The organism is Streptomyces sp. NPDC051211, from assembly GCF_040689505.1.
Classification (GTDB): Bacteria; Actinomycetota; Actinomycetes; order Streptomycetales; family Streptomycetaceae; genus Streptomyces.
The window spans coordinates 1-55739 of record NZ_JBFBAV010000005.1 but is presented as its reverse complement, the minus strand read 5'-3'; the positions used below and the strand labels follow the sequence as shown (position 1 = coordinate 55739).

At 71.7% G+C, this 55739-nt stretch carries 54 protein-coding genes and 1 tRNA gene (1 of these 55 running past the window's edge); 28 read left to right on the top strand and 27 right to left on the bottom strand.

What is annotated here, in order from left to right:
- The 8 genes from AB0447_RS07715 to AB0447_RS07680 form a co-directional block, all read left to right on the top strand.
- A protein-coding gene (locus AB0447_RS07715; RefSeq protein WP_366475630.1) for a hypothetical protein crosses the window boundary here: on the top strand, positions 1 to 46 show its end. The gene continues 1277 nt to the left of window position 1, outside the view; 46 of the gene's 1323 nt are visible here — the last part of the coding sequence; the start codon falls outside the window, past its left edge; the stop codon is at positions 44 to 46.
- 138 nt (positions 47 to 184) lie between these two features.
- Positions 185 to 2743, top strand: a complete 2559-nt coding sequence (locus AB0447_RS07710) for a bifunctional serine/threonine protein kinase/MFS transporter (RefSeq protein WP_366475629.1) — start codon at positions 185 to 187, stop codon at positions 2741 to 2743.
- 144 nt (positions 2744 to 2887) lie between these two features.
- A complete protein-coding gene (locus tag AB0447_RS07705; protein WP_366475628.1) occupies positions 2888 to 3955 on the top strand; it encodes a family 2 encapsulin nanocompartment cargo protein terpene cyclase in 1068 nt (355 codons plus the stop codon).
- Positions 3952 to 5352, top strand: a complete 1401-nt coding sequence (locus tag AB0447_RS07700) for a family 2B encapsulin nanocompartment shell protein (RefSeq protein WP_366475627.1) — start codon at positions 3952 to 3954, stop codon at positions 5350 to 5352. Before AB0447_RS07705 ends, AB0447_RS07700 begins: the two co-directional genes overlap by 4 nt.
- 169 nt (positions 5353 to 5521) lie before the next feature.
- Positions 5522 to 7252: a glycoside hydrolase family 71 protein gene (locus AB0447_RS07695; RefSeq protein WP_366475626.1), complete on the top strand. Its 1731-nt coding sequence runs from the start codon at positions 5522 to 5524 to the stop codon at positions 7250 to 7252.
- Between the two features lie 279 nt (positions 7253 to 7531).
- Complete coding sequence (locus AB0447_RS07690; RefSeq protein ID WP_366475625.1) at positions 7532 to 8674, top strand: aminotransferase class V-fold PLP-dependent enzyme; 1143 nt, start codon at positions 7532 to 7534, stop codon at positions 8672 to 8674.
- 28 nt (positions 8675 to 8702) lie between these two features.
- The gene (locus AB0447_RS07685) at positions 8703 to 9248 is read left to right on the top strand and encodes a DinB family protein (protein ID WP_366475624.1); all 546 of its coding nucleotides are present in this window, start codon (positions 8703 to 8705) and stop codon (positions 9246 to 9248) included.
- 88 nt (positions 9249 to 9336) lie between these two features.
- Entirely contained in the window at positions 9337 to 9939 is a 603-nt protein-coding gene (locus AB0447_RS07680) for a dihydrofolate reductase family protein (RefSeq protein ID WP_366475623.1), read from the top strand.
- A 110-nt stretch (positions 9940 to 10049) separates the two neighbouring features.
- Here the strand turns inward: AB0447_RS07680 and cobF are convergent, their stop codons facing one another.
- Complete coding sequence (cobF, locus tag AB0447_RS07675; RefSeq protein WP_366475622.1) at positions 10050 to 10802, bottom strand: precorrin-6A synthase (deacetylating); 753 nt, start codon at positions 10800 to 10802, stop codon at positions 10050 to 10052.
- Positions 10803 to 10820: 18 nt separating this feature from the next.
- Between cobF and AB0447_RS07670 the strand changes: the two genes are divergently transcribed.
- The 4 genes from AB0447_RS07670 to AB0447_RS07655 are packed head-to-tail and all read left to right on the top strand — an operon-like array spanning position 10821 to position 14206.
- Entirely contained in the window at positions 10821 to 11576 is a 756-nt protein-coding gene (locus AB0447_RS07670; protein ID WP_366475621.1) for a (Fe-S)-binding protein, read from the top strand.
- Positions 11577 to 11599: 23 nt separating this feature from the next.
- On the top strand, positions 11600 to 13144 hold the full coding sequence (locus AB0447_RS07665; protein WP_366475798.1) for a lactate utilization protein B: 1545 nt from the start codon (positions 11600 to 11602) through the stop codon (positions 13142 to 13144).
- Positions 13141 to 13773, top strand: a complete 633-nt coding sequence (locus AB0447_RS07660) for an LUD domain-containing protein (RefSeq protein ID WP_366475620.1) — start codon at positions 13141 to 13143, stop codon at positions 13771 to 13773. Before AB0447_RS07665 ends, AB0447_RS07660 begins: the two co-directional genes overlap by 4 nt.
- A gap of 4 nt (positions 13774 to 13777) precedes the next feature.
- Positions 13778 to 14206, top strand: a complete 429-nt coding sequence (locus tag AB0447_RS07655; protein WP_366475619.1) for a VOC family protein — start codon at positions 13778 to 13780, stop codon at positions 14204 to 14206.
- A 20-nt stretch (positions 14207 to 14226) separates the two neighbouring features.
- On the opposite strand, the gene AB0447_RS07650 is transcribed toward AB0447_RS07655, so the two are convergent.
- Together AB0447_RS07650 and AB0447_RS07645 are read right to left on the bottom strand one after the other, a co-directional pair.
- Positions 14227 to 15282 carry a zinc-dependent alcohol dehydrogenase family protein gene (locus AB0447_RS07650; RefSeq protein WP_366475618.1) on the bottom strand — a complete coding sequence of 352 codons (1056 nt, stop codon included), beginning with the start codon at positions 15280 to 15282 and terminating at the stop codon, positions 14227 to 14229.
- Positions 15283 to 15386: 104 nt separating this feature from the next.
- The gene (locus AB0447_RS07645) at positions 15387 to 15860 is read right to left on the bottom strand and encodes a DUF309 domain-containing protein (protein ID WP_366475617.1); all 474 of its coding nucleotides are present in this window, start codon (positions 15858 to 15860) and stop codon (positions 15387 to 15389) included.
- Positions 15861 to 15966: 106 nt separating this feature from the next.
- On the opposite strand from AB0447_RS07645, the gene AB0447_RS07640 reads away from it, so the two are divergent.
- Positions 15967 to 16040: transfer RNA gene (locus AB0447_RS07640), tRNA-Pro, on the top strand.
- 462 nt (positions 16041 to 16502) lie between these two features.
- Positions 16503 to 17288, top strand: a complete 786-nt coding sequence (locus tag AB0447_RS07635; protein WP_366475616.1) for an alpha/beta hydrolase — start codon at positions 16503 to 16505, stop codon at positions 17286 to 17288.
- A gap of 46 nt (positions 17289 to 17334) precedes the next feature.
- Here the strand turns inward: AB0447_RS07635 and AB0447_RS07630 are convergent, their stop codons facing one another.
- On the bottom strand, positions 17335 to 18222 hold the full coding sequence (locus tag AB0447_RS07630; protein ID WP_366475615.1) for a LysR family transcriptional regulator: 888 nt from the start codon (positions 18220 to 18222) through the stop codon (positions 17335 to 17337).
- Between the two features lie 158 nt (positions 18223 to 18380).
- On the opposite strand from AB0447_RS07630, the gene AB0447_RS07625 reads away from it, so the two are divergent.
- Entirely contained in the window at positions 18381 to 18848 is a 468-nt protein-coding gene (locus AB0447_RS07625; RefSeq protein WP_366475614.1) for a MarR family winged helix-turn-helix transcriptional regulator, read from the top strand.
- A gap of 62 nt (positions 18849 to 18910) precedes the next feature.
- On the opposite strand, the gene AB0447_RS07620 is transcribed toward AB0447_RS07625, so the two are convergent.
- The 12 genes from AB0447_RS07620 to gvpO all read right to left on the bottom strand — a co-directional run bounded on the left by AB0447_RS07620 (position 18911) and on the right by gvpO (position 25664).
- Positions 18911 to 20140 carry an NAD(P)/FAD-dependent oxidoreductase gene (locus AB0447_RS07620; RefSeq protein WP_366475613.1) on the bottom strand — a complete coding sequence of 410 codons (1230 nt, stop codon included), beginning with the start codon at positions 20138 to 20140 and terminating at the stop codon, positions 18911 to 18913.
- A gap of 311 nt (positions 20141 to 20451) precedes the next feature.
- The gene (locus AB0447_RS07615; protein WP_366475612.1) at positions 20452 to 20829 is read right to left on the bottom strand and encodes a hypothetical protein; all 378 of its coding nucleotides are present in this window, start codon (positions 20827 to 20829) and stop codon (positions 20452 to 20454) included.
- 43 nt (positions 20830 to 20872) lie between these two features.
- Positions 20873 to 21145 (bottom strand): gas vesicle protein K, encoded by a 273-nt coding sequence (locus AB0447_RS07610; RefSeq protein WP_366475611.1) that lies wholly within the window; start codon positions 21143 to 21145, stop codon positions 20873 to 20875.
- Positions 21142 to 21324 carry a gas vesicle protein gene (locus AB0447_RS07605; protein WP_366475797.1) on the bottom strand — a complete coding sequence of 61 codons (183 nt, stop codon included), beginning with the start codon at positions 21322 to 21324 and terminating at the stop codon, positions 21142 to 21144. Before AB0447_RS07605 ends, AB0447_RS07610 begins: the two co-directional genes overlap by 4 nt.
- On the bottom strand, positions 21324 to 22127 hold the full coding sequence (locus tag AB0447_RS07600; RefSeq protein ID WP_366475610.1) for a GvpL/GvpF family gas vesicle protein: 804 nt from the start codon (positions 22125 to 22127) through the stop codon (positions 21324 to 21326). Before AB0447_RS07600 ends, AB0447_RS07605 begins: the two co-directional genes overlap by 1 nt.
- Positions 22124 to 22444 (bottom strand): gas vesicle protein, encoded by a 321-nt coding sequence (locus AB0447_RS07595; RefSeq protein WP_366475609.1) that lies wholly within the window; start codon positions 22442 to 22444, stop codon positions 22124 to 22126. The genes AB0447_RS07600 and AB0447_RS07595 overlap by 4 nt, the downstream gene beginning before the upstream one ends.
- The gene (locus AB0447_RS07590) at positions 22441 to 23346 is read right to left on the bottom strand and encodes a cyclase (RefSeq protein ID WP_366475608.1); all 906 of its coding nucleotides are present in this window, start codon (positions 23344 to 23346) and stop codon (positions 22441 to 22443) included. Before AB0447_RS07590 ends, AB0447_RS07595 begins: the two co-directional genes overlap by 4 nt.
- Positions 23339 to 23908, bottom strand: a complete 570-nt coding sequence (locus AB0447_RS07585; protein WP_366475607.1) for a DNA primase — start codon at positions 23906 to 23908, stop codon at positions 23339 to 23341. Before AB0447_RS07585 ends, AB0447_RS07590 begins: the two co-directional genes overlap by 8 nt.
- 8 nt (positions 23909 to 23916) lie before the next feature.
- Complete coding sequence (locus AB0447_RS07580) at positions 23917 to 24153, bottom strand: gas vesicle protein GvpG (RefSeq protein WP_366475606.1); 237 nt, start codon at positions 24151 to 24153, stop codon at positions 23917 to 23919.
- Positions 24154 to 24158: 5 nt separating this feature from the next.
- Positions 24159 to 24878: a GvpL/GvpF family gas vesicle protein gene (locus AB0447_RS07575; protein ID WP_366475604.1), complete on the bottom strand. Its 720-nt coding sequence runs from the start codon at positions 24876 to 24878 to the stop codon at positions 24159 to 24161.
- Positions 24875 to 25306 carry a gas vesicle structural protein GvpA gene (locus tag AB0447_RS07570; RefSeq protein WP_366475603.1) on the bottom strand — a complete coding sequence of 144 codons (432 nt, stop codon included), beginning with the start codon at positions 25304 to 25306 and terminating at the stop codon, positions 24875 to 24877. Before AB0447_RS07570 ends, AB0447_RS07575 begins: the two co-directional genes overlap by 4 nt.
- Positions 25307 to 25352: 46 nt before the next feature.
- The gene (gvpO, locus tag AB0447_RS07565; protein ID WP_366475602.1) at positions 25353 to 25664 is read right to left on the bottom strand and encodes a gas vesicle protein GvpO; all 312 of its coding nucleotides are present in this window, start codon (positions 25662 to 25664) and stop codon (positions 25353 to 25355) included.
- 215 nt (positions 25665 to 25879) lie between these two features.
- Here gvpO and AB0447_RS07560 point away from each other — a divergent pair, with 215 nt between their 5' ends.
- Entirely contained in the window at positions 25880 to 26845 is a 966-nt protein-coding gene (locus tag AB0447_RS07560; protein WP_366475601.1) for an LLM class F420-dependent oxidoreductase, read from the top strand.
- A 4-nt stretch (positions 26846 to 26849) separates the two neighbouring features.
- Here AB0447_RS07560 and AB0447_RS07555 read toward each other — a convergent pair whose 3' ends face one another.
- Positions 26850 to 27671, bottom strand: coding sequence for a YihY/virulence factor BrkB family protein (locus AB0447_RS07555; RefSeq protein WP_366475600.1), 822 nt, complete (start codon positions 27669 to 27671; stop codon positions 26850 to 26852).
- Between the two features lie 139 nt (positions 27672 to 27810).
- Here AB0447_RS07555 and AB0447_RS07550 point away from each other — a divergent pair, with 139 nt between their 5' ends.
- Positions 27811 to 28470 (top strand): VanZ family protein, encoded by a 660-nt coding sequence (locus AB0447_RS07550; protein ID WP_366475599.1) that lies wholly within the window; start codon positions 27811 to 27813, stop codon positions 28468 to 28470.
- A gap of 34 nt (positions 28471 to 28504) precedes the next feature.
- Here the strand turns inward: AB0447_RS07550 and AB0447_RS07545 are convergent, their stop codons facing one another.
- The 3 genes from AB0447_RS07545 to AB0447_RS07535 form a co-directional block, all read right to left on the bottom strand.
- A complete protein-coding gene (locus tag AB0447_RS07545) occupies positions 28505 to 28981 on the bottom strand; it encodes an ATP-binding protein (RefSeq protein WP_366475598.1) in 477 nt (158 codons plus the stop codon).
- A 68-nt stretch (positions 28982 to 29049) separates the two neighbouring features.
- Positions 29050 to 29982, bottom strand: coding sequence for a sensor histidine kinase (locus tag AB0447_RS07540; protein ID WP_366475597.1), 933 nt, complete (start codon positions 29980 to 29982; stop codon positions 29050 to 29052).
- Positions 29983 to 29991: 9 nt separating this feature from the next.
- On the bottom strand, positions 29992 to 30831 hold the full coding sequence (locus AB0447_RS07535; protein WP_366475596.1) for a SigB/SigF/SigG family RNA polymerase sigma factor: 840 nt from the start codon (positions 30829 to 30831) through the stop codon (positions 29992 to 29994).
- A 305-nt stretch (positions 30832 to 31136) separates the two neighbouring features.
- Here AB0447_RS07535 and AB0447_RS07530 point away from each other — a divergent pair, with 305 nt between their 5' ends.
- From AB0447_RS07530 to AB0447_RS07520, 3 genes are all read left to right on the top strand, one after another.
- A complete protein-coding gene (locus tag AB0447_RS07530; protein WP_366475594.1) occupies positions 31137 to 31481 on the top strand; it encodes an STAS domain-containing protein in 345 nt (114 codons plus the stop codon).
- Positions 31482 to 31716: 235 nt separating this feature from the next.
- Positions 31717 to 35742, top strand: a complete 4026-nt coding sequence (locus AB0447_RS07525) for a HAMP domain-containing protein (protein WP_366475593.1) — start codon at positions 31717 to 31719, stop codon at positions 35740 to 35742.
- On the top strand, positions 35739 to 38162 hold the full coding sequence (locus AB0447_RS07520; protein WP_366475592.1) for a SpoIIE family protein phosphatase: 2424 nt from the start codon (positions 35739 to 35741) through the stop codon (positions 38160 to 38162). Before AB0447_RS07525 ends, AB0447_RS07520 begins: the two co-directional genes overlap by 4 nt.
- Positions 38163 to 38168: 6 nt before the next feature.
- Here the strand turns inward: AB0447_RS07520 and AB0447_RS07515 are convergent, their stop codons facing one another.
- Together AB0447_RS07515 and AB0447_RS07510 are read right to left on the bottom strand one after the other, a co-directional pair.
- Positions 38169 to 38654: an anthrone oxygenase family protein gene (locus AB0447_RS07515; protein WP_366475591.1), complete on the bottom strand. Its 486-nt coding sequence runs from the start codon at positions 38652 to 38654 to the stop codon at positions 38169 to 38171.
- 4 nt (positions 38655 to 38658) lie between these two features.
- Positions 38659 to 39141, bottom strand: a complete 483-nt coding sequence (locus AB0447_RS07510; protein WP_366475590.1) for a nuclear transport factor 2 family protein — start codon at positions 39139 to 39141, stop codon at positions 38659 to 38661.
- Positions 39142 to 39316: 175 nt separating this feature from the next.
- On the opposite strand from AB0447_RS07510, the gene AB0447_RS07505 reads away from it, so the two are divergent.
- The 4 genes from AB0447_RS07505 (at position 39317) to AB0447_RS07490 (ending at position 44715) form a co-directional block, all read left to right on the top strand.
- Positions 39317 to 39871: a TetR family transcriptional regulator gene (locus AB0447_RS07505; RefSeq protein ID WP_366475589.1), complete on the top strand. Its 555-nt coding sequence runs from the start codon at positions 39317 to 39319 to the stop codon at positions 39869 to 39871.
- Between the two features lie 171 nt (positions 39872 to 40042).
- Positions 40043 to 41326: a phosphatase PAP2 family protein gene (locus AB0447_RS07500; RefSeq protein WP_366475588.1), complete on the top strand. Its 1284-nt coding sequence runs from the start codon at positions 40043 to 40045 to the stop codon at positions 41324 to 41326.
- Between the two features lie 171 nt (positions 41327 to 41497).
- A complete protein-coding gene (locus AB0447_RS07495; protein ID WP_366475587.1) occupies positions 41498 to 42820 on the top strand; it encodes a cytochrome P450 in 1323 nt (440 codons plus the stop codon).
- 80 nt (positions 42821 to 42900) lie between these two features.
- Positions 42901 to 44715 (top strand): ABC transporter ATP-binding protein, encoded by a 1815-nt coding sequence (locus AB0447_RS07490; protein ID WP_366475586.1) that lies wholly within the window; start codon positions 42901 to 42903, stop codon positions 44713 to 44715.
- 74 nt (positions 44716 to 44789) lie between these two features.
- Here AB0447_RS07490 and AB0447_RS07485 read toward each other — a convergent pair whose 3' ends face one another.
- The 3 genes from AB0447_RS07485 to AB0447_RS07475 form a co-directional block, all read right to left on the bottom strand.
- The gene (locus tag AB0447_RS07485; protein ID WP_366475585.1) at positions 44790 to 47186 is read right to left on the bottom strand and encodes an excinuclease ABC subunit UvrA; all 2397 of its coding nucleotides are present in this window, start codon (positions 47184 to 47186) and stop codon (positions 44790 to 44792) included.
- 62 nt (positions 47187 to 47248) lie between these two features.
- Positions 47249 to 47899: a pyridoxamine 5'-phosphate oxidase family protein gene (locus AB0447_RS07480; protein WP_366475584.1), complete on the bottom strand. Its 651-nt coding sequence runs from the start codon at positions 47897 to 47899 to the stop codon at positions 47249 to 47251.
- A gap of 35 nt (positions 47900 to 47934) precedes the next feature.
- Positions 47935 to 49023: a globin domain-containing protein gene (locus AB0447_RS07475; protein ID WP_366475583.1), complete on the bottom strand. Its 1089-nt coding sequence runs from the start codon at positions 49021 to 49023 to the stop codon at positions 47935 to 47937.
- Between the two features lie 488 nt (positions 49024 to 49511).
- Between AB0447_RS07475 and AB0447_RS07470 the strand changes: the two genes are divergently transcribed.
- Positions 49512 to 49964 (top strand): YbhB/YbcL family Raf kinase inhibitor-like protein, encoded by a 453-nt coding sequence (locus AB0447_RS07470; protein WP_366475582.1) that lies wholly within the window; start codon positions 49512 to 49514, stop codon positions 49962 to 49964.
- On the opposite strand, the gene AB0447_RS07465 is transcribed toward AB0447_RS07470, so the two are convergent.
- Positions 49955 to 50434: a hypothetical protein gene (locus tag AB0447_RS07465; protein ID WP_366475581.1), complete on the bottom strand. Its 480-nt coding sequence runs from the start codon at positions 50432 to 50434 to the stop codon at positions 49955 to 49957. The genes AB0447_RS07470 and AB0447_RS07465 overlap by 10 nt on opposite strands.
- Before the next feature lie 35 nt (positions 50435 to 50469).
- On the bottom strand, positions 50470 to 52299 hold the full coding sequence (locus tag AB0447_RS07460) for a hypothetical protein (RefSeq protein WP_366475580.1): 1830 nt from the start codon (positions 52297 to 52299) through the stop codon (positions 50470 to 50472).
- A 149-nt stretch (positions 52300 to 52448) separates the two neighbouring features.
- Here AB0447_RS07460 and AB0447_RS07455 point away from each other — a divergent pair, with 149 nt between their 5' ends.
- The 3 genes from AB0447_RS07455 (at position 52449) to AB0447_RS07445 (ending at position 55575) form a co-directional block, all read left to right on the top strand.
- Positions 52449 to 53072 (top strand): hypothetical protein, encoded by a 624-nt coding sequence (locus tag AB0447_RS07455; RefSeq protein ID WP_366475579.1) that lies wholly within the window; start codon positions 52449 to 52451, stop codon positions 53070 to 53072.
- 13 nt (positions 53073 to 53085) lie between these two features.
- Positions 53086 to 53796: a hypothetical protein gene (locus tag AB0447_RS07450; protein WP_366475578.1), complete on the top strand. Its 711-nt coding sequence runs from the start codon at positions 53086 to 53088 to the stop codon at positions 53794 to 53796.
- Positions 53797 to 53946: 150 nt separating this feature from the next.
- On the top strand, positions 53947 to 55575 hold the full coding sequence (locus AB0447_RS07445; RefSeq protein WP_366475577.1) for a phospholipase D-like domain-containing protein: 1629 nt from the start codon (positions 53947 to 53949) through the stop codon (positions 55573 to 55575).
- The last annotated feature ends 164 nt before the right edge of the window (positions 55576 to 55739 follow it).

Here is a 55739-nt window from a genome sequence, read left to right as displayed (position 1 = left end):
CCTGCGCACCACCCCGGTGGTCCGCACCCTCCTGGACCGCACCTGACTCCGGTGGACCGCACACCTGACTCCGGTGGACCGCACCTGACTCCGGCCGGACCCGGGGCGGCCCCGGACCGCCCCGGGTCCACACGATTCGCCTGATGGCCCCACCCCTGTCGGACAGTTGGCCTACCTTGGTCCCGTGGACCAGCTGATCACCGAAGACCCGACCCGCATAGGCCCGTACCGCTTGATCGCCCGGCTGGGTGCGGGCGGTATGGGTCTGGTCTACCTGGGCCGTTCCGAGGGCGGACGCACCGTCGCCGTGAAGGTCGTGCAGGCCGAGTACGCCGGCAACACGGACTTCCGCAAGCGCTTCGCCCGTGAAGTGGCGGCTGCTCGGCGGGTGGGCGGGAGCTGGACGGCGGCCGTGCTCGACGCCGACCCCGAGGCCGCCGTTCCCTGGGTGGCCACCCAGTACATCCCGGGGCCCGACCTGCACACCGTGGTCGCCGAGGACTTCGGGCCGCTGCCCGAGCACTCCGTCCACACCCTCGCCAACCGCCTCGCCCTCGCCCTGCAGGCCGTGCACGAGGCGGGCCTGATCCACCGCGACCTCAAGCCGTCCAACGTCCTCGTCACCGTCGACGGCCCCCGCGTCATCGACTTCGGCATCGCACGGGCCATGGACAGCCTGACCGGGGACAGCCTGCTCACCCGCACCGGCACGCTGATCGGCTCCGCCGGCTTCATGTCGCCCGAACAGGTCCGCGGCCTGGAACTCACCCCCGCCAGCGACGTCTTCTGCCTGGGCGCCGTCCTCGTCTACGCGGCCACCGGGCGCCTCCTCTTCGGCGCCGCGGACACCGGCCTGAACGCGCACCTCTTCCGGGTCGCCGAGGAGGAGGCGGACCTGACCGGCGTACCGGAGTCGCTGGTGGGTCTCGTACGCGAATGCCTGGACAAGGACCCGGCCAAGCGGCCCACCCCCCGGCAGGTGGCCGAGCGTACGGCGACGGATCAGGCCGCGGAGTGGCTGCCGGGCGCGGTTCTGGCACAACTGGGCCGCCATGCCGCCCGGTTGCTGGACTACGCCCCGGCAACGCCCGCCCGAGCCTCCGCCGAGGAAAGCCCCGCCGCGCAGCCGGACCCCCGCGTCCCGTCCGCGCGGCCCGAGCCCCGGCCCCAGCTCCCCAAGCAGCCGCTGCCCCCGCCGCCCGCGTACGCCCCGACGGCCCCGGCACAGTTCGGCCCCGCACAGGGGTTCGGACCGCCGCCGGGCCCAACCCCCGGCGCCTGGCCCCAACCCCCGCCCCCGGCCCACCCCGAGGGCGCGGTGACCCCGCACCCCAGGCGCTGGTGGGGACTGGTGGTGATCGCCCTCGCGCAGCTGCTGGTGCTGCTCGACGCGACGACCTTCAACATCGCGGTGGCGTCCCTCCATGCCGACCTCGGCCTGCACGGCGACGACCTGGAGATGATGTACAGGGCGCATGTGCTGGCCTTCAGCGGGCTGTTGCTGCTCGGCGGACACCTCGGTGACCTGGTGGGGCGCAAGGCCATGCTGATCGTCGGCCTGGCCGGGACGGCCCTGGCCGCCACGCTCGCCGGCTCGGCCGGCGACCTCACGGTGCTGATCTGGGCGCGCGCCGCGCAGGGTGCCTCCGCCGCGCTGCTGACCTCGGCCGCGCTGGCACTGGTGGCCGCCGGCTTCACCGATCCGCGGGAACGCGGCAAGGCCTTCGGCGTCTACGCCGCGATCGCCGCCGCCGGTCCGGCCCTCGGCCTGCTCACGGGCGGTTGGCTGCTGGAGTTCCTGAGCTGGCGCGGGGCCCTGTACGTGGCCGTCCCCGTCGCCGTACTCGCCCTCGCCGGCGCGGCCGGCCTGGTGCACGAGAGCCCCCGGGCCCGTACCGGTGCCCGCTTCGACCCGCTCGGCCTGGCCCTCGGCACCGGCGCGTCCCTCGCCCTCGTCCACGCCCTCACCGAGACCGACACGCGAGGCTGGGACGACCCGCTGGTCCTGGCCCTGCTCGTGGTGGGCGTCGTCCTGTTCGCGGTCTTCCTCTGGTGGCACACGAGGACGACGCGCCGGTTCGCCACGCCGGACGACGTCCCGGCCCGCGCGCGCCTCGGCTCCGTCCTCGTCATGCTCCTGGCCGGCGTCGGCGTCGTGGCCTCGTTCCCGACGGTCCCCTTCTTCCTCCAGCAGGTCCTCGGCGACCCCCCGTCCATTGTCGGCGTGAGCATGCTGCCCATGACCTGCGCGATGGTCGTCGGCGCCACCCAGCTCTCAGGCCGCCTGCTGCACCGGGTCGGGCCGCGCATCCTGACCGTGGCGGGCCTGGTGGTCGCGTCCGGCGGGCTGCTGCTCCTGACCGGGCTCGACGTGGACAGCGGATACGCCACCGGGGCCCTGCCGGGCATGGTCCTCCTCGGACTCGGCCTCGGCGTCGCCTTCGTGCCGGTCCTCGCCACCGCGACCGCCGGCGTAGCCCCGCAGCGCTCCGGCGCGACCTCCGCGACCGTCACCGTCGCCCAGCACCTGGGCGGCGCGATCGGCGGGGCGTTGCTCAGCGGCGTCATCGCGGCCTACCTGGACGGTGCGTCGGTGTCGTCCGGGTCGTTCGCCGCAGACCTGCTGGGCAGCTACACCACCACCCTCTGGTGGGCCGCCGGCAGCATGCTGCTCGCGGCCCTGGTCGCCGGTCTGATGATCACGGCCAAGGCGCCCGGGGACAGCGCACCGCCGGCCCGCTGAGCCGGCCGCCGCCGGGTGGGGCGGCGCCGGGAGGGGGACGTACAGGTCGTACACCTGTGCCGGGGTTCAACCCGCCCGGATTTTCAACAGCCCGGGCGGCCCCGCCGGTACCGCCGGGGCCGCCCGCCCCCCAGGGTCGTACCCATGCAGAACGACCTGCTCGCCCGCCTGCAGAGCGGCCCCTCCGGGCCGGGGACCGGGTCGCTCCGGGTCGCGCCCCCGGCGCGGCCGGAGCCGCGGTCCCGGGTGCCCGAGCTGTACTGTCCGCCGCCCCAGCGCGACGACCCCGCCCTCGCGGCCGTGGTCGACGACCGGCTGCTCGAATGGGCCGAGGAGACCGGCCTGTACGAGGGCCGGCTGGACGAGGTCCGGGCGCTCTCCCTCGGCCGGATGTACATGCTCACCTTCGCCCGCGTCGAGGACCCCGACCGGCTCCTCGCCGCGGCGAAGTGCACCCTCGCCCAGTGGGCCACCGACGACTACTACTGCGACGACGAGAGCGCCGGCGCCGTCCCCCTGGAGATCGCCACCCACCTCTCCCTCGCCTTCGCCGCCATCGATCCCGCCCGGCTGCCCGCCCGCTACGCCGCCCGCCACGAAGAGACCCTCCGCGCCGACCCGGTGCTGGTCGCCCTGCGTGCAAGCACCGGCCATCTGACCCGGTACGCCAGCCGGGCCCAGCTCACCCGCTACCGCCAGGAGATGGCCGCCCTGTTCTCCGGCTACACCGCCGAGGCCGGCTGGCGGGTGGCCGGGCGGACCCCGTCGGTGCCCGAATTCCTCGCCGTGCGCCAGGACAACAGCTTCATGCCCTGCCTGGTGATGCTCGACCCGGCCGGCGGCTACGAGCTGCCCGTCGAGGTGTACGCCGACCCCCGGGTCCGCGGCGCCGTGCTGAAGGCGGCCAGCGCCAGCGTCATCGTCAACGACCTCTACTCCATGCACCGGGAGGACGGCGGCGCCGCCGTCAACTACAACCTGCCGGCCCTGATCGAGGCCGAGGAGGGCTGTTCGCGGGAGGAGGCGGTGGGCCGTTCCGCCGAGATCCACGACGAGCTGATGCACGCCTTCGAGGAGGAGGCCGCCCTGCTCTCGGCGGGCGGCTTCCCGCCGCTGGCCCGCTACCTGTCCGACGTATGGGCCTGGCTCGGCGGAAACCTCGAATGGCACCGCACCACCGCCCGCTACCAGCAGGGAGGGACCCCCGCATGACCACCCCGGACACCCCGCCGCCGCAGCAGCAGAGCCTGTCCACCGCGGCCGCCCGCACCCTTGCGACCACCACCAAGTCGGTCCCCCAGATGCAGGGCATCAGCTCCCGCTGGCTGCTGCGCATGCTGCCGTGGACCCCGGTCGGCGCCGGCACCTACCGGGTCAACCGCCGCCTGACCCATGCCGTCGGCCGGGGCCGGGTCTCCTTCGTGCAGAGCGGCGCGGACGACGTCCGGATCCTCGCGCCCACCCTGGTGGAGCTGCCCAGCCTCAAGGGCTTCACCGACCTGTCGGTGCTGGAGGAGCTCGCCGCCCGGTTCACCTCCCGCGAGATCCGGGCCGGCGACACCCTCGTCGAGGCCGGCACCCCCGTCGAGGAGGTGTTCGTCGTCGCCCACGGCCGGCTGGAGAAGCAGGCCCGCGGCCAGTACGGCGGCACCGACACCCTCGGTGTGCTGGCCGACGGGGACCAGCTCGGCGAGGAGTCCCTCGGCCGGAGCGAGCCGCGCTGGGACTACTCCGTCCGGGCGGCCACCGCCGGCACCGTGATGGTGCTGCGCCGGCGCGTCATCCAGGAGGTGCTGGACCGCTCCGCGGAGCTCCGCGCGCATCTGGAGCGGTACGTCGAGAACGGCCGCCGGCCGGTCAACCGGCGCGGCGAGGCCGCCATCGAGCTGGTCTCGGGGCATCAGGGCGAGTGCGAACTCCCCGGCACCTTCGTGGACTACGACCTCAGTCCGCGCGAGTACGAACTGAGCCTCGCCCAGACCGTCCTGCAGGTCCACACCCGGGTCGCCGACCTCTACAACGACCCGATGAACCAGTTCGAGCAGCAACTCCGGCTCACCGTCGAGGCGATGCGCGAACGCGAGGAGTGGGAGCTGGTGAACAACCGGGAGTTCGGGCTGCTCCACAACGCCGACTACGGCCAGCGCATCAACACCTGGTCCGGCCCGCCCACCCCCGACGACCTGGACGACCTGATCACCATGCGCCGCGGTACGAAGCTGCTGCTGGCCCACCCCAAGGCCATCGCCGCGTTCTTCCGGGAGTGCAACAGGCGCGGCATCACCCCTGCAACCACCGAGGTGCAGGGCAAGACCGTGCCGTCCTGGCGCGGCATTCCGCTGCTGCCCTGCGGCAAGATCCCGGTGGTCGACGGCCACACCAGCTCCATCCTCGCCCTGCGCACCGGCGAGGAGCAGGAGGGGGTGATCGGCCTGCGCCCGGCCGCCATCCCGGAGGAGTACGAACCCGGCCTGAACGTCCGCTACATGGGCATCGACCAGAAGTCCGTCATGTCCTACCTGGTCAGCGCCTACTACTCGGCGGCCGTCCTCGTCCCCGACGCCCTGGGCGTCCTGGAGAACGTGAACATCGCGGCCGCCCGCAGCTGATGCGGGCAGGGCCCGGTTAGCCGTGGCAAAGGGACCGGCGTAGTTCCCGTGGTGCGTGTGACGTACGTGCCAGGGCCGCAGAACCTGGGAACGGTTGTCCGCAGGACGGGAATCCGCTCTACTGCTGTCCAGCCCCACACGCGGGCATATTCCAGGGAGGGGCCGGAGAATGAGCGGGCATCGGCGGCAGAGACCGTTAACGCATCGGCGCCGCGCGGGCTTCCGCGCTCGCCGGCCGGTGCTGTCCTTCCTGGTCACGGCCTGCCTGCTGGTGGGTGCGTGCGTCGCGGCCGGCATCGTCTGGGACCCCTTCGCGGCCGGCGCCGGGCCGGCCGGCTCCGCCTCCGGAGCACGCACACCCCAGCCCCAGCCGCCCGGCGACAGCACCTCGCCCGGAAGCCCCGCTCCCGGCACCGCCGCCGCTCCCGCAGCGAGCGGCGGCGTTCCGGCAAAGGGCAAACCCGGCGGCGGCGGGAGCACCGCAGACCCGGGGAAGGGGACCGGCGACGGCGACGCGGCCACGCGCCGGCCGGCCGGCGCCCTGCCCTTCGACATGCCCTCCACCGCCACCCTGCGGTCCGCCAAGAAGCTGGTGTTCGCCCACTACTTCACCCCGTACCCGCTCTCGCTCGACAACGCGAGCGCGGACGCGGACTACTACACCCGCAACTACCTGGACCCGGACGGCGAGAGCGGCAAGCACGGCGCGTACGGCGGACTGCTGCGCGACCGCCCGCTGCCCGTGCCGCCCAAGGACGGCAACTGGGAGCTCGCCAACCTCCAGCAGGAGGTCCGCACCGCCCGCGCGGCCGGCCTGGACGGGTTCACCCTCGACCTGCTGTCCCTCTCCGGGAAGAACTGGGAGCGGTCCAACCTCCTGATGCAGGCCGCCCACTCGGTGGACCCCGGCTTCCGGATCATGCTGATGCCGGACATGACCTCACTGAAGACGGACGACCCGGCGGTGCTCGCCGACACCCTCGCCCGGATCGGCAAGGCTCCCGCCGCGCACCGGCTCGCCGACGGCCGGCTCGTCGTCTCCCCCTTCAAGGCGGAGGCCAAGAGCGTGGCCTGGTGGACGCAGGTGCTGGACCTGCTGAAGTCCCGGCACGGCATCCGCACCGCGTTCGTGCCGCTGTTCCTCGACTTCGGCGCGCACAACGGATCGTTCGCCCCGATCAGCTACGGCTTCTCCGAGTGGGGCAGCCGCAGCTACACCGGCCAGGAGAGCTCCACCCGGGACGTCCGGCGCGCCCACGCCGCCGGAAAGATCTGGATGCAGCCGGTGTCCGTCCAGGACGCCCGCCCCAACCAGGGCATCTACGACGAGGCCGGCAACACCGCGACCCTGCGCGCCACCTGGACCCGCGCCATCGAGGACGGCGCGGACTGGGTGCAGCTCACCACCTGGAACGACTACTCGGAGGGAAGCCAGTTCGCCCCCTCCCTGCACAACGGGCACACCTACCTGGACCTGAGCTCCTACTACCTGACCCGGTTCAAGACCGGCGCCTGGCCGAAGATCGTCCGGGACACCCTCTACCTCACCTCCCGCACCCAGTTCGCCTCCACCGACCCGACCGGCGACCAGTCGCTCGTCATGTCGCTGCGCCGGGGCAGCGCCGCCCCCCGGGACACGGTGGAGGTGCTCAGCTTCCTCACGGCCCCGGCGACCGTCCGTACCACCGTCGGCTCGGTCGAGGGCCGGCACGACGCACCGGCCGGCGTCCACGCCAAGCTGCTGCCGCTGCGTACCGGGACGAGCGCGGCGGAGGTCGTGCGCGGGGGGAGGACCGGCGCGGAGGTGGAGCTCCCGTATCCGGTGGACCGCTCGGTGGAGGTCCAGGACCTCCAGTACTACGGCGCCACCAGCGCCCGGGACGTCCCGACCTGCTGCTGACGCCGACGCCGACGCCGACGCCGCTGCGCGGGGCCTATTCCCTCCCCGTCCCTTCCCGTAACTGGGGCTCCGCCCCAGACCCCGCGCCTCAAACGCCGGCGGGGCTGGGATTGCTGCGCAATCCAGCCCGCGCGGCGTTTGAGCGCACGGGCGCGGAGCGCCGGATCGGGGTCTGGGGGCGGAGCCCCAGTTCGGGAAGGGGCGGGGAGGGGGAAGAAGCCCCGCAGGGCCACCGCCCGCACGCGCACCCGCCGTCCCCACCCCCGGAGGCATCGCACCTTGACCACCGTCCCCACCGTCACCGAATTCCCCGGCGGCCCCAGCCTCTTCCGCCTCACCCCCCACGTCGCCCACCTCAACCACGGCTCCTTCGGCGCGGTGCCCCTCCCCGTGCAGCACGTCCAGGCCGCCCTGCTCGAAGAGGCCCACACCGACCCGGACGCCTTCTTCCTCGCCGCCCCCGACCGGATCGCCGCCGCCCGCGCCAGGATCGCGGCCCACCTCGGGGCCGATCCGGACGGCCTCGCCTTCGTCTCCAACGCCACGGAGGCCGCCAACATCGCCCTGGACGCCGTGCCCCTCGCCGACGGGGACGAGATCCTGGTCACCGACCACGGCTACGGCACCGTCGTCGCCGCCGCGGCCCGCCGCGCCACCGTGACCACCGTGGCCCTCGACCCCCTGCTCCCCGACGAGGACGCCGTCCGCGAGACCGTCCTCGCCGCTCTCACCCCCCGTACCAAGGTCGCCCTCCTCGACCACATCAGCTCGCCCACCGCCCGGATCATCGCCGCGCCCCGGCTCCTCGCAGAGCTCGCCGACCGGGGCGTCACCACCGTCGTCGACGGCGCCCACGTGCCCGGCATGCTGGCCGACCCGCTCGCCGGCCGGGCCGACTTCTGGTTCGGGAACCTCCACAAATGGGGCTACGCCCCCGCCGGCAGTGCCGTGCTCGCCGTCGCCCCGGCCCATCGCGCCCGGATCCGGTCCCTGGTGCCCTCCTGGGAGGACCACCACGGCTTCCCGCGCTCCGTCGAGTACCGCGCGACCGCCGACTACACGGGCTGGCTCGCCGCCCCCGAGGGCCTGGACCTGCTCGCCCGCCTCGACGCCGCCAAGGTGCGCGCCCACAACGCCGCCCTCGCCGCCCACGGCAGCGCCCTGCTCGCGGAGATCCCCGGGCTCCGCCCGCTCCCGCACACCGAGGGGCTGGCCATGCAGGCCCTGCGGCTGCCGCCGGGGGTCGCCGAGACCCAGGAGGCGGCCCGTGCGCTCCGTGAGGAGATCGCCGCCCGCCACCGCATCCGGGTGCTGATCTGGCCCTGGCCGGGCGGCGGCGGCATCCGCGTCTGCGGCCAGATCTACAACCGCCCGGAGGAGTACGCGCAACTGGCCGCGGTACTGCCCCAGTTGCTGGCCTGACCCCGGGGTGATCGGGCAGGCTGTGACCATGAAGAGCAGACGATCGGACGTACTCGCCGAGGCCGGGCCCGCCCGGCGGTTCAACGGGCCCGCGACCGGCGACGAGCGGCTCATGCTCGCCGGCTTCCTCGCCGACCAGCGCCGGACCCTGGAGCTGAAGTGTGCCGGCCTGGAAGCGGAGTTGGCGCGTAGGTCCGTAGAGCCCTCCACGCTCTCCCTGCTCGGCCTGGTCCGGCACCTCGCCGATGTGGAGCGCCGCTGGTTCCGCCAGGTCCTCGCCGGACAGGACGCCCCGCCCCGCTTCTCCTCGGAGACCGACCCCGACCGGGACTTCGACGGCGCGGTGTCCGACCCCGAGGCCGTGGCGGAGGCGTGGGAGGCCTGGCGCACCGAGGCGGCCTTCGCCGACCGCTTCGCCGTCGAGGCGCCGCACCTCGACGTCGAGGGCAAGGACGCCTGGCGCGGCACGGTGTCCCTGCGCTGGGTGCTCATCCACATGGTCGAGGAGTACGCCCGGCACAACGGCCACGCCGACCTGCTCCGCGAGCGGATCGACGGGGCGCGCGGCGTCTAGGGAGTCTCTTTCCGCCCCGCGGCGGCCATGTGATGATCTTGAGATCCACATCGATCGCTGCTGTCCACAGATCAACGGAAGGTCGTCCGTGCGCAAGCTCGTGTACTACATCGCGTCCACCCTCGACGGTTTCATCGCGGGACCGGACGGTGCCGACCCCACCGGCCCGGACGGGTTCTGGTCGATCCCCGAGGACTACATCGGGCACATCATCACCGAGTACCCGGAAACCCTGCCGGCCCCGGCCCGTGCCGCGCTGTCCGTCACGGCCGAGGGCACGCACTTCGACACCGTCGTCGAAGGGCGGCGGACCTACGAGATCGGCCTCAAGGCGGGCCTGGCCAACGCCTACCCGCACCTGCGGCACCTGGTCTTCTCCCGGACGCTGACCGAGAGCCCGGACCCGGGCGTGGAACTGGTCGCCGACGACCCGGTGGAGACGGTGCGGCAGTTGAAGCAGGAGGACGGCAAGGACATCTGGCTGGTCGGCGGAGCCGAACTGGCCGGTGCGCTGTACTCCGAGATCGACACGATGGTCGTCAAGCTGAGCCCGATGACCATCGGCACCGGAATACCGCTCTTCTCCCACAAGGCCGCCTTCGACCCGTGCGGCTGGGACCTCACGGACCACACCGTCCTGAAGTCCGGGGCGGCCTTCCTCACCTACGCGCGCAGCACCCCCACCGCGTAACGGCGGCCGGGCCGACGGGCGGGCGGGCCGGCTGGAGCCGGGCGGGCCGGCTGAGCCGGGCGGGCCGGCTGAGCCGGGCGGCTTGCGGCCCGCCCGGCGGCCCGCCCGGCTCAGTCGCGGCGCAGCAGGTAGGTGTCCATGATCCAGCCCTTCCGGGCCCGCGCCTCGGTCCGCAGCTCCTCGATCCGCCCGGACACCTCCGCCAGCTTCCCCTGGACCAGGATCTCGTCGGCCGTGCCGACGTACGCACCCCAGTAGATGTACAGGTCCTGGTCGAGGTGGCGGGTGAAGGCGTGCCGCGCGTCCAGCATCACGACCACGTCGTCCACGTCCGCCGGCCACCCCTCGGCCAGCCGCCGGCCGGTGGTGATCTGGACCGGGCGGCCCACCCGGTTGAGGTTCGTCCGGTGCTTGGCCAGCAGGGCGGACACGCTGCTGATGCCCGGCACCACCGTGTACTCGAACTCGACCGCGCCCCGGTCCCGCACCTCCTCCAGGATCGCGAGGGTGGAGTCGTACAGGGACGGATCGCCCCACACCAGGAACGCCCCGGTCTCGCCATCTGCGAGGTCCTCGTCGATGAACCGCTCGAAGATCCCGGCCCGCGCGCTGCGCCAGCCGTCCACGGTGGGCGCGTACTCGGCCGGGGTGCGGTCGCGGTCCGGGTCCCGGCCCTCCACCAGCCGGTGGCCGGGCCGGGCGTGCTCTTCGAGCATGGCCCGCCGCAGTCCGGTCAGATCCGCCTTCTCCTCCCCCTTCTCCAGGATGAGGAACGCGTCCGCCGCGCCGATCGCCTTGACCGCCTGGAGGGTGAGGTGGTCCGGGTCGCCCGCGCCTATACCGATCACTGAGAACTTCTTCACCCGGCTATTCTGCCGGTCATGCGCGTCGCCCTGTTCGTCACCTGCGTCAACGACGCGCTGTACCCGGCCACCGGCATCGCCGTGGTCCGGCTGCTGGAGCGGCTCGGGGTCGAGGTCGACTTCCCGGCCGGGCAGAGCTGCTGCGGCCAGCCCCAGTACAACACCGGCTACCGGCACGAGGCCGAGCCGCTGGTCCGCCGTACCGCGGAGTCCTTCGCCGGGTACACGCACGTGGTCACCCCGTCCGGGTCCTGCGCCGCCATGATCCGCGAGCACTATCCGCGGATCGGCGCCAAGGCGGCGGCCGAGGGGCGCGGCGGCACGCTCACCGCGCTCGCGACAGACCTGGCGCCCCGCGTGTACGAACTGACGGAGTTCCTCGTCGACGTCCTGGGCGTCACCGACGTCGGCGCGTACTTCCCGCACACGGTCACCTACCACCCGTCCTGCCACGGCCTGCGCGGACTGGGCCTCGGCGACCGGCCGCGCAGGCTGCTGGCCGCCGTCAAGGGGCTGGAGCTGGTCGAGCTGCCCGGCGCCGAGGAGTGCTGCGGATTCGGCGGCACCTTCGCCGTCAAGAACCCGGACGTGTCCGCCGCCATGGCCGCCGACAAACTCCGCAGCGCCGCCACCACCGGCGCCTCCGTGCTGTGCGGGGCGGACAACTCCTGCCTCGCCCACCTGGAGGGCACCCTGCGCCGGCAGGGCTCGCCGCTGCGCGCCCTGCACCTGGCCGAGATCCTGGCCGCCACCGAGGAGGAGCCGCTGCCGTGACCGGAACCGGAACCTTCCTCGGCATGCCCGCCCTCCCCGCCGCCGCCCCGGCCGCCTTCCCGGCCTTTCCCGCCGCCGCCCGGGAGGCCGTACGGGACGCCACCCTGCGCGCCAACCTGCGGCACGCCACCCACACCATCCGGGACAAGCGGGCCCGGGCCGTCGCCGAACTCGCCGACTGGGACCGGCTGCGCGCCGCCGGCCGGGCCGTGAAGGACCACACCCTCCGCCACCTGGACCGCTACCTGCTGCAGCTGGAGGCGGCCGTCACGGAGGCGGGCGGCACCGTCCACTGGGCGGCCGACGCCGCCGAGGCGAACCGCATCGTCACCGGCCTGGTCCTGGCCACCGGCGAGCGGGAGGTGGTCAAGGTCAAGTCGATGGCCACCCAGGAGACCGGCCTCAACGAGGCGCTGGAGGCGGCCGGCATCGCCGCGTACGAGACCGACCTCGCCGAACTCATCGTGCAGCTCGGCCACGACCGGCCCTCGCACATCCTGGTCCCCGCCATCCACCGCAACCGGGGCGAGATCCGCGACATCTTCGCCCGCGAGATGGGGGCGTGGGGACGCCCCGCTCCGGACGGGCTCGACGACACCCCGGCCGCGCTCGCCGAGGCCGCCCGGCTGCACCTGCGGGAGAAGTTCCTGCGCGCCAAGGTCGCCGTCTCCGGCGCCAACTTCATGGTGGCGGAGACCGGAACCATGGTCGTGCTCGAATCGGAGGGCAACGGCCGCATGTGCCTCACCCTCCCGGAGACCCTGATCTCCGTCGTCGGCATCGAGAAGGTCATCCCCACCTTCCGCGACCTGGAGATCTTCCTCCAGACCCTGCCGCGCTCCTCCACCGCCGAGCGGATGAACCCGTACACCACCATGTGGACCGGCACCGCCGACGGCGACGGGCCCGGCGCCTTCCACCTGGTCCTGCTCGACAACGGCCGCACGGACACCCTCGCCGACGAGACCGGGCGGCAGGCCCTGCGCTGCATCCGCTGCTCCGCCTGCCTCAACGTCTGCCCGGTCTACGAACGGGCGGGCGGCCACGCCTACGGATCCGTCTACCCGGGGCCGATCGGGGCCATCCTCAGCCCCCAACTCCGCGGTACGGCAGGCGAGATCGACGCCTCACTGCCCTACGCCTCCACCCTGTGCGGGGCCTGCTACGAGGTCTGCCCCGTCGCCATCGACATCCCCGAGGTCCTCGTCCACCTGCGCGAACGGGTGGTCCAGGGCGGACCGGTGACCCGGGAGGGCATCCGCGTCCGGATCCGTCCCGCTCGCGGGCACACGGCCGAACGCGCCGCGATGCGCGCCGCCCGCCTGCTCCTCGACCACCCGGGTGCGCTGCGCGCCGCCGAACGGATCCTGTCCCGTACGCGCCGCCTGCGGCCGCACCGGCTGCCCGGCGGGCCCGGCCGGGCCTGGACCGACACCCGTGAACTTCCCGAAGTCCCGGCCGAGTCCTTCCGCGACTGGTGGGCCCGCGAACGGGCCGGCGAACGGGCCGGCGTACGGATGGACGCACGGACCGGCGACCCGACCGGCGGACGGGGAGACACCCGATGAGCAGCAAGGACCGCATCCTGGCCCGGATCCGCCGGGCGGTACCCCAGCCGGGGCCGGAGACCGGCATCCCCCGCGACTACCTGGCCGTGCACGGCACCCGCACCCCGGCCGAGTCGGCGGACCTGCTCGCCGCCCACCTGGCCGAGTACCGGGCCCGGGTCCACCGCACGGACCGGGGCGGGCTCCCGACCCTGGTGGCCCGGCTGCTGGCGGAACGGGACGCACGGACCGTGCTCGTACCGCCCGCCCTGCCGGCCTGGTGGACGGCCGGCGTGGACGTCGCCTGGCTGCCCGACCGGGCGGAATCCACCGCCGCCGAACTCGACCGGGCGGACAGCGTGCTCACCGGCTGCGCCCTGGCCGTCGCCGAAACCGGGACGATCGTCCTGGACGGCGGCCCCTACCAGGGACGGCGCCGCATCACCCTGATCCCCGACCACCACATCTGCGTCGTGCGGGTACCCGGCCAGGTGGTGGACTCGATCCCGCAGGCCCTGCCGCTCCTCGACCCCACCCGCCCGCTGACCTGGATCTCCGGACCCTCCGCCACCAGCGACATCGAACTCGACCGGGTCGAGGGCGTCCACGGCCCCCGCACCCTGGACGTGGTCCTCCTCCACGCACAATAGGGGCATGCCCTCACACATCGCCCTCACCGCCCTGGTCGTGAACGACTACGACGAGGCCATCGACTTCTACACGCGCGCCCTCGGCTTCGACCTGGCCGAGGACACCCCGCGCCCGGACGGTTCCCGCTGGGTCGTGGTCCGCCCGCCCGGCGCCACCGGAACGGCCGCCGCCCTGCTCCTGGCCCGCGCCAAGGACGAGGCCCAGCGCGCCCGGGTCGGCGACCAGACCGGCGGCCGGGTCGGCTTCTTCCTCTACACGGACGACTTCGCGCGCGACCACGCCCGGATGACGGCGGAGGGCGTCACCTTCCTCGAAGAGCCGCGGCACGAACCGTACGGCTCGGTGGCCGTCTTCACCGACCTATACGGCAACCGCTGGGACCTGCTCCAGCCCGCGACCGCGGCCCAGCAGAGCGGCGGCGGCACGGTGTAGGGCGGGAGCGGCCGGTCGGCTCAGCCCGGCGCGCCCGATCCCGGCAGGATGATCGTGACCCCGCGGCCCGCGGCCGTGCCCATCGAGGCGAGGGCCGCCGGGGCCGCGTCCAGCGGGATCGTCGAGGTGACCAGCAGGTCCGGCCGCAGTGTCCCGGCCCGCACCAGCTCCATCATCGGCGGGTAGGCGTGCGCCGCCATGCCGTGGCTCCCGAGGATCTCCAGCTCCCAGCCGATCACCTTCTCCATCGGCAGCACCGCCCCGCCGGCCGCCGGCGGCAGCAGCCCCACCTGGACGTGCCGTCCCCGCCGGCGCAGTCCGGCGACGGAAGCCGCGGCCGTGCCCGGCGAGCCCAGGGCGTCGAGCGAGAGGTGCGCGCCCCCGCCGGTCAACTCCCGTACCGCCGCCGCGGTGTCACCGGCCGAGGAGGCGTCCACACAGTGCGCGGCGCCGAACTTCCGTGCCAGGTCCAGTGCGGCCGGTGCCGTGTCGACGGCGACCACCCGTGCGCCGGCCGCCGCCGCGATCATCACGGCGGACAGTCCCACCCCGCCGCAGCCGTGCACCGCCACCCACTCGCCCGCGGCCACCCGCCCCTGGGCGACCACCGCCCGGAAGGCCGTCGCGAACCGGCAGCCGAGCCCGGCGGCCGTCGCGTAGGACAGTTCCCCGGGCACGGCCACCAGGTTCACATCGGCGTGGTCCAGCGCCACGTACTCGGCGAAGGACCCCCAGTGCGTGAAACCCGGCTGCGTCTGCCGGGCGCACACCTGGTGGTCGCCGGCCGCGCAGTCGACGCAGCTGCCGCAGGCGCAGATGAACGGCGCCGTCACCCGGTCCCCGACCCGCCAGTTGGCGACCCCGGGCCCCACCGCCTCGACCACCCCGGCGAGTTCGTGCCCGGGAACGTGCGGCAGCACGATGTCCGGGTCGTGCCCCATCCACCCGTGCCAGTCGCTGCGGCACAGTCCGGTGGCCTCCACCCGCACCACCACCCCGGCCGCCGGTGGCGCGGGATCGGCGACCTCCCGGACCTCGGCCTGCTCCCCGTACCGCTCGAACACCACAGCGCGCATGGAACCCGCCCTCCGCTCGACTGCCCCGCACGCTACCCGGCCGCGTCCGGCGCGGGCCCCGACGGGAGGCCCAGGGGTGTCTTGCCGACCAGGGCAGGACACCCCTAGGGCGCGCCCAGCAGCCGGGGCGACTCGGCCGCGGCGTCGATCCGCTCGCCGGCCGCCACCCGGTCGGCCAGCTCCCCGGCCCACCGGACCAGCCCGGGCACATCGATCCCGTACGAACCGCCCAGGCCCTCGATGCCGGCGGCCCCGCGGCGCAACAGCCGGGACCCGCCCACCGTGTTGCCGCGCGCCGCGTGCGTGAGCCCGACCGCCAGCTGGGCCAGCCCCCGCCACAGCGCCGCCTGCGCCTGCGGACCCGACTTCCAGGCGTCCTCGAACACTTCGTGCGCATGGAACGGCATCCCGGCGTCCAGCAGTCGCTGCGCCTCCCGCACGGTCTCCGCCGGCTCCCGCACCACCCCCTCGGGCTGCCGCTCGACCCCGGCCTCGCCGTAGGGCAGCGGGCGCCCCAATCCGTCCCTCGGCCGCGCACTCCGCGCGCGCCCTTCCGCATCCCGATCCCGTCCGTTCACAGCCCCATCCTGCCCCTCGCGATCACCGGTGCGTGCGCACCCCTCGGCGTGGGGTAATGTTCTTCATGCACCGCCACCCGGGGTAACCCCCAGGTGACAGGAGCATCGGGACGTGGCGCAGCTTGGTAGCGCACTTGACTGGGGGTCAAGGGGTCGCAGGTTCAAATCCTGTCGTCCCGACTCGAAAGAGTCGCAGATCAGGGGCCGTTTCAGAGAAATCTGAAACGGCCCCTTGATCGTTCTTGGGGACCATTTGGGGACCACCAGCCTTGGCCGTCAGCGGGCGATGACGATCGGGCCCGGCGATCTTCCGTGGAACATGCACCTGGACGCCGGCGTCGGCGAACCACGCGTCTCGGCATGCGTAGGCCCAGGGGGCCCCGCCGGCCGTTCGCGTACCGCGATAACCGCTGAGTTATCGATCAACGCATCAAGTCGGCGTTGATCACGCGGTGGCGCTGGAGGAGGCTTTTTCGTGCCAGGGGCGGTTCACCCCGGTCCATCGGCTTCTCTGTTCCCGCTGGTCGGTACGAGCTCCGCGGGCGGGCTCGCGCCGGCCGCCGCCGGCTGACCCGCCCCCGAGCGCCCGGCGCCGACCGGAACCGGCCGACTCCACTCCTGATACACGAAAGGCCCGCCCGCATGTCACGAGAGTTCACGATCGCGGCGGTCGACACCCGCCTGCTCGGTGTCGACTCCCTCGGCGACGGACCCCCGCTGCTCTTCCTGAACGGAGGTTTCTCGACGTGGCAGCAGTGGGACAAGGTCATCCATCGCCTCGGTGGCAGGTACCGCACCGTCAGGTTCGACGGTCGGACGAGCGGCGGATCGGGTGCTCGTGCCGACTACTCGGTGCGTGGCGCGATCGACGACGTGGACCGGGTGATCGAGACGACGGTGCTCCAGCGGCCGGTCCTGGTCGGCTGGTCCCACGGTGCGACGATCGCGGTGTGTTACGCGGCTGAGTTCCCGGAGCTCGTCGGCGGTTTGGTTCTCGTCGACGGGGCCTACCCGGTCTCGCTGTTCGACGAGGCCGGCAAGGACCGTGTGCGTGAGGGGTTCCGACGATTCGGCTGGATCGGGCGCGTCGCGCCCTTCCTCGGTGGGGCAGTCCGGATGTCCCCCCGGCAGAGGGCGGAGGTCGTCATTGCGACAGACGAGGTCAATGGCGGACTCTCACCCGACTTCGCGGCCTTGCGCTGTCCGACCGTGTTCATCGTCGGGTGCGGACGGCATCCCGGCGAGTCGCAAGAGCTGAGGGGCAGGGTGTGGGCTGCCGCCACGCACGCCGCGGCGAACAATGACCAGGTGACAGTGTTCGCCACCACGTCCAGCCCTCCTGCGCAGATCCTCGCCCGGGACCCCGCCCTCGTGGCCGCCGCCATCGACGAGGTCGCCCAACGGTCGACGAGCCCCACCCGTGTGTGACGAGCCCGCCCGCTTGTCCGGCTGCTGCTGAGGGCGCGACGCGGGATCAGAACCGGAACGCGCCGAGTTCGCGGACCGTGTCGGCGAGAGCGCGGATCGGCCCGTTCTCGGCCTCGGTCCGCCAGACCAGGGCGTAGGACAGGGCCGCCAGGTCGGGGACGGGTATCCAGCGGATGTTCGGCATGCCCCAGTGTCGGGTGACGTGGCTGGGGAAGCCGTGGATGCTCTCGCCCATGCCGACCTCGTTGATCAGGTCCTCCGCGTTGATCGTGGGTCGGCCGCGCTCGATCATCCGGCCCCGGGGCGTGTTGAACGGCATGTAGCCGTCCTCCCAGTAGTGCGGGATGTCGGGTGGCATGGCGTGCCGGAAGTCGGCGAGCATCTCCAGTCGCACCGACGTCAGCTGGGCCAGCTCGTGGTCGGCGGCCACGGCAAGGATCCGCGGGTCCGTCATCAAGACCGGGCCCACGGTGAAGTCCCGCTCCTCCACGGGAAGCCAGCCGACCAGGACGTCCAGGTCGCCGTTGCGGAGCCGACCGAACGGATCGAGGTACCCCAGCTGGCGGATCTCCAGCTCCCACTGCGGGTACCGCGAGCGGAATTCCTTCCAGTAGCAGTGCAGGTCGACGAGGTTGAACGGCATCATGCCGATGCGGAGCCGACCTGTGACCCCGCGGGCGGCGAGCCGGGCCCGTTCGAGGGACTCGTGCAGGCCCGCGTAGACCGGCTGCAGGTCGTCGCGCAGCTGGCGGCCGACCTCGGTCAGGCGTACGGAGCGACTGGTGCGCTCGAACAGCGCTGCGCCGATGCGCCGCTCCTGCTTCCTGACGGCCTGGCTGACCCGGGCCTGGGAGACCCGGAGCCGCTCGGCGGTTCGGCCGAAATGCAACTCCTCGGCCAGCAGCAGAAAGATTTCGATGTCCCGCAGCTCCATCTCGCCCCCGCGTCTTCTCCCGACGCCCCTGCGGTCGCCGAGCGGCCGAAGTATATGTTGATCATTCAGGCGGAACCGTGCTCGGGAGGTCCGGAGCCGTTCGGCTGTCCCGACCGGCTCCTCCGCTCGAATCCGAAGTACCCGAAAGGATCAGACTCATGACGGCTCAGCAGATGTCCGATGCCGAACTCGCCGGACAACCCGCTGCCTACTGGACCGGTGTCGCCTACGAGGCGCTGATCGCGTTCACCCGGGCGCGGCAGCTCGAGAAGGGCTACACGCAGCCACAGTTCTGGCTGCTGCGCAACCTGTCGGCGAACGACATCTCGCCCGACGGAGAGGGGATGACCCTGCCCGAACTGCGGAAGGCCATGAGCCTCTACATCCGGCCCGAGGACGACCTGGCGGCAGAGTCCGCGGTGCTGGTCGAGCGCGGTTGGCTGAGACGGGACGACAAGGACCGGCTGTGGATCACCGAAGAGGGGGAACAGGCCCGGACCGACCTGGCACGCAATGCCCCCTCGATCCGCGCCGCCCTCCACGAGGGCATCGATGACGCGGACTACATCACCGCGTTGAAGGTCCTCCAGCGGCTGATCCGAAACGCAGGCGGGACGATGCCCTGACAGGCCGACAAAAGAGTTGCAGGTCAGGGGCCGTTTCAGGGCAATCCGAAACGGCCCCTTGATCATTTCTGGGGACCGGCTGCGTCCATCCGCTCCTGCATGTGGGCGAAGAACTCCTCCGGCGGTGTCACCCCGGCCGTCACCCGGATGAACTCGTCCCGCGCCGCGGGGCTCTGGGACACCGCCATGAGCAGCTCCTGCATCTCAGGGGGCGGCGGTTCCATGGTCGCGAATTCGGCTGTGAACTCGTACATGCTCCTGACCTGCGCGTCCCTCGCCTCCTGGGACTCCTGCATGGCTTCTTCGAAGGGCCGGCGCCCGGAGAGTACGTCGTCGAGTGCCCGCGTGCAGCGCTCCGCGTCCCGGAAGGCGTCCTGGATGCCCTGAGCGGTGATGGGGTCCTTGAGGTAGCCTGCGTCGCCCACCAGGACCCAGCCCGGGCCGTAGGGGTTGCGGAAGTAGTTGGGGATGGACGTGCCCACGAACCGCTCGGCCCGGGTGGCCGTCGAGACCCGTTCGGCGAAGGCCGGCGCCCGGGCCAGGGTGGCGTGGTAGTTGCCTTCGACATCGTCCCGGTTGGCTTCGAAGTCGCGCATGGGCCAGCCGCAGATGACCATCGTCAGGTCGTCGTTGGTCGGCCAGGCGGCGAAGGCGCGGTCCCCGCGGTCGTACGCCTCGAACGTCCCCTGCATGGGCAGCCCGGCCCAGTAGGTGTAGTAGTAGGCGTTGATCTTCGGCTTCTCCGCGTAGCCGACGGCACCGGTCGCCTTGGCGACCGACGAGTGGAGGCCGTCCGCCCCGATGACGATCCGGGCGTGGGCGGTGACGGACCCGCCGTCCTTGGAATGGCCCTTGACGCCGGTGACCGTGTCTCCGTCGAACAGGATCTCCCCGACGGTGAACCCCTCCCGCACCTCCGCGCCGGCCTCGGCGGCGGCGTCGACGAGGATCTTGTCGAGGACGGTCCGGCGCGGTGCGTACGAGACGTCGAAGCCCTCTCCGGCGGGGGAGCCGGCGATGCTGAAGGGGCCGAGGTCGAACACGTACGTGTCGATGGCGGGACATCCGGTCCCGGTCACCCGCTCCAGCAGGTCCCAGCGGTCCAGCGCGGCCAGCCCGGGCGGATGGATCAGGTGGGTGGAGATGGTGTCGCTGGGGAACGTCGCCCGGTCGACCAGGAGGACCCGGTACCCGAGGCGGGCAAGGAGCATCGCCGTCGGTGATCCCGCGCAGCGCGCGCCTACGACGATCACGTCGTAATCGGTGCCGACCGAGCCTGCCGTGCTGGTCATGGCCTCACCTGCCCATTGGCGCGCCGACGGCGGCCTACGGTGCCGTGCCGTACGAGCCCCGCGCGGGCTCCCTTCAACGCTAGACCGGGAAGGGCGCTCCGGCACGGTGGGCGGGCCGGGCCGCCGTACCCGGCTCCGCCCCTCGGGCCGGCCGTCTCGCGGCCCTCATCGGCGCCCCGGTCCACCTCGCCCATGCGGGAGGGGCCGTTCCGGAGGGATCCGAAACGGCCCCTTGATCATTTCGGGGGACCGGCTGCAGGGTCGTGAGCGAGCCATGCCCGGCGATCTTGCGCAGGACGTGCACGGTGGGTTCAGACGCGGCCGCCGGTGAGCCTGGAGATCGGTCCGCGCCGGCGCCGGCCTGCGCGGTGGCCCAGGGTGTAGACGGTGGTCAGGAGGGCGGCTCCGGCGGTGGCGGCGCCGGCCGTGAGGGCCTTGCGGGCCCGTACGGCGGTCCAGATCAATCCGGCTCGGCCGACGGTGCCCCGGACGGCCTTCGCGGCGGCCGCGGTCTTCTCCGCCAGCGGGGCGGGGAGAGCGGTGACGGTGCCTGCGGTGTCGTCCGCCGTCTTGGAAGCCGCCTTCGCTCCGTCGCGGGCCGCGCTCGCGGCCCGGGAGCGGGACTGGGTTCCGTTGGAGGAACTCCGCGATGCCGAGCGGTTGTTGGTGCGCTTCTCCGATTCAGTCATGTCTCGCGTGTGACCGGAACTCCGTGCGATAAACCCCTCGGGTTCACAGAAGCTTTCCCAGGGGGCCGAGGTCGATGTTGAGGTCTTCCGGCCGGAGTCCGAACCGGCTGCGGAGGAGCTCCATGCGGTCTTCCAGGAGCATCAGGGTCAGGCCGAGGCGCTCTTCCTGCTCCTCGGTCAGTCCGCCGGCCTCGACCCGGCGAAGTGCTTGGCGCTCCATGAGCTGCCGCAGGAGTTCGATGACGGTCAGGACGAGGCAGGCGAGGTCGCGTTCGACGGTGTCGGGGTCGAGGTCGATTCTCTGCGGGCGGCTCATACGGTTCCCTGCTTCCAGGGTGGGGGGACGGTGTCGTTCACGGAGCTGATCAGGGCTTTGAGGTCGATTCGTACGAGGTCGATGTCGGCGATCCGCAAGGTGATGTCACCGGCGAGTACCACCCCGCCCGCCAGCAGGCGGTCGAGGAGGTCGACGAGGGCGACGTCCTGGTCCGCGATCACGAGGACTGGGCCGGCGCGGCGGTGGTGTGGGTGAAGGAGTAGGGCACCCAGGGGCCGGTGACCTGCACCCTGACCCCTGCCGGCAGGTCGTCGGCCGCCGGGACGCTGTCGAGGAAGGCCTGCCGGTTCGCGGTGGGAACGAGGTAGGCGGCGTTGAGGACGTTCTGTCCCGGTGCCCGGGACAGTTGTTGCTGTTGGGGTGGGTGGAGGACCGCGCCGGATGCCTGCAGGGTGAGACGCTCGTGCAGGGCTTCGGCCGCGCGCTGGGCCTCGCCGGTGCGATCGGCTTGGGCGCGGCGGTCGCTCAGGCGGCGGCGCAGGTAGTCGCGGCCCGAAGGGGCGCCGGCGGAGGCCGACGCGCGGGGGTCGGGCGGCGGGGGGTCGGCGGGTGCGGGTTGGGCGTAGAGCTTGACGCCCCATTCCTCCGCGTTCGCGACCCGGTCCAGTGCCTCGCCGACGGGTTCGCGGGCCTCGGCCAGCATCCGCCGGACTCCCTGCCGGCCTCGGCAGATCGTCGCCAGCCGGCAGGGAACCGTGGTGGCCAGGCGACCGATGCGGGCGACCACCTCGTGGTGGGCCCGGGCCACGCCGGCGAGCCAGTCGAGGTCTTCCAGGTGTGCGCGCAGCGGCTGCTCGTCGAAGTGGGCCGGGTCGACGGGCTCGACGACTGCCACGAGCCCCTGGTGCTCGACGAGTTCCAGGCCCGTGCCGAGACGGGCCCGGGCATCGAGCGCCAGGGGCGGGGACGGTGGTGTCGCGGTGCGCAGCACGGTGTAGACGTAGAGCAGTTCGTCGGTCACGGGTGCTCCTCCCGGCGTGCTTCCAGCTCCGCGACGCGCCGGCGCAGTTCCTCGTTCTCCCGGCCCAGTTCGCGGTGCCGGGCCTTGGAGGAGAGCGCGGGGTCCTGTTCCCACCAGTCGATCCCCATCTCCTTGGCCCGTTCGACCGATGCGACCACCAGGCGGAGCTTGATGGTGAGCAGTTCGATGTCGAGGAGGTTGATGCGGATGTCGCCGGCGATGACCACGCCCTTGTCGAGGACCCGTTCGAGGATGTCGGCGAGGTTGGCGCTGGAGTTGTCGTCGTAGGGCCGGGGCAGGCCGGAGGGCATGGTCATGCGGGCCGTCGGTTTCCGCGGTGCCCGGCCGGCCGGGAGGCCTCCGGCTCTTCCTCGGGGTCGGCTTCCCAGTCCGGTTCCGGTTCCGCCTGCCCGTCCGCTGCGTCGACCTCCTCGGCTTCGTCCTCGTACTCGTCGTCGTAGAGGTCGGTCGTGTCCTCCGCGTCGATCTCGTCGGGCTCCTCGCTGTCGGCGCCGTCGTGGAGGTCACCTCGCCGGCCGTCGGCCCGGCCGCCCTCGAAGGCGAGGAAACGGGCGTAGTCCTTCAGGTCCAGACGCACCCGTCGGCCCTCGGCGCGCCAGAGGTCGGCCGTCTTCTCCAGGACGCCCTGCGGGTGGTACTCGACGACGAGCAGGAGGCGGGTGAGGTCGACCGCGAGCTCGTGGAAGGTGACCACGCCGTGGGTGGTGCCCCGGGGGCCCTCGGAGGTCCAGGCGATGCACTCCTCGGGGACCTGCTCGGTGACGTGGACCGCCCGGTTGCCGCAAGAGTTGCGGTAGCGGATCCACTGGTTGTAGGCGTCCTCGACGGGCACGCCCACGTCCACCGATTCCAGGATGACGGTGGGCCGGCCGCGGCCCGGCCCGCCGCCGTTTCTGCCCAGCCGCGCGCGCAGGGTGTTCGCGGTCTTCTCCCCGGCCTGCTTCGCGCCGGCTTCGATGACCGCCCGGAGGGGCCCGCGCCCCTTGCCGATCTTGCGGGCTGCGTCGAGGGCCAGCGCCTTCAGCCCGGGGCTGCTGCCGTCGGCCATTGCGTTCAAGTGGGCGGCGGAGCGGCCCATGGCCCGGCCGGCGCCCGCCAGGAGCCGTTCGGCCTGAGCCATCAGGTAGCGCTCCAGCTCCTCCTTGGCCCGGTCGGCGGCGGGGCTGTCCTGGAGCCGTGCCAGGGTGGACTCAGGCATCGCCGTCACCTGCCCGGCCGGTGCGGGCGGACCGCTTCGTGGTGCGTCGGGCGGCCGGCTTGCCGGTGCCCTTGCCGCCGCCGCCCGTCCTGTCGGAGCTCTTGGCCGTCGAGGAACCGGTGCGGCGGCTGCCCGTTCGGGCGGCTGCCCGCTTGCGGGCCGGTCGCCCGTCGCCGTCGCCCCCGTCGCCGTCGCCCCCGTCGCCCTGGGCCTTGTCATCGGCGGCCCGGGCCTCGCCGTCGTCGCGCCCGGTCAGGCCGGCGAGGCGGTCCTGGACGCCCAGCGTGCGTTCGTGCAGCCGGTCGGCCACCGCCTCCAGCCGACGGTCGACCAGGGCGTCGGCGGCCGCCGATCCCACTCCGCGCAGATCCGTGCGCAGCTGCTCGCGCATCTCCTTCACCTGCGGGTTGTCTCCCAGGCGGCTGCCGAGGAAGGACACGACCGAAGCTCCGTTGAGTGCGAGCTTGCGGCCGAGCACCAGGGTGGTCAGGCCGAAGGCCAGCTTGGCCTTCTTCGTGCGGCCCAGTACGTAGCCGGCGCTCAGGGCGAGTCCCATTGCCATGCGGTTGTTCATTGCAGTCGCATCCCGCTTTCCAGTCGGCCCAGGAGTTCGTCCTCCCGGCGGTCGAACTCTGACTCGTCCATCTCCCCTGCCTCGAAGGCCGCGACCAGCCGTGCGAGCTCGCGCTGGACGAGGGCAGGGTCGTAGTACTGCCGTTCCGCTTCCGCGACGACCTGCCGCAGGACCCACGCCGTCCCGCGCAGCGGAGCGGCCGGCAGCAGCAGTACCTCCTTCAGCAGGCCCACGGCGCTCAGCCCGCGTCGGCGAAGCTGTAGGGCGGCAGCGGTCCGGTCACCTGCACCTGAACGTGTTCGTGCCGCTCGTGCAGGGCGCGGACGGCGGCGAGGAAGTCCTCCCGCCGGCTGCGGTCGACGAGGAACGAGAGGTTGGCCAGCCAGCCGCCGCTCTCGGGGCCTCGGCGCACCCCTTCCGCGAGGGGCGCGAGGGCCTCCTCGATCAGGGCGGCGTCGGTACGCTCGCGCGCGGAGACGGCGCGGGCGACGAGCTCGCCGAACGCCAGCTTCTCCTCGTGGCTGCCGCCGCCCGCCGCGCGGTTGGCTTCGTGCCGGGCGCGGAGCTGCGGGTCGGCCGCGAGCACGGCGTACAGGACCGCTTCCTCGTGGTGGTTGGCCTTGACGTTGTACTCGTCCCGGCCGGCCAGGACGTTCAGGCGCTCCAGGTAGCGGTCGTGGTGCTCGCTGAGGATCGCGCCGACGGACTCGTCGTCGGGGGAGACGCCGCCGAAGCGCATCGGAAGGACGGGCCCGCTCACCTGCGCCTGGACCACCACCCTCTGGTGGGCCAGGAGGTCGCGCCGCTTCGCCTTGAGCTCCGCGGGCGCGTCGCTGACCAGGGCGACCAGCTGTCCGGCTCGTACGGTGCGGACCGGCAGCGGCGGTTCGCCTATCCCTTCGATGGTGTCGGGCAGCTCCTGCGAGGCGCGGGCGATGCCGTAGACGTAGGTGGTCATTCCTTCTCCTCCCGACGGGTGGTGGTGCGCCGGCGCGGCCGACTCTCGCTCTTCTCCTCCGAGCCCTCCTCACGGGCCTGGTTGAAGGCGTCGGAGATGGTCTGCGCGGCTCCGCTGAGGGCGCCCTTGGTCTTGCCGCGCGCCCCCGACTCGGTCATCTCGCCGACGAGGTCGGGCAGGCCCGGGCTCTTGCGCGGCCCGGCCTCCAGGTCCAGGCGGTTACAGGCCTCCGCGAACCGCAGGTAGGTGTCCACGCTGGCCACGACGACGCGTATGTCGATCTTGAGGATCTCGATGCCGACCAGGGAGACCCGTACGAAGGCGTCGATGACCAGACCGCGGTCCAGGACGAGTTCGAGTACGTCGTACAGGCCGCTGGATCCGCCACCGGAGGCGGCGGGCGCGGGCTGGGCAGGAACGACAGTCACTGTTCCGGTTCCCTTTCTTTTCGGGGCAGGGCCGGGAGATGCCGCTTCAGCGGCGGTCCGCGCGACCCCTTTCGTAGCGGCGGGTACGCCGGTAGCCGATGAGCTCGCCTTCGCCGTCGACTTCGACCTCGTACGAGGCCAGCAGCGTCATCGTGTCCGGGACGCGTGGCAGTTCGACGATTTCGACCGAGAGCTTCCAGGTGCCGTCCTCGGCGCGCTCACATGAACTGACCGCCTCCGCCGGCAGGCCCAGCAGCTGGGAGAGCTGCTGCATCGCCGTAAGGATCACTTCGGCCGGGCGCGGGGGCTTCCCTGCGTCTGCCTTCTTCTGTGTGCCGTTGTCAGATGTGTTGGCCATGACTTCCTCCTGTCGCGTATGGCCGTCTGCCCCGGCCTCAAACCGTTGAAAATCCAGAACGAGACGGCTCGTCACTTCTGCTGCCCCTTTACGGGCGGCCCGGGGGCGCCTGAGCGGTCCGCAGGCCTGAGCCCGGCCCCACGACGGCTGGGCCGTAGGGAGGGTTCTGCTCCGCGGAGGGTTTCGCGGGACATGACCGCGGCAAAGCGCCCCGTATGGTGCGAATCGGATACACGATGATGACCGAGCAGGCCGGACCGCGGGAGCTGGTGTCCCACGTCGTCGGTGCGGAGGAGGCGGGGTTCGACTTTTCCGTCATCTCCGACCACTCCTTCCCCTGGCTGGAGTCACAGGGCCACGCCCCCTATGCCTGGAGCGTCCTGGGCGCCGCCGCGCAGGCCACCTCCCGGATCCCGCTCATGACGTACGTGACCTGCCCGACCTTCCGCTACCACCCGGCGGTCGTCGCGCAGAAGGCGGCGACGATGCAGATCCTGTCCGGGGGCCGGTTCCGTCTTGGCCTGGGCTCGGGCGAGAATCTGAACGAACACATCGTCGGCGCCGGCTGGCCGGCCGCGCACGTGCGTTTGGACATGCTGGAGGAGGCCGTCGACATCATCCGGCGCATGTTCACCGGGGAGAGCGTCAGCCACCACGGCGCCCACTTCGATGTCGAGAACGCCCGGCTCTGGGACCTGCCCGACCCGCTGCCCCCGATCGGGATCGCCGTCTCCGGGCCCCGCTCCTGCGAGCTCGCCGGCCGCCACGGCGATCTCGTGATCGCCACGGAGCCGAAACGGGAGCTCCTGAAGGACTTCGACGCGCACGGCGGCGCGGGCAAACCACGCATCGGCCAGCTCCCTGTCTGTTACGACACCGACCGCGACGCCGCGGTGGCCCGCGCGCACGACCAGTTCCGCTGGTCGCTCGGAGGCTGGAAGGTCAACTCGGAACTCCCCGGCCCAGCGGGCTTCGAACAAGCCTCGGAGCACACTCGTCCCCAGGACGTCGCCGAGGCCATCCCGTGCGGCGACGACGTGGACGCCTTCGTCGACGCGGTACGCCCGTACGCGGAGGCGGGATTCACCGAGGTCGCCCTCGTCCAGATCGGCGGGGACCGGCAACGACCCTTCCTGGAATGGGCGGAGGCCAAACTGCTGCCAGCCCTGCGGAACCTGTGAACGGTCATCCCGGTTTCGGCTCCCGCGCCCGTTCGGCGTTGAACTGGGCGCCGGTGAGCAGGGCCAGGTTGGCGAGCCAGAGCCAGACGACGAAGACCACGACGCCGGCCAGCGAGCCGTAGAGCCGGCCGTACGTGTCCAGCTCCGTGTAGAGCGTGAAGAGCCCCGACGCGGCCAGCCAGAGCAGGGCCGACAGTACGCCGCCGGGCAGGCCGCGGCGGGTGCCCCGGCTCTGGGCCGGGCCGGTACGGAAGAGGACCAGCACCAGGAGGGTGACGACCACCAGCAGCACGGGCCAGCGCAGGAGCGCGATGCTGTCCGGGCTGCTCTCGCCGACGACCCGTGCGACCCATCGGGCCGGCGGCCCGGACACGACCAGTCCCACGGCGCCGACGACGAGCAGGACCAGCACCAGCACCGCGTTGATGACCAGCATGTGGGCCGCACGGAGCGGAGGCCGCATGTCGGGCACCCGGTGCATCGTGTGCAGGGCACGGCGGAACACGGCCAGGTAACTGCACGCCGACCACAGTGCGCTGAGAAAGCCGCTGATCAACAGAGCCCATACCGAGGACGGCTCTGCCGAGAGGCCGGCGAGCGCGTCGCGCAGCACCTGCGCCGATTGAGGGGGTGCGTACGAGGTGAGCTCGATGATCAGCCGGTTCCTCGTCGCCTCGCCCAGCAGCCCCACGAGGGAGACCGCGATGACGAGCCCGGGCAGGAGTGTCAGTACGGCGTAATAGGTGAGGGCGGCCGCTTGGTCGGCGAGATTGTCGGTCCAGACGCGGACGGCCGTACGCCGCAAGGCGGCGCGGGTGCGCGTCACGAGGGTGGCGGCGGGTGGACTGGCTCGACGTGGCGCGGTGCGGGGGATGTCGGTCACGTTGTGCGCGTGCCCGACAGGGTCCTGCGCATGCGCCGGGGGTGCGCGGATAGGGGGCGGTCCACGGGGTAGACGCGCATGCATGACATGGAGGCACGCACGGCGGCGCGTTGAGGAGTCGGGGGAAGGGGCCGTACCGGCCACCGGGAGGCGGCGGCGTCCGGCACACCCGGCCGTCCGGGCGCTGGCCATGGTGGCGGCCTTCATCGGGACCGTCCTGTTCAGCTTGGTCCTGGCCCGGCTGACGCTGGAACCGTCCGCCGCCTCGGAAGCCCTCGTGCACAGCAATGTCCGACCCGGCCGTTCGATCGGCGCCTACCTGGACGGCGCGTCGACGGCCGAGGCGGTCCGCCAGCTGGGCGGGAACCTGCTGCTGGGCCTGCCGTTCGGTGTGCTCCTGCCCGTGCTCCTGCCCTCGGCCCGGGGGCTGCTGCGGGTCGCCGCCGTGACGGTCTGCCTGATGACTCTGGTGGAGCTCACGCAGGGCGCCCTCGTCACGGGACGCGTCTTCGACATCGACGACGTCATCCTCAACACGGCCGGAGCGCTGCTCGGTTACCTGCTGATCGGCCTACGGCTGGGCCGGGCCGTGCACCCGCGCCGCAGGCACTGGTGGCACCGCTGGACCCGCCGACAGGCCGGGCTCCCCGCCGGCCCCGGAGCCGTACGACAACGGCAGCCGGAGCCGAAGCCGGAGCCTCGTCAGCGGTGGTGGTGGTCGCGTCGATCGGCTGGACGGTGACGAGCCCGGCCTGGCGCGGGCCCACCGTCGACCGTCATCCGGGCGGCGCGCCGGCCGGCCTGCCGGACGTCAGCCGGGTGGCCTCGATCTCGGCCCAGACGGCCTTCCCGTGTTCATGCGTGCGCGCGCCCCAGCGATCGGACAGACGCTCCACGATGTGCAGGCCGTGGCCGCCCGGGATGCCGCGCCGCGGGGCCGGGTCGCGGCGGGGCAGCGTCGTCGTGCCGTCGCACACCTCGATGCGCAGGCCCGCCTCCCCGGCCGTGAGCACGAGTTCGTGACAACCGTCCGCGTGCAGTGACGCGTTGGTCAGCAGCTCGGACACGAGGAGCAGGGTGTCTTCGGCGGTCCGGGTCCCGTCCCAGCCCCAGTCCCGGAGGGCCTGGCGCGTGAAGTCGCGGCCCTTGGCCACCGGGCCGCGGACGCCCGCCAGGGCGAGCCGACGGCGCTGCCCTCCGGTGGGAAGGCCGGCACTTACCGGATGGCCCGTTTCCGGTCCGATGGTCTCCATTTCCGTACGCCCCCCAGCGGCCCGGCGACACCCGCGTATGCCCGTGACAGTGTAGGGGACCCCCGTTCTCAGGGTGTAGCCATGTGGAGCCGCAGCGTGAAGCCGCCGTCCGTGGCCCGGACTTCGACCAGATCGCAGAGCTGGTGGATCATCCACAGGCCACGGCCGCCGTGGGCCGATGCCGGGGAAGGACGGCGGCGTCCGGCCAGGGGGTCCGCCAGCCGGCCGCCGTCGTGGATCTCGGCGACCACTCCCGCCCCGGCACCGCCGGTGGTCCACAGTCGGAGGGTGCCTTTCCCGCCCCCGTGGGCGAGGGAGTTGGCCGCCGCCTCACTGATGGCCAGGACGAGATCGCCGCGCCGCGCCGGGGCCAGGGCTGTTCCGCGGGCCCAGCTCCCGGCGTACTCGCGCACTTCGGCCAGCTCCCCGTGGGAGTAGTCGAGCCGGAGCACCTCGCCGTCGTGTTCGGGCAGGGGCCGGTCACAGTCCGCACCGACCCTGGAGGCGTCGGTGTAAGCCGGGCTCGGCAGGTCCCGGCCGTCCTCCACCAGCGTGGGGTGCGTGCGCCGGGCGTCGGCCACCACCGCGGGCGCCAGCCGCCGTACGTCGTAGGGGCACAGGATGGTGGCCGGCCGGCCGGCGAAGGCCGTGTTGATGAGGGCCTCGTGCCGGGTGGCCTCCAGGACCTCGGCGGGGGAGCGGCCGGGCCAGATGGGCTCACCGACCATTCGGGCCGCCCGGCCCGGGTGCCGGTCGGCGAAGTCCTGCAAGGCGGACAGAATGCGGCCGGGATTGCGGCCGAGCTCCGTCATGTCCGTCCAGGCGATCTCCGCCGTCCTCGCGAAGCCGAGGCTCTCGCGCAGGGCGTTCAGGTGCGGGCCCGGCACGGCGACGAGGACCGGTTCGTCGGCCGCCAGGGCGGCACGTACGAAAGCGCCCACCCCGGCCAGGTACTCGGCGAGGTCCCGGTAGAAGAGGGCGGGGTGGACGAAGGACGTCATGGCCCGTGCCTATACCGCGAGCATGCCGGCGCGCAACCGGGCCAGGGTTCGCGAGAGGAGACGGGAGACCTGCATCTGGGAGATGCCCAGTTCGGCGCCGATCTCGGCCTGGGTCTTCTCCTGGCCGAAGCGCATCTGCAGGATGCGCCGGTCGCGTTCGTCCAGTTGTTCCAGCAGGGGCGCGAGGGTCCGGAACTCCTCGAAGAGTTCCATGGCGGGGTCGACCTCGCCGAGGCGCTCCGCCAGCGGTCGGGTCGTCCGGCTCGTCTCGGACGGCACGTCGCTGTCCGCGCCGGTGGCGTCGAGGGAACTGCTCGTGTAGCCGTTCGCGGCCACCAGCCCGTCGATGACCTCGTCCTCGGACAGTTCCAGGTGCAGGGCGACCTCCTTGACGGTCGGCGCTCGGCCCAGGACGTCGGTCAGGTCCTCCTGGGCCTTGGCGAGCTCCGTACGCAGCTCCTGCAGGCGGCGCGGAACGTGCACGGCCCAAGTGGTGTCGCGGAAGTGGCGCTTGATCTCGCCGATGATGTAGGGGAGGGCGAGGGTGGAGAACTCGACACCGCGCTCGGCGTCGTAGCGGTCGATGGCCTTGATGAGGCCGATGATTCCCACCTGGATGATGTCGTCCATGTCGAGACCGCCGCCGAACACGCGGGCGCGGAACCGTCGCGCGGCGAACTGGACGAGGGATAGGTTCATTTCGATCAGGGTGTTGCGCGTGTACTGGTACTCGCGCGTCCCCTCCTCCAGAGTGCGAAGCCGCCCGAAGAAGAGCCGCGACAGTTCGCGTGCGTCCGCCGGCGCCATCTCACGGGGGTGGTCCACCCGGAACGGGTCCGCGTCCTGCATTGGCGTTTCCGCGGCGCCCCGGTCATATGCGGGGATGTGCACGTCTGTTGAACGAACAGGGCCTACGACGGTGGCCGAGTCAGACATGGTGGCCGCTCCCTCCCGGTTGACTGACGGCTGCCGGGGCGCTTCTGCCCCCGCTTCGCGGAGCTACACGCCTTCAGTGGCCATCGGTTTGTTCCTCGGACGGCGTGCCGTGCGCCCGAAGCGGCGGCGACCGAGCCCGGGGGGCGGCCGCCGCCGCCGGAACGAGCAGGCATACTCCCTTGAGTTGGACGTACAGGCGGCGATCCGGGGAGGCACACATGACCGGAGCAGGGGACGCAGACCAGCGGGGTGTGGTCGGGGACGGCTACCCGGCGGCGGCCGGGTGGGTGGTGGCCGCCCACGGGGAGATCGACCAGGACACGCTGGGCCCTCTGGAAGAGGCGCTGTCCTCCGCGGCCGGCCGCCACCCGCTCGTGGTTCTGGACGTAGGATCCGTCACCTTCGGGGACTCCTCGTTCCTGAACCTGCTCCTGCGGATGCACCATCTCACCGCCCTGCGCATCGCCGCCCCCGGCGAGCAGTTGCAACGGCTCTTCGCCGTGACCGGTGCCGATACGGTCCTTTCCCTGCACGCGAGCGTCGAGGACGCCCTCGGGGCGTGAACCGGCGCGGAGCGAACAGCCGACCGCCGAACCGTTCCACGGCAGTGACGCCAGGTGCCCCGCACGGTGTGATCGACTGTGCTCCGTCGTTCCTTCGGCGGCGTTAGCCTTCACCGGACCGATACTGCGGCGCAGACGGACCCCGGCGGAACCGGGCGCTCCGGCGTGCCCCGAGCCAGGGGGCTCGTCCTGTCCCGCGTACCGGAGCGGTTGTTATCGAGAGTGAGGTTGGTGGATGGCCGAGCGGGCGGGCACGGATTCACTGAGTGCGGCGCGACCGTTGCCGGGTGAGGGCGGGATCGGCGAGTCGGAGCTGCGCCAGTTGCTGGCCGGGCTGACTTCCGTACGCGACGGGGACTTCCGGACCAGGCTGCCCGACGGGGCGGACGGGCTGCTCGGGGAGATCGCCACCGTCTTCAACGGGATGGTCAACCAGCTGTCGCTGTTCACTTCCGAGGTGACGCGGGTGGCACGCGAGGTGGGCACCGAGGGGACGCTGGGCGGCCAGGCCGACGTACCGGCAGTCGGCGGCGCCTGGCTGGACCTCACGGATTCGGTCAACTTCATGGCCGGAAACCTCACGGCCCAGGTGCGCTCCATCGCCCAGGTCGCGACCGCCGTGGCCAAGGGCGACCTCTCGCAGAAGATCACCGTCAACGCGCGCGGGGAGATCCTGGAGCTGAAGGAGACCATCAACACGATGGTCGACCAGCTCTCCGGGTTCGCCGGGGAAGTGACGCGGGTGGCCCGTGAGGTCGGCACCGAAGGCCGGCTCGGCGGCCAGGCGGACGTCAAGGGCGTCTCCGGTACGTGGAAGGACCTGACGGAGTCGGTCAACGTCATGGCCGACAACCTGACCGCACAGGTGCGTTCGATCGCCGAGGTCACCACCGCCGTGGCCCAGGGCGATCTGACGCAGAAGATCCGGGTGGACGCGCGGGGGGAGATCCTGGAGCTGAAGGAGACCATCAACACGATGGTCGACCAGCTGTCCGCGTTCGCCGACGAGGTGACGCGGGTGGCCCGCGAGGTCGGCACCGAGGGCAACCTGGGCGGCCAGGCCACGGTCCGCGGGGTCTCCGGCACCTGGAAGGACCTGACCGACAACGTCAACGTCATGGCGTCCAACCTCACCGGTCAAGTGCGGTCCATCGCCCAGGTGGCCACCGCCGTCGCCCGCGGCGACCTCTCGCAGAAGATCACGGTGGAGGCGAAGGGCGAGGTCGCGGCGCTGGCCGGGGTCATCAACACGATGGTCGACACGCTGTCCGCGTTCGCCGACGAGGTGACGCGGGTGGCCCGCGAGGTCGGCACCGAGGGCCGGCTCGGCGGACAGGCGCAGGTTCCCAATGTGGCCGGCACCTGGAAGGACCTCACCGACAACGTCAACTCCATGGCGAACAACCTCACGGGCCAGGTCCGCAACATCGCCCTCGTCACGACGGCCGTCGCCAACGGAGATCTGTCCAAGAAGATCGACGTGGACGCGCGCGGGGAGATCCTGGAGCTGAAGACCACCATCAACACGATGGTCGACCAGCTCTCCGCCTTCGCCGCCGAGGTCACCCGGGTCGCCCGCGAGGTCGGCAGCGAGGGCCGACTCGGCGGTCAGGCCGAGGTCGAGGGCGTCTCCGGCACCTGGAAGCGCCTGACCGAGAACGTCAACGAGCTGGCCGGCAACCTGACCCGCCAGGTCCGGGCCATCGCCGAGGTCGCCAGCGCGGTCGCCGAGGGCGACCTGACCCGCTCGATCACGGTCGACGCCTCGGGTGAGGTCGCCGAACTCAAGGACAACATCAACTCCATGGTCGGTTCGCTGCGGGAGAGCACCCGGGCCAACCAGGAGCAGGACTGGCTCAAGTCCAACCTGGCCCGCATCTCGGGCCTGATGCAGGGCCACCGGGATCTCGCCGTCGTCGCCGAGCTCGTCATGGACGAACTGACGCCGCTCGTCGCCGCCCAGTACGGAGCCTTCTACCTCGCCGAGGACGGCCCCGGCGGCACCGTGCTCACCCTCGTCGGCTCCTACGGCCGTCCCGCACACGCCGATCAGGGCACCCGGTTCGCCCTCGGCGAGTCCCTCGTCGGGCAGGCGGCCCGCAGCCACCGGATCATCGCCACCGACCAGGTCCCCGGCGACTACGTCATCTCCTCCGGGCTGGGCAGCACCACCCCGGGCAGCCTGATCATCCTGCCGATCGTGGTGGACGACCAGGCCCTCGGAGTGATCGAACTCGCCTCCTTCTCCGCCTTCACCCCCGTACACCGCGACTTCCTCGCCCAGTTGATGGAGACCATCGGCGCCAACGTCAACACGATCGTCGCCAACGCCCGGACCGACGAGCTCCTCGGCGAGTCCCAGCGGCTGACCGCCGAACTCCAGGCCCGTTCGGAGGAACTCCAGGTCCAGCAGGAGGAACTCCAGCGCTCCAACGCGGAGCTGGAGGAGAAGGCAGCCCTGCTCGCCAGCCAGAACAGCGACATCGAGGCCAAGAACCTGGAGATCGAGCAGGCCCGGCAGGAACTGGAGACCCGCGCACAACAGCTGTCGCTGGCCTCCACCTACAAGTCCGAGTTCCTGGCCAACATGAGCCACGAGCTGCGCACACCGCTCAACAGCCTTCTCATCCTCGCCCAGTTGCTCGCACAGAATCCCACCCGCAACCTCACCCCCAAGCAGGTCGAGTACGCCGGCATCATCCACTCGGCCGGCTCCGACCTGCTCCAGCTGATCAACGACATCCTCGACCTGTCGAAGGTCGAGGCCGGAAAGATGGACATCAACCCCGAGCGGGTACACCTGCCCCAGCTGCTCGAATACGTCGACGCCACCTTCCGGCCGATGACCACGCAGAAGAGCCTCGACTTCACCGTCACCACCGCCCCCGACGCCCCCGAAGACCTGCTCACGGACGACTCGCGGCTGCGCCAGATCCTGCGCAACCTCCTGTCCAACGCCGTCAAGTTCACCGAACGCGGCGGCGTCGAGCTCCGGATCGAACCGGCGAAAACCCCCGAAGTCCCCGCCGGGCTCCGCCGGCGCGGGCCCGTTCTGGCCTTCCGGGTACGGGACACCGGCATCGGCATCCCCGAGCAGCAGTTGGAGTCCGTCTTCGGAGCCTTCCAGCAGGCCGACGGCACCACCAGCCGCAAGTACGGCGGCACCGGCCTCGGGCTCTCCATCAGCCGCGAGATCGCCCAGCTCCTCGGCGGGGCCGTCACCGCGGAGAGCACACCCGGCCAGGGCAGCACCTTCACCCTCTACCTGCCGGTCAACCGCGCGGACTACGAGGACGCCCTCCACACCGACGCCCCCGTGACGCTCTCACCCGGCGACACGTCCGAGGCGGCCGGTCCGAGCCGTTCGGACGCGCCCGTTCTCCCGGCGCAGCGGCGGCCGCCCCGCCGCCTGCTGGTGATCGAGGAACGCCCCAACGGCCTGCTCTCCCTCGTCGCCGAGAGCGCCGACCGGGATGTCGCCCCCCGCCACCGGGCGGCGGGGGAGCACGACGGCATCCACGTGGTCAATGCCACGAGCTGGCAGGAGGCCGCGGCCGCCCTGGCATCCGGCTCCTTCCACTGCGTCGTCCTGGAACTGGACATGCCCGACGGCGAAGCGCTCCGCTTCCTCGACGCGCTCGACGGAGACCCGGCCCTCTCCTCGCTCCCCGTCCTCGCCCACAACAACCCCCGGGCCGGGACCGTGCAGGACCAGGCCGTGCGGGCGCGGGCCGCATCGGGCCAGGTGGAACTGCTGTCCAGTCTGGACGAGCTGCGCGAACGCATCGCGCTCCACCTGTCCACCGAGCAGCCGGGGGACGCGCTGCCCCTCGTACACGGCGACACGCAGCGTCAGCAGGCCGCCCATGTGCTCGAGGACGGTGACCTGGCCGGACGCACCGTCCTCGTCGTCGACGACGACGCACGCAACCTCTTCGCCCTCAGCGGGGCCCTGGAACTGCACGGCATGCGCGTGCTCCACGCAGAGGACGGCCGCAAGGGCATCGACGCCCTCACCCGCAACGAGGGTGTCGACCTCATCCTGATGGACGTGATGATGCCCGAACTCGACGGCTACGCGGCCACCGCCGAAATCCGGCGGATGCCGGAGTACGAGGCCCTGCCCATCATCGCCGTCACCGCCAAGGCGATGCCCGGGGACCGGGAGAAGAGCCTCGCCGCGGGCGCCAGCGACTACGTGACGAAGCCGGTGGATGCCGACGACCTCATCGCCCGTGTCCGGCACTGGCTCACCCGATGACCGGGGACACCCAACGGCACGACGGCGCGCGCCCGCCGGGGACGCCGGTCGGCGACCAGGCCGCGACACCCATCCCGCACCAGGCCCCGACCCCGTTGGGGCGCCTCGTCGCCACCGTCGAACGGCTGCGCCGGGAGGTCCTGGAGGCGCAAGCGGCCGCCGACGGCCGGGCCCTGGTGGAACTGGCCAAGGGCATCCTGATAGGGCAGCTGAACTGCACCCCGGCCGCGGCGGCACGGCAGCTCGACGTGCTGTGCCGCGAGAGCGGCATGTCCCCCCTCGAACTCGCCGCCGACATCGTCAACCAGGCGTCCCGCGACCACGTCAGCGAGATCGCCGCCGCGTTCGTCGAGCGCACCGGTACGGATGACGACCCGGCCGAGCAGCCGTCCACGGTGTCGGTCCGGCTGCGCACCGCCGAGAGCGGCATGCTGGCCGCCGCCGCCGACACCCAGGCGGTCGCCGAGTCCCTCCTGACGAACGCCCTGGGCCCTTTGGGGGCGGTCGCCGTCGCCGTGTGGACCGCAGTGCCCGACGGCTCGCTGGCCCTCGCCGGCCATGCCGGCTTCCCGTCCAGGGAGGCCGCCCGCTGGCGCCACGTACCCCCGGGCGTCGCCACCGTCGCCCGCCTCGCGCTGCGGGAGCGCCGGCTGGTCACCCTCGCCCGCCTCAAACGCGAAGGACTGCCCTCGATCGGCCACCTCCAATGGCCCGACGGCGGACGGATGGCCGTACCGACGGGCTCGGGCGGACGGATCCACGGCGTCCTCGAAATCTGCTGGCCGCAGCCCCTGGCGCCACAGCGCCCCCAGATCGAGCGCCAGGTCGAGGCCCTCGCAGAGCTGTGCGCCCGCACCATGGACGCCTCGCCCCCGCGCGACCTCACGACCACCGAGGCGGTGCTCCCGGACGTCGCGGAACTCATCAACCTCGCCGAGGGGCTGCAGGATCCCGCCGTGGTGCTCACTCCGGTCCTCGACCCCGAGGGCCGGCTCAGCGACTTCCGCATCCGTCACGTCGGCAGCCGGTTCGTCGATCCGGTGGGACGGCCGCGCGGTGACGTCAACGGTGCGCTGCTGCTGGAGGCCTATCCGATGGCCGCCGTCGAGAGCGGGCTGTTCGACGTCATCGAGCGCGTGCACGCGACGGGCGAGCCGTTCAGGGCCGAGCGCATGAGCCTGACCGCGCTCGTCGACCAGATCCCGCTCACCTCGGTCGCGGACATCAGCGTCAGCCGTCACGGCGCCGCCGTCCTGCTGATCTGGCGGATCGAGGACGAGACGGCCCGGCTGGCCAACCTCCTCCAGCACGCCCAGCGCCTGGGCCGGATCGGCGGTTTCGAGGAGAACCTCGCCACCGGAGAGACCACCTGGAACGCTCAGCTCTACGCGCTCCACGGTCTCCCGCCCACCGCGCCCCCGGTACGACTGCGGGAACTGCCCGGCCACGCCCATTCGGACGACTCCGCCGCCCTCGGCCGCTTCCTGCGGGCGGTGCTCCGCCACCGGCGTCCCGCCTCCGTCAATTTCCGGCTCCGAAGGCCCGACGGAATCACCCGCCACATCCGGGTCGTCGCCGAGCCCGTCCTCGACGCGGACCAGCGGCTGCTCGCCGTACGCGGCGCCTACCAGGACATCTCCGCGCAGCACTGGACCGAGGTGGCGCTGGCCGCGACCAGGGACCAGCTCGCCCACACCGAGGCCGAGTCCGCCGAACGCAACCGACTGGCCCTCCAGCTCCAGCACGCCATCATGCCCCCCACGCCACCGGCCATCGAGGCTCCGGGCCTGCGGGTCGCCGTCCGCTACCGGCCGGCGGAGACCGAGTCGCTCGTCGGCGGCGACTGGTACGACACCGTGGTCCTGCCCTCCGGCCTGATCATGCTGTCCGTGGGCGACGTGGCCGGTCACGGCATCGAGGCGGCCACCGGGATGGTCGTACTGCGCAATGCCCTGCGTGGCCTCGCCGTCACGGGCGCGGGCCCCGCCCAGCTGCTGTCCTGGCTCAACACGGTCACCCATCACCTGGCCGAGCACGTGACCGCCACCGCTGTCTGCGGCCTCTTCGACCCGAGCACCAGGGTGGTGCGCTGGGCCCGCGCGGGCCACCTGCCGCCCGTGCTCGTCCGCGGGGGCGAGGCCGACGCCTTCCCGCTCATCGAGGGCCTGCTCCTCGGAGCCCTGCCCGATGTCACGTACGTCGAGCGGGAGGTGCAGCTCGAACCGGATGACACCCTGCTGCTGTTCACGGACGGGCTGGTGGAACGGCGGGACTGCTCGGTTCAGGACTCGCTCGGCCATCTCATGAACGCGGCGGCCGCCGGAGCCGGGGATCTGGACGGTCGGCTGGACCGCCTCCTCGCCGAAAGCCGGTCCGACACGGACGACGACACCTGCGTGATCGGCATCGAGGTCGGCTGAAGCTCATCAGGGGTGCTCGTGGGAATGCGCGGCCGTGTGGCGCCGGCTGAGGGAGAGGGCGATCAGCAGCGCGAATGCCGCGAACGCGGCGGCCGTGCGCGCGTAGTTGAACGCTTCCCAACGGGCCAGGATCTCGGCGTGATCGGGGGGTGCGGAGGTGGCGGCCCATTGCTTGATCCGGCCGTTGATGGGGACGTTGCCGAGCCGCGTGATCAGGAACGACGCCAGTGCGAGCAGCCCCGCCCCGCCGGCCAGTCGTCGTGCGGTGCCCCGGGTCATGACGGCGAGGGTCGCGGCGCTGAGTGCGGAGAGTGCCATGGCGCCCTGCATGGTGATGCCGTTCATCTCCATGAGCCGGGCGTGGAAGGACAGCCTCATCTCGAGCGGCACCGCGTCGAAGGTGGGGACGAGGTTGGCCGCCCCGTAGCCGAACGCGCCGGCGAGGGCGCCGGTGGACAGCAGGGCGAGCCCCTGGACGAGTCGGATGCGCATGCGGCTACCTCTGCAGCTCGGGGTCGGCGGGTTCGGCGGGTTCGGCGGGCTCGGTGGGTTCGGTGGGCTCGGTGGGTTCGGCGGGCTCGGTGGGTTCGGCGGGGTCGACGGCTCGGGTGAGCTGCTCGGCTCGTCGTAGCAGGCCGTCGGGGGTGAATTCCGCGAACATGTGCACCTGTGTGGTGACAGGTCCGCCTTTGCGCAGTTGGGCGTGGATCGTGAAGCGGGCCGCGATCCGATTGCCGTCGGCGAGCGCCTCGTGCACCTCGAAGCGGAACGCGGTCAGGTTCCTGCGTACGGGTCGGAGGTGGGCCACGAGCCGGTCCCAGTCGAGCCGTACACCGTCGGCGACCTGGACCACATCGCGGGTGTAGTACCTGGCCATCAGGTCGGCGGCCTCCTCCGAACCGTGGACGACGGCCTCGGTGAAGGTGGTGAAGAAATCGGCGACGAACTGCTCGGGCGGTTGCCCTCCGAGAGGTTTCATGACGCTCCAGCCGGACGGGCGGGGCCGCACCCCGTGACGATCGCTTACATGGATGTAAGATATGCATACGAATTGATTTCTGACAAGGATGTAATAGTTGTCTGCTTCAGAGAGCTCGGAGGGTCCTTCGCGCGTTCGGCCCCGGCGTGCCGACGCCGAGCGGAGCAGGGTCGCGGTGCTGGACGCCGCGGTTCGGCTGCTCGCCGAGCGGCACGATGCCGGCATGGCGGCCATCGCTGCCGCGGCCGGGGTCACGCGCCAGACCGTCTACGCACACTTCGGTACCCGTGACGCCCTGCTGGAGGCGGTGGCCGACCGGATCACGGGAGAGGCCATGGCCGCGATGGACGAGGCGGAAGCGAACGAGCGGTCCGCCCTGGAGGCGCTGCTACGGCTGCAGGACATCGGCTGGCGACTGTTCGAGCAGCACCCGGTGCTGTTGCAGCTCGGCAACACCTCCGTCGGCGCCGAATCCGACCGGGCCCGGCATGAACCCGTCGCGGCCCGGCTGACCCGATTGATCGAAAAGGGGCAGGCGGCAGGTGAGTTCGACCACGCTTCGCCCGCTGCCTGGCTGGTGGCCGCGATCACCGCCCTCGGGCATGCCGCGGGGGACGAAGTCGGGGCGGGCCGAATGACGGTGGAAGAAGCGGCGACCTGCCTGCGCACCGCCACGCTCGCCGTTCTGGGAGTGAAGCGACGGGGGCGACGGGGCACTCGCAGCCTCTAGGTGCTCCTTGGCTGCGCGCCTCAGCGAAACCCATCCGTTCCGCTAGCATGTTCGAGTTAACAACGATCACGTTGAAATATGAAAATCGGCTGACAATTGACTACGGGAACGCGAGTGCTTTCGCGAATAAACGGCGGAATCAAGTCCGCTGCATGGCGTCAACCACGCGTCATGCTGTGGGCAGCGGTGAGTGTGGTAGCCCTCGGATTCCTCATAGCGCTGGAGATCGCCGCGCGCCGGTACGGCGTGCCGGGTCCGATCACCGTCCAGGCGCGAGAGGTGATATTCGCCCCCCAATCGGGGACGGTGCTGTACGCCAGTATGGCGTTGATGATGGTGGTGCTCACCTGGCGGCAGCGGTTCATCGCCGTCGGCGCCGCGATCGGCATCGACCTCGTCTTCTGGCTCGTCCGGTGGGCGGTCGGCGCCGAGATGATGTTCGGCACCGGCGCGCTGTGGGTGACCCTGGCCTGTGCCGTCATCGCCCTCACCCGCCGCACCGGCCGCGAGCGTGCCCTGCTGCTGAAGGGCGTCGGACTGGCCCTGCTGCTGGTGGCAGGCCGTAAGACCGGCTACACCTGGCTGCTGCTCACGACGAAGACCCGCCCCACGGTGCTCGACCAGTACGTGGCGACCGCCGATCAGGCGTTGGGCAACCCGTCATGGGTGGCGGGCCGGATCGTCGAGGCCACCGGCACGGTCGGCTTCCGCGTCCTCGAGTTCGTCTACATCCAGCTCGCGGTGATGGCCGTCGTCGTCGCCCTGTACCAGCTGCGCCACGTGGCGGCCGAGCGCCGCTTCCCGGGCCATCACCTGGTGCGCACCTTCCTGGTCATCGGTCTGCTCGGCCCGGGCATCTACATGATCTTCCCGGTGGTCGGGCCGATCTTCGCCTACGGCGCCGATGGCGGGCAGTGGGCGGTGGCCGACCTCTGGCCGGACACGCCGCCGCCGGTCGGCACCCCGCAGCCGATGCTCTTCGACGAGGACACCCCGCGCAATTGCATGCCCAGTCTGCACACGGCGTGGGCCACCGCGATCTTCGTCCATTCCCGCAAGGGGCCGCGGGCCCTGCGATGGGCAGGAACGTTTTGGCTGATCGCCACGCTCGGCGCAACGCTGGGCTTCGGCTACCACTACGGCGCGGACATCGTCGCCGGTGTGGTGTTCACGCTCACGATCGAGACGGCGCTGCGCTCGCAGGCCCGTGGCTGGGACCGGCCGGGAATCCGGCTGGTCGCCTACGGCGCCGCGGTCTTCGCCGTGCTCTTGGTGTCTTATCGCTATCTGTCGATGGAGATGGCCGGACATCCGTGGGTGTTCGGGCCGCTGGTCGTGCTGGCGATGGCCTCGGTGGTCTACGGCTACGTACGGACCACCAAGCTGTGGGAGCGGCAGGCCGCGTCGGTGAGTCTGCCCGAACCGCGACGGGAGCCGCAGCCCGAACTGGTTTGAGCGGTGTGTTGCGGCGGGTCCGTGTGTGCACGGGGGTCACGGGTTCAGGGAGGTCCCTGGAGCGGGGGGAGTGGCGAGGCGGGGTGTTGCCCAGCGCTGCTGCTCCCCTACAGTGCGTGATGCCGGCAGCCGGCCCGTGACGACGCACAGCCGCCGAACAGGAGCACGCCCGTGGCCACCCACGCCCGCCCCGCATCCCTCCCGAGCCGGCCCCCGGAAGGCCGCCGGGTCCCCGAGCTGGATCCCGCGCTCGTCGGGCAGTGGCAGGCCGGCGGAGGAGAGCTCATCGACCTCTTCGCCCAGGCGCGCCAACGGCTCGGCGGCGTCGCCGCGTTCCGGCTCGGTCCGCGCCCGACCGTCCTGGTCACCGACCCGCCGGCCGTCCAGCACGTGCTCGCCCTCCATCCCGACCGGTACGTGAAGCGCTCGCACCGGGCCCGGCTGCTGATCGGCGACGGAGTCCTGGCCGCGACGGGCGAGGCGTGGCAGCGGCAGCGGCGGCTGCTCCAGTCCCAGTTCACCGGCCGGGGAATGCGCCGCTACGAGCAGCGGATCACCGGGGCCGCACGGACCGCCGCGGCGCGCTGGGCCGCGTACGCCCGCAGCGGGGAGGTCCTCGACGTCGGCGACGAGATGCGCCGCTTCGCCCTGGACACCATCTGGCGGTCCCTGACCGGACATCCCCTCGACCCGGCGACGGCGCGTGAACTGGCCGCCGTGCCCGCCGTGGTCGCCGCGCTGCCCAGCCTGCCCGCCGACGGCGCCGCCGCCCGAGGAGCCGTCGCCGCCGAGCTGGCCAGGATCGACGCCGTCGCGAGCCACGCCGTCGCCGCCGCCCGCGACGGCCGGGCCGGACCCGACGGACCGGGCCTGCTGCACGTCCTGCTCGAGGCGGCGGGAACGCGCCCCGAGTACACCGACCGGCTGATCCGCGACGAGCTGGTCACCCTGCTGGTCGCCGGTCACGAGACCACCGCCACCACCCTGACCTGGCTCTACCTCCTGCTGGACCGGAACCCGCAGGCGCGGGAACAGGCCCTCGCCGCGGGCGCCGAGGGCTCACCGGAGCGGCGGCAGGCCGTTCAGGCGCTCGTCCACGAAACGCTGCGCTTCTACCCGTCCGCCTGGATACTGCCGCGCTGCGCGGCGGAGGACGACGTCCTCGCCGGATACCGGATCGAGGCCGGCACCGACGTGCTGGTCTGCCCCTACCTCACGCACCGGGACCCCGGGCTCTGGGAAGACCCCGGGCGGTTCGATCCGGGGCGCTTCACCACCCCGGGACGGCGCCCCGCCCACCCGGGCAGCTACCTCCCGTTCGGCATCGGGCCCCGGGCCTGCCTGGGCCTGCAGTTCGCCCTGAGGGAGTCCACCGTCCTCCTCGAACACCTGCTGCCCGCCCACACCCCGTGCTTCCGCTCCACCCCGGCCAAGGCCGCGTACAGCATCATCGTCCGCCCCGACGGCCCGACCCCCGCGACGCTGGGCGGCTAGCGAAAAACGCTTGGACGCCACGGGCACCGTCACGGGACACTGCGACCTTGTCCTTCGGGGTCCGACAAAGCAGGGTTGGCATGGATTCGCCTGAATCGAGCAAAGGTTCGCCGGGCCGGGGTCCGGTACTCCTCGCACTTCGCTACTACGGACGGGAGTTGGTCCGGCTCCGCCGGCTGACGGTACCCGCGATGCTGCTCCCGGCGCTGGGCAACATCGGCATCAACTACATCGCGCCGCTGGTCGTCGCGAAGCTCGTCGGCAACATCGTCGGGGGCGGCGGAACCGGCTTCGACGCGATGCTGCCCTACGTCCTCGGCTTCACCGGCGTCCTGCTGCTCGGCGAGGCGCTGTGGCGCATCGGACTGCACTGCCTGAACCGGCTCGACGCCCGCGGCATCGAGCAACTGTACGTGACCGGCATGGACGAACTGTTCGCCAAGGACGCCGCGTTCTTCCACGACAACTTCGCCGGGTCGCTGACCAAGCGGGTCCTGAGCTTCGCCTCCCGCTTCGAGGAGTTCGTCGACACCCTGACGTTCTCGGTCATGGGCAGCTTCGTGCCGCTGGTGTTCGCTTCGGTGGTCCTGTGGCAGTACGAACCGCTGCTCGTGGTCGGGCTGTTGGTGATGATCGCAGTGACGGCTCTGTGCGTCGCTCCGCTGATCCGGCGCCGCCAGGCACTCGTCGCCCAGCGGGAGGAGGCGATCGCCCGGGTCTCGGGACACGTCGCCGACAGCCTGATGAACATGGACACGGTCCGCGCGTTCGCCGCCGAGGAGCGCGAGGCCGCCGAACACCGGTCCCGCGTGGCGGAGTCGCGGCGGCTGACGCTGCGTTCGTGGGACTACGGCAACCTGCGGATCGACACGCTGGTCGCGCCCATGTCCGTGCTGACCAACGCGCTGGGCCTGGTGCTCGCCCTCTCCCTCGGGGCGGGGGAGCGCGGCGTGGAGGCGATCATCGTCGCCTTCACCTACTACGCCAACGCGACGCGGATCATGTTCGAGTTCAACCAGATCTACCGCCGCCTGGAGAGCTCGATGACGGAGGCGGCGCAGTTCACCGAACTGCTGCTGACACCGCCGAAGGTGCTGGACCCGGCCTCGCCGGAGCCGCTGCTCTCGCGGGGCGCCGACGTCCGCTTCGAACAGGTGACCTTCGCCCACGCGGGCGCGGCGCCGCTCTTCGAAGGCCTCGACCTGTCCGTGCCCAGTGGGACGAAGATCGGTCTCGTCGGCCGGTCCGGCGGCGGCAAGACCACGCTCAGCCGGCTGCTGCTGCGGATGACGGACGTCGACGCGGGCCGGATTCTCATCGGGGGGCAGGACATCAGCAGGCTGTGTCAGGCCGACCTGCGCAGCCTGATCGCCTACGTGCCCCAGGACCCGGCGATGTTCCACCGCACGCTGCGGGACAACATCGCGTTCGCCCGGCCGGACGCCACCGACGCCGAGATCCGTCGCGCGGCCGAGGCGGCGCACGTCACGGAGTTCGCCGATGCGCTTCCGGACGGCTTCGACACCATGGTGGGCGAGCGAGGGGTGAAGCTGTCCGGTGGACAGCGCCAGCGGGTCGCCCTCGCCCGGGCGATCCTGCGCGACGCACCGATCCTGCTGCTCGACGAGGCGACCAGCGCCCTGGACTCCGAGAGCGAGATCCTCGTCCAGGACGCGCTGTGGCGGCTCATGGACGGGCGGACGGCGCTCGTGGTGGCGCACCGGCTGAGCACGGTCGCCACCATGGACCAGCTCGTCGTCCTCGACCGCGGACGGATCGTCGAGCAGGGCACGCACCAGGAGCTGCTCGACGCGGAAGGCGCCTACGCGAAGCTGTGGCAGCACCAGTCGGGCGGCTTCCTCGACGACACCCGCGCCCCGGCCGACCTGCACTGACGACCCGGTGGGTGGATTGCCGACCAGGCCGGATCAGGGCCGTTCCGGAGCGATCCGGAACGGCCCCCTGACCGTCAGGTGCCGACGTACGCCGCGAGGTGCTCGCCGGTGAGGGTGGAGCGGTCGGCGACGAGGTCGGCGGGAGTGCCCTCGAAGACGATCTCGCCGCCGTCGTGGCCGGCGCCGGGGCCGAGGTCGATGATCCAGTCCGCGTGCGCCATGACCGCCTGGTGGTGCTCGATGACGATGACCGACTTGCCGGAGTCGACGAGCCGGTCGAGCAGGCCCAGCAGGTGCTCCACGTCGGCGAGGTGGAGGCCCGTGGTCGGCTCGTCGAGGATGTAGACGCCGCCCTTCTCGGACATGTGGGTGGCCAGCTTGAGCCGCTGCCGCTCGCCGCCGGACAGCGTGGTGAGCGGCTGGCCGAGGCTGAGGTAGCCGAGCCCGACGTCGGCGAGCCGGCCCAGGATGCGGTGCGCCGCCGGCGTGTGCGCCTCGCCGGAGCCGAAGAACTCCTCGGCCTCGGTCACCGACATCGCCAGCACCTCGCTGATGTCCTTGCCGCCGAAGGTGTACTCGAGCACCTCCGCCTGGTACCGCTTCCCCTCGCAGTCCTCACAGGGGGTGGCGACGCCGGCCATCATCGCCAGGTCGGTGTAGATGACGCCGGCGCCGTTGCAGGTGGGGCAGGCGCCCTCGGAGTTGGCGCTGAACAGCGCCGGCTTCACGCCGTTGGCCTTGGCGAACGCCTTGCGGATCGGCTCGAGCAGTCCGGTGTACGTCGCCGGGTTGCTCCGTCGCGAGCCGCGGATGGGCGCCTGGTCGACCGACACCACGCCCGCCGAGGCGGGGACGGAGCCGTGGATCAGTGAGCTCTTGCCGGAGCCGGCGACGCCGGTGACCACGCACAGCACCCCGAGCGGGACGTCGACGTCCACGTCCTGCAGGTTGTTGGAGGTGGCGCCGCGGATCTCCAGCGCGCCGGTGGGCTTCCGCACCGTCTCCTTGAGGGCGGCCCGGTCGTCGAGGTGGCGGCCGGTGACGGTGCCGCTGGCCCGCAGCCCCTCGACGGTCCCCTCGAAGCAGACGGTGCCGCCCGCCGTACCCGCGCCCGGGCCGAGGTCGACGACATGGTCGGCGATCGCGATGGCCTCGGGCTTGTGCTCGACGACGAGCACCGTGTTGCCCTTGTCCCGCAGCCGCAGCAGCAGGTCGTTCATCCGCTGGATGTCGTGGGGGTGCAGGCCGATGGTGGGCTCGTCGAAGACGTACGTCGTGTCGGTCAGCGAGGAGCCGAGGTGGCGGATCATTTTGACGCGCTGCGCCTCGCCGCCCGAGAGCGTGCCCGCCGACCGGTCGAGCGCGAGGTAGCCGAGGCCGATCTCCACGAACGAGTCGAGGGTCTGCTGCAGCGCGGTGAGCAGCGGCGCCACCGAGGGCTCCTTGAGACCGCGGACCCATTCGGCCAGGTCGCGGATCTCCATCGCGCAGGCGTCGGCGATGCTGATCCGCTTGATCTTCGACGCCCGGGCCCCCTCGCTGAGCCGGGTGCCGTCGCACTCGGGGCAGGTGGTGAAGGTGACCGCCCGCTCCACGAAGGCCCGGATGTGCGGCTGCATCGCCTCCTTGTCCTTGGACAGGAACGACTTCTGGATCTTGGGGATCAGCCCCTCGTAGGTGAGGTTGATGCCGTTGACCTTGATCTTGACCGGTTCCCCGTAGAGGAAGGCCTGCATCTCCTTCTTGGTGTACTTGCTGATCGGCTTGTCCGGGTCGACGAACCCGGACTGGGCGTAGAGCTGCACGGTCCACTGGCTGTCCGACTTCCAGCCGGGGATGGTGAACGCGCCCTCGGACAGCGACTTGGAGTCGTCGTAGAGCTGGGTGAGGTCGATGTCGGAGACCTTGCCGCGGCCCTCGCAGCGGTTGCACATGCCGCCGGTGCGCTCGTAGGTGGCCTTCTGGGCCTTGGTCTTGGCGCCGCGCTCGACGGTGATGGCACCGCTCGCCCGAACCGAGGCCGTGTTGAAGGAGTACGCGCTGGGCGGGCCGATGTGCGGCTTGCCGAGGCGGCTGAAGAGGATGCGCAGCATCGCGTTGGCGTCGGTGGCGGTGCCGACGGTGGAGCGGGGGTCGCCGCCCATCCGCTGCTGGTCGACGGCGATCGCGGTCGTCAGCCCGTCGAGTACGTCGACCTCCGGGCGGGCCAGGGTCGGCATGAAGCCCTGTACGAAGGTGCTGTAGGTCTCGTTGATCAGCCGCTGCGACTCCGCGGCGATCGTGTCGAACACCAGGGAGCTCTTGCCCGAGCCGGAGACGCCGGTGAACACCGTCAGCCGGCGCTTCGGGATCTCGATGCTGACGTCCTTGAGGTTGTTCTCGCGCGCGCCGTGCACGCGGATCATGTCGTGGCTGTCGGCAGCGTGCAGCGTCGCAGGCGACTGCGTGCCCGTCCTCGTGGCCCTGCTCATCGTCTCTCCCTCTGGTACGGGGCCGCCTTCGCGGTCTCCGCGGGCGTCGCCCGGTCCGAGTGTCAACCTAGATGAGGCCTGAGGGTCGACGCTTCTCGATTCCTGATCGGCCCGCCACCTGTTTCGCCGCCGGTGAAGTAGTCCGAGTCCTTGGGGCGCGTGCCGTCATGGCTCGTGGCACGAGGGGCCGGCTCCAGGTGGGGTATGTACTTGGAGCAGTGGATGTACGCCTCTTCGACGCTCAGCTGGACCCACATCTCGGGGCTGCGACCGGGCGCGACGTCGGTGGGCAGGCCGGGGTGCAGGGAGCGCAGGCCCCTGTCCGTGTAGAGGCGGGCCACACCGTTGACGTGAAGGCCCACGTGGTGGTGGGTGAAGTCCACGAACAACATGCCGAGGTGGGGGTTTTCCGTCATGTTGCCGGCGCTGGCCAGCACACCGTTCCCCCGGAATTCGGGGTAGGCGAGGGTACGGTCGTCGATCACGTGGACGAAACCGGGCGGGCCGGCGCGGAAGCTGGCATCGCATTCGCCGTGGGAGTCGGCGGTGGCCAGGAAGACCATGGCCTGGCGGCCTATGAAGTCCTGCATCTCGGGTGTGAGGCAGGGCCGCACTTGCCGATCGTAGAACCGGGCGGCGCGGTCGGCGGTGCCCAGCTGCTGCTGCAGCCGGTGTTCGCCTGCTGATCCGAAGGGCGCCTGGGGCGAAGTCACGGGTGTTCTCCTGGCAGGACGGGCAAGCGCATGGCTCAGGGAAGGGACAGGACGGGCGTCTCGAACGGGTCGTGATGGATGCGGTCGGGCATGGTGCCGCTGAGCGTGAGCGTCTCCTTGGCGGAGATGACCATGGGGGCCGGACCGCTGAGGTAGACGTCGTGCTGGAACCAGGGGCCGTACTCGGCCAGCACCTCCGGCAGGGATCCCCGGATCCCGGGGATGAACTCGTGGGACACCGCGCCCCTGATGGTCAGCCAGTGGTGCCGCTGGGCCATCCGGAGCATGTCGTCCACCCCGTACAGCTCGGCGCCGGTGCGGGCGCCGAGGAACAGGTCCACGTGATGGCGGCCGCCGCGGCGGGCCACCTCTTCGACGAGCGCGCGGATCGGGGCGAGGCCGGTGCCGCCGGCCACGCAGAGCAGGTCGCTGTGGTCCGCGGCGTCCAGCACCATGTCTCCCATCGGGGGCCCCAGCTGGATCGTCTGGCCGACCGTCGCCTGGTGCACCAGCGCGCTGCTGACCGAGCCGCCGGGCACCGCGCGCACGTGGAAGGTGAGGGTGCCGTCCTCGCGGGGCGCGTTGGCGGGGGAGTAGTAGCGCCACTGCTTCGGCCACCACGGAGTCTCGATGCTCACGTACTGTCCGGCGGCGTACGCGTAGGGCATGTGGGGGCGGACGGTGATCTCGGCGATGCCGTTTCCGCGTGAGACCCGGTGCACGACCGTGGCGGGCCACACGGCGGGCCGGTCCGCCGCGTCCTCCTCGGCGGCACTGATCATGACGCCGGCGACTGCGCCGTACGCCTTGGTCCAGGCGGCGGCGATCTCCGCGGTCCACGCGGGGCCGGCGTAGCGGGCCAGAGAGGCGAGGAGGCACTCGCCCACGGCCGGGAAGTGCGCGCTGAGCGTGCCGAACTTGCGGTGATCGCGTCCGAGGTGGCCGCAGAAACGGACCAGGCTCTCGGGGTCGTCGACCAGGTCCACGATGCGCAGCAGCGCGCGCAGCAGGCGGCCGCGCTGGGTGTCCATGCCCGGCGGGAACATCGGGCGGACCTCGGGATAGCGGGCGAAGAGGATCGCGTAGAAGTAGACCGTCATGTCTGCGGCCAGTGGCTCGACCACCGAGACGGAGGCGCGTATGAGGTCTATTTCGTGAGCCGACAGAGGCGGCTCGACGGCCTCGGGCTCAACGGGTACGGCGGCCGCGGCCGGGGCAGGGGCGGGTTCCGGGCCTTTCGGAAACGGGAGGGTGAATGTGCTGTTCTGGCGATTGATCCGGAATCTCAAGGGGCCAGAGCTCCTCCCTCTGGTATTCGGGCTTCGGGGGCGTGGCCCCATGCGGTGATCGGGGTGTCGAAGGCGGCGGTCATGAGTCCTCACGGCGGAGCATTGAAACGGATCATGCGCTTCCGGACGCTACATGACCGCGTAGGTGACTCAGAAGTAGCCAAGGAACATGACCGGTACGTATATCCGTTAAGCACCGCTTCGTGACCCGTCGCCGAGGTTTTCCCGCAGGCCGGGGGCCCGCCGCGCCCCCGGTGCGCCGATCGGGTGCTTGTGCGCCCGCCCGGTGCTGCGAGGACTGCTCACCGGGTAGATCGGCGCCCATGACCGCAATCGAGCTCAGCAGCACGGCGTTCGGCGACCACGAGGCGATCCCCCGCCGCTTCAGCGGGGAGGGGGACGAGGTCTCGCCGCCCCTGGCGTGGTCGGCCGCCCCGGACGGAACGGCGGAGCTGGTCCTGGTCTGCGAGGACCCCGACGCGCCGGGAGGGACCTTCCTGCACTGGCTGGTCACCGGCATCGACCCGGGCAGCTCCGGCGTCGCCGAGGGAGAGGTGCCTTCCGGCGGCCACGCATGGCCCAACGACTTCGGCCGCGTGGGCTGGGGCGGGCCCATGCCACCGCCCGGGCACGGGGCCCACCGCTACTTCTTCCGCCTGTACGCCCTGTCCGAGCCGCTCCCGCTGCACGGCCGGGCGGGCTCCGATGCGGTGCACCGGGAGCTCAAGGGCAGGGCACTGGCCTCCGGCACCCTGGTGGGCACCTATCAGCGTTGACCCGTCCCTCCTCCCAGGTCACCGAGGAGCTGTTCGAGCCCTGCGCGGAGGTCCTGCAGGGGGACGGCGGGCGTGCCCGAGGAGGGCTCGTCCGTGCCGTCGAGCCGGGGCAGTGTGATGACCACGGTGCCGTCGGCCCGGTGCTCGATGATGTAACCCCGGCCCTGTGCAGCGGTCTGCTGCTCGGTCCTCCTCTGTGTCTGCGGCGTCTGCCGCGTCTGCCGCGTCTGCCGTGCCTGGAGCCATGCGGTGAGGGACTGGAGCACGGCGCTCGTCAGGGTGACCACTGCGACGACGGTGCCGAGGTCCCGGTGCGTTCGGCCGTCGTCCGCGACACGCGGCTGCCGGTGGACGGTGCCGGGAGGAAGGCCCTCGGACAGTTCGAGGAACTCGACGAGCCAGAGTCCCTCGATGATCACGGCCGGGCCTTCGGCGGCCCGGGCGCTGGGCAGGGGATCGGTGTGGGTCATCTGTGACCTTTCCGCGAGGATTCGGGCCGGCGCTGTCACACCAGGCTGAGCAGCAGGTGGGCGGATCGGGGCGCCCGCGGCGGATAGCCGTGCGAGTCCCAGCGGGCGTCCAAGGCGTCGAGCGTCCACTCCAGGTCGAGTCCCTGGGAGGCGAAGACCTCGGCGACCCGGGAGCGGTCGGCGTGGAGGCCGGTCGCGAGACCGAGCAGCGCCAGCGAGGTGAGCAGTCTGATCGAGCCGAGTACGGGGACCATGCCCTGCTTCGCCATCAGGCTCGCGCAGCGCTCGGTCGATGCCTGATCGCGTGACGGCCACAGGGCCGTATCCCGGTACAGGGAGTCGGTGACCTCGACGGCCTGCCCGATGATGTGGTCGAAAAGCTCACTCAGATCTGCCGTCTCTGCGAGCAGGGTGTCCGCGAAGCCCGACAACTGCTTCCCGGCGGCCATGAGTTCGTCCCGCTCCTGATGGATGTCCAGCATCGTCTGCCGCAGGTCGGTGGAGCTGTGCCGGTTCATGGTGCAGGAGAGCAGCCGGCCCTGCGCGGTGACGAAGGCGCCCCGGCACATGAGGTCCCTTCCCCTCATCGCGGTCGTGAGGACGACTTCCAGCCGTGCGTCGTACGTACCGGCGGGGGTGTGCGGTGTCAGGTCCGAGGGCGCCGCGCGGAACAGGTGTTCCTCCCGCCACACGATGTCGGCGCCGGCTCCTCCGGCGAGGACGCGCACCGTCACGGGCACGGAGGAAACGGTGAGGTAGGGCCGCCTGTCCCAGACGCGCCGCAGAAGGCCCTGCGTGGTTCGCACCGTCTCCTCGCCCAGCAGTTCCCGTCGCGGTCCCTCGCCCAGGGCGCGAACCGCCTCCGTGAAGAGGGGGATCGCGCGCGTGCGGGTGTCGGGGTCGACGAGGATGCCCACACCCGGCTCCCACCTTCCGGTGTTCACGTACCGCTCCACCGAGTCCTCGAACGCCGTCACGTCCTCGGCGGTCACCCGCTCGATGTCGGCGATCCTGCGGGCCAGGTGGTCCACGATGCGGTTGGCGCTCGCGCGCGGATCGGGCTCCGGCGGGGCCAGCAGCAGGGCGACGAGGCCGGGATCCTCGTAGAAGTAGCCGCGCAGATAGGTCAGCACCAGATCCGTCTCGGTGATGAGCCGGCTGTCCAGGCTGCTCAGCTGCCACCACATGCTCTTGACCGCGAGGTAGCCGGGCAGGTAGCCCTGTTCCCCGGAGCTCAGCGGCTGCGCCAGGAGACTGGCCTTGGACGCCACGCCGGCGGGGCTGAGCCGCATGTCGCGCAGGATGCCGCCGGCCGCGGCCAGGGTGGCGAACGGCTCGATGACCAGGTCGTCGGAGACCAGGCCGGCCGCGCCCCTGAAGTAGAAGGCCAGGTCCTTGGCGAGGTGGCTGCCCACCCGGCTCTGCACCCGGGGCACCGCATCGTGTTCCGCGAAGAGCGCCAGTCCCTCGGCGAGCGGCCTCAGCAGACGGACGGCGACGTGAAACCGTACGCGGTCATCCAGGACGCGCCACGGGTCGTCGTCACCGTCACCGCCACCGCCACCGCCACCGCCACCGCCACCGCCACCGTCCCGCTCCGGGTCGGCGGCGCGGCGCAGAAGATGCAGGCGGGCGTTGGTGTCCGCCCGGGCCGCGACGGCGAACAGCGCCTTGCCCACCAGGGAGTCGAAGCACCAGTGGTGGGTCGATTCGTGGACGTACATGGCCACGTGCCGGGCTCCGCCGGGCAGTTCTCCCAGCCACGGTCGGGGATCGTCCCGTTCCTCACCGGCGAGCAGGGTGGCGTTGGTGATCAGGTCCGTCCACGCACCGTTGTCCATCGAGCAGTGCAGGCTGGTGTCCATCGCCGCAGCGTCCCACCACCGGGGGGCGTGCGGGGAGGGCGCACGGGCGCATTCGCGCAAGGCTGGTGACACATGCGCCTGGTGCTCATGAAACCCGCCTGCCAGCATGAGGGGCCCCGCCGTGCGAACTCGGCTTTCCGGGGGTCCCTGTGGAATTGATCGTTCTGGGCGTCATCTGCTACTGCGTCTGGGTATTCGTCCGAGAGGCCAAGAAGAACAAACAGGCCGAGGAGGCGGCCGAGGCAGAAGCCGCTCGGCAGCAGCGGATCAAGGACCCCTCCTCCGTCGGCACCGAAGTCGCCTGGACGACACGGCAAGGCGACCAGCAGAAGATCCAGGAACTCGTCGGTCAGCTGCCCGGTTGGCCGGTCCGGACGCCGGTGCTCCATACGGCCCAATGGCTGGGTGCCCTGTCCCAGGGCGCGGGCGTGGCCGATGCGGCGGGCGTGCAGAAGGACATCACGGACCAGGTGCGGGCCAATGTCGAGGACGCGATGTCGGCGCTCAGCGCGATGGCGGTCAAATTGGTCTCTCTCGCCCAGTACTTCGGAGAGGACTGGAAGGCGCTGGATGCGGCGGTCCGCAAGTCGCTGGAAGCACAGGCCCAACAGTTGAACGGAATCTGCGAGGCAGCGGCTTCCCTGCACTACAGCCTGGGTGTCGCCATGGTGGAGCACCGCGGAAACAGCAGCAGTGTGACGTCGGTGAAGCAGGATCTGCACGCGCTGGCCGATGCGATTCGGCAGATTTCCCAGCGCGACCGGCAATTCTGAGGGGGTGGCGGACATGACGAACGGGACCGGCGGGATCCCGGCGCGCGTGGGAGACGTGCTGGGAGTGGCCGAGCGTGTCGTGAACCTGATTCAGGCGTTGGATCGAAGCGATCCGCAGAGCGGATCTCAGGTGCGTGGTGGGATCGCGCAACTGAACCAGCTGGAAAACGAGTTGAAAGGGGAGCTCGTCAAGGCCACCTATGAGCGCAATCGCCTCGGCCGGCGCATCGTCGACGCATCGAAATCCGAGCGGGAGCTGACGCAACTCGCAGCCGGCTTTGCCGCAGCGAGCAAGGACACGGCCGACCTGCCCCCCGGAGTCCGGGACGCCGTGCGGAGATCCATCCGCCTGCGCAAGGACATGGCGGCATGGCAGGCCGGACTTCAGGAAGCTGACGAGACCATCCGCCTGTGCCTCGAGGTGGATGCCGTCCTGCAGCAGTACCGCGCCGACCTGGAGCGGGACGTGGAATCCTTGGGGCGGCGCTTCCGTGCCGCCGAGACCACGCACGCCCTGGCACGCATCGTCGATCGGCTCCGGACGATCGGCAGCACGGTACGGGGCGGCCTCACCGAGCAGGTGGAGAACGCCGAGGCCGAGGCTCGCACCGACCACGGGCTTGCCCTGGACCACGAGGACCTGCGGATCCGGCAGCTGTACGTCCTCAGCGAGGATGCGGAGGTGGAGGAGGAGCTGCGACGGCTCCGGCAGGATCCACCGTGACCCGGCACCCCAGCCCCCTGCCCCTGCCCCTGCCCCCAGCCCCCAGCCCCCCGATTCCTGCCCCAGCCCCCCTGAGCCCTTCGGGCAAGCGGGGGGCGGGGGCATGCTCGGGCGGGCGGTGGGTAGGCGCCTCGGTGGAGGGCTCATGCCGTGACGTACGCCGACTGGCTCCTGGTATCCGGCGAACGCGGCAACACCGCGACTCGCCTGGACGAGCGCCGCCCGGACGGGGCGGCCTGGTCCGAGGGGAATGACGCACGGCCGCTGGTCCACGGCGCCGTGTACTTCGCGGAGCTCCTCGCCGCCATCCGCGCGATGCACGCCGGCGACCTGTTCCTCTTCACCGACTGGCGCGGCGATCCCGACGAGCGGCTCGGCGGGCCCGGTACCGAGATCGGCGCCGTCCTGGAGCGGGCGGTCCACCGGGGTGTCATCGTCAAAGGGCTGCTGTGGCGCTCCCACCTGGACAGCTTCCGGTTCAGCGAGGAGGAGAACCGCCACCTCGGCGAGGAGATCGAGGAGGCGGGAGGCGAGTGCCTGCTCGACATGAGGGTTCGACCGGGCGGTTCCCACCACCAGAAGATGGTGGTGCTGCGCCACCCCGGCCGCCCGGAGCTGGACGTCGCCTACGTCGGCGGAATCGACCTCTGCCACAGCCGCAACGACGACTCCGCCCACCGCGGCGACCACCAGGCGCTGCCCCTGGCCGCCGCCTACGGTCCGTACCCGCCGTGGCACGACGTCCAACTCGCCCTCCGGGGCCCGGTCGTCGGCGACGTCGAGGCCGTCTTCCGCGAGCGGTGGGAGGACCCGTCACCGCTCTCCCGCAGCCCGCTCACCCGCCTGCGGGAGCTGCTGCACCGGGAGGACACCATCGCGGACAGGCTCCCGCCCCAGGCACCCGATCCGGCACCCTGCGGCACGCACACCGTGCAGCTGCTGCGGACCTATCCGAACCGGCTGCTGCGCGGCTACCCCTTCGCCCCCGACGGCGAGCGCAGCATCGCCCGGGGCTACCTCAAGGCGCTCCGGCGGGCCCGCACGCTGATCTACCTGGAGGACCAGTACCTGTGGTCCCCCCGGGTGGTGGCCTGCTTCGCCCGGGCGCTGGCCACGCAGCCGCAGCTGCGCCTGATCGCCGTCATCCCGTCCGTCCCGGACCAGGACGGCCGGCTCGCCCTCCCAATGAACCTGATCGGGCGGATCACCGCCCTCGACGCGCTGCGCCGCGTCGGCGGGGACCGGGTCGCGGTGTACGGCCTGGAGAACCACGCCGGGACCCCGGTCTACGTACACGCCAAGGTCTGCGTGATCGACGACGTGTGGGCCTCCATCGGCTCCGACAACGTCAACCTCCGCTCGTGGACGCACGACTCGGAACTCAGCTGTGCCGTAATCGACCGGCGTACGGACCCGCGGCCGCCGCACGACCCGGCCGGACTCGGGGACGGGGCACGCGCCTTCGCCAGGGAGCTGCGCCTGGAGCTCATGCACGAGCACCTGGACATCGCGGCCGCCGCCCCGGACACGGCGGGGCAGCGGGCGGAGGAGGAGCTTTGCGACCCCGTGGCCGCCTTCCGCGCCTTCGAGGAGGCCGCCGCCGCGCTGGACGCCTGGCACGAGGGCGGCCGCCGCGGTCCGCGGCCCCCGGGCCGGCTGCGCGGGTACGTACCCCCGGAACTTCCCTGGCCACAGCGGGTGGTGGCGACGCCGCTGCACCACGCCCTGGTCGACCCGGACGGCCGGCCGCTGCGGTTGCGCCGCCGCAACGCCTTCTGAAGCGGGGACATTCGGCTCCTCCGCCGAATCCGCTACTGCCCGCGGTAGCCGCTGTCGGCGTCGCCGTTCTCGGCCCGGGCGTCCCCGGAGCGTTCCACCGTGATGTCCCCGGAGCCGCGGGCGGTGACCACCCAGAACAGCCAGTACGTCCAGCCGGTGACGAA

Coding starts and splice junctions, on each gene's coding strand:
- AB0447_RS07700 (WP_366475627.1), top strand. CDS start 3,952: ATGACCACCCCGGACACCCCGCCGCCGCAGCAGCAGAGCCTGTCCACC.
- AB0447_RS07610 (WP_366475611.1), bottom strand. CDS start 21,145: ATGAGCCGCCCGCAGAGAATCGACCTCGACCCCGACACCGTCGAACGC.
- gvpO (WP_366475602.1), bottom strand. CDS start 25,664: ATGGCCAACACATCTGACAACGGCACACAGAAGAAGGCAGACGCAGGG.
- AB0447_RS07545 (WP_366475598.1), bottom strand. CDS start 28,981: ATGGAGACCATCGGACCGGAAACGGGCCATCCGGTAAGTGCCGGCCTT.
- AB0447_RS07625 (WP_366475614.1), top strand. CDS start 18,381: ATGACGGCTCAGCAGATGTCCGATGCCGAACTCGCCGGACAACCCGCT.
- AB0447_RS07615 (WP_366475612.1), bottom strand. CDS start 20,829: ATGACTGAATCGGAGAAGCGCACCAACAACCGCTCGGCATCGCGGAGT.
- AB0447_RS07575 (WP_366475604.1), bottom strand. CDS start 24,878: ATGACCACCTACGTCTACGGCATCGCCCGCGCCTCGCAGGAGCTGCCC.
- AB0447_RS07530 (WP_366475594.1), top strand. CDS start 31,137: ATGACCGGAGCAGGGGACGCAGACCAGCGGGGTGTGGTCGGGGACGGC.
- AB0447_RS07510 (WP_366475590.1), bottom strand. CDS start 39,141: ATGAAACCTCTCGGAGGGCAACCGCCCGAGCAGTTCGTCGCCGATTTC.
- AB0447_RS07560 (WP_366475601.1), top strand. CDS start 25,880: ATGGTGCGAATCGGATACACGATGATGACCGAGCAGGCCGGACCGCGG.
- AB0447_RS07655 (WP_366475619.1), top strand. CDS start 13,778: ATGCCCTCACACATCGCCCTCACCGCCCTGGTCGTGAACGACTACGAC.
- AB0447_RS07660 (WP_366475620.1), top strand. CDS start 13,141: ATGAGCAGCAAGGACCGCATCCTGGCCCGGATCCGCCGGGCGGTACCC.
- AB0447_RS07515 (WP_366475591.1), bottom strand. CDS start 38,654: ATGCGCATCCGACTCGTCCAGGGGCTCGCCCTGCTGTCCACCGGCGCC.
- AB0447_RS07685 (WP_366475624.1), top strand. CDS start 8,703: ATGAAGAGCAGACGATCGGACGTACTCGCCGAGGCCGGGCCCGCCCGG.
- AB0447_RS07620 (WP_366475613.1), bottom strand. CDS start 20,140: ATGACCAGCACGGCAGGCTCGGTCGGCACCGATTACGACGTGATCGTC.
- AB0447_RS07465 (WP_366475581.1), bottom strand. CDS start 50,434: ATGACCCACACCGATCCCCTGCCCAGCGCCCGGGCCGCCGAAGGCCCG.
- AB0447_RS07450 (WP_366475578.1), top strand. CDS start 53,086: ATGACGAACGGGACCGGCGGGATCCCGGCGCGCGTGGGAGACGTGCTG.
- AB0447_RS07535 (WP_366475596.1), bottom strand. CDS start 30,831: ATGCAGGACGCGGACCCGTTCCGGGTGGACCACCCCCGTGAGATGGCG.
- AB0447_RS07590 (WP_366475608.1), bottom strand. CDS start 23,346: ATGCCTGAGTCCACCCTGGCACGGCTCCAGGACAGCCCCGCCGCCGAC.
- AB0447_RS07670 (WP_366475621.1), top strand. CDS start 10,821: ATGCGCGTCGCCCTGTTCGTCACCTGCGTCAACGACGCGCTGTACCCG.
- AB0447_RS07695 (WP_366475626.1), top strand. CDS start 5,522: ATGAGCGGGCATCGGCGGCAGAGACCGTTAACGCATCGGCGCCGCGCG.
- AB0447_RS07520 (WP_366475592.1), top strand. CDS start 35,739: ATGACCGGGGACACCCAACGGCACGACGGCGCGCGCCCGCCGGGGACG.
- AB0447_RS07470 (WP_366475582.1), top strand. CDS start 49,512: ATGACCGCAATCGAGCTCAGCAGCACGGCGTTCGGCGACCACGAGGCG.
- AB0447_RS07485 (WP_366475585.1), bottom strand. CDS start 47,186: ATGAGCAGGGCCACGAGGACGGGCACGCAGTCGCCTGCGACGCTGCAC.
- AB0447_RS07595 (WP_366475609.1), bottom strand. CDS start 22,444: ATGACCATGCCCTCCGGCCTGCCCCGGCCCTACGACGACAACTCCAGC.
- AB0447_RS07500 (WP_366475588.1), top strand. CDS start 40,043: ATGCTGTGGGCAGCGGTGAGTGTGGTAGCCCTCGGATTCCTCATAGCG.
- AB0447_RS07630 (WP_366475615.1), bottom strand. CDS start 18,222: ATGGAGCTGCGGGACATCGAAATCTTTCTGCTGCTGGCCGAGGAGTTG.
- AB0447_RS07490 (WP_366475586.1), top strand. CDS start 42,901: ATGGATTCGCCTGAATCGAGCAAAGGTTCGCCGGGCCGGGGTCCGGTA.
- AB0447_RS07650 (WP_366475618.1), bottom strand. CDS start 15,282: ATGCGCGCTGTGGTGTTCGAGCGGTACGGGGAGCAGGCCGAGGTCCGG.
- AB0447_RS07460 (WP_366475580.1), bottom strand. CDS start 52,299: ATGGACACCAGCCTGCACTGCTCGATGGACAACGGTGCGTGGACGGAC.
- AB0447_RS07550 (WP_366475599.1), top strand. CDS start 27,811: ATGACATGGAGGCACGCACGGCGGCGCGTTGAGGAGTCGGGGGAAGGG.
- AB0447_RS07585 (WP_366475607.1), bottom strand. CDS start 23,908: ATGGCAATGGGACTCGCCCTGAGCGCCGGCTACGTACTGGGCCGCACG.
- AB0447_RS07705 (WP_366475628.1), top strand. CDS start 2,888: ATGCAGAACGACCTGCTCGCCCGCCTGCAGAGCGGCCCCTCCGGGCCG.
- AB0447_RS07635 (WP_366475616.1), top strand. CDS start 16,503: ATGTCACGAGAGTTCACGATCGCGGCGGTCGACACCCGCCTGCTCGGT.
- AB0447_RS07540 (WP_366475597.1), bottom strand. CDS start 29,982: ATGACGTCCTTCGTCCACCCCGCCCTCTTCTACCGGGACCTCGCCGAG.
- AB0447_RS07665 (WP_366475798.1), top strand. CDS start 11,600: ATGCCCGCCCTCCCCGCCGCCGCCCCGGCCGCCTTCCCGGCCTTTCCC.
- AB0447_RS07525 (WP_366475593.1), top strand. CDS start 31,717: ATGGCCGAGCGGGCGGGCACGGATTCACTGAGTGCGGCGCGACCGTTG.